This is a genomic window from Bradyrhizobium sp. AS23.2 (genome assembly GCF_001908185.1).
In the GTDB taxonomy this organism is placed as follows: Bacteria; Pseudomonadota; Alphaproteobacteria; order Rhizobiales; family Xanthobacteraceae; genus Bradyrhizobium.
Genome location: NZ_LGHM01000109.1, coordinates 1 through 46,417, shown reverse-complemented (window position 1 = coordinate 46,417; position 46,417 = coordinate 1). Strand labels below are relative to the sequence as shown.

Sequence of the window (46,417 nt, the reverse complement as noted above, 5' to 3'; positions counted from 1 at the left end):
CTACACCATCAATGTGAGGGACGACCGCTTGCCTTCCAACCAAGCCGCGCGACGCGCGCATCAAACAGCGCGGTAGCTAGCGCGGCTTGGTTGGAAGGCCTCAGGGAGCCCGTTACCCCATCTACGTGTCTCTCACTCGCTCTTGCCGCCCTTCAGCTTCGGCAGCGTCTCGACGATCGTCTGCTTGCCGTCGACGATCTCGGCGAGGAAGCTGGCGCGGTCGATGTCACCGTTCTGGTCCCAGCTTGCTTCCTTCAAGATGCCGGGAGCCTCGTCGGGCGTCAGCGTCAGGCCCTTCATGGCCTTGCTGTCGAACTTGCCGATTTTTTCGGTGACGTGTTTGACGAGATAGACGGCAGTGTAGCCCTTGATGCCGTTGTGGTCGGGCCAGTACTTGTAGCGCGCGCTGAACTTCTTGGCGAACTCCTGGATCGCCGGCACGGGTGCATCGGCGCTGAGGCCGACATGACCGCGCACGCCATTGGCGGCGGAACCAGCAAGCTCAACCACCTTCTGACTGAGCAGCGTCGTCTCGCCGAACAGCGGCGTCGACAGGCCCTGTCGCTTGGCCTCGATCAGGAAGCGGGCGCTCTCCTCCTCGTTGGTGTAAACGAAGACTGCGTCAGCCTTCGCGCCCTTGAGCTTGATGACGTCGGAGCCGAAATCAACCTGCCCCTGCTCGCCCTGCTTCAGCGTATCGAGCAGGATGCGGCTGTCGCTGCCGTAACCGGTATTGGTCGCGACGACGAGCGCATGCCTGACGTCGAAAGCGTCGAACACGCGGATGAGCTGCGCCGCGGGCGCGATCTCCTGCCCGCTCGGCCGGTATGGCGTATCGTCGGAGTAGGGAAAGCGGATGGGATCGATGGCATGGATGTGGCAATCGATCCTTGGGGACGCCGGCAGTGTCATGCCCAAACTCCCCGGCGTCCATATCAGAATGTCGCCTCAATCGCCTCGATCAGTTCGGGCGTCACGTCGCTTTCGGCGACGGGAAATTAGGTCAGAAATCCAGCCCTTTTGGGTGCCTTGCCCGACGTTCGGATCACCGCAATAATACTCACACTCATTCAAAGGTAATCCGCCAGGCAATTGCGTAACGCGCTCCTTTCGGTGGGAGAATTGCAATGCCCGTATTGGACATGCCGCACTGGTTGATGATTGCAGGCTCCGCGTTGGTATTGGGCGGGCTCATTGGCCTAGGAATTAGCCGAAACAAGCAAGTTGAGAGCGAACCCGTTCCGCTTCCGGGTGACCTGGCGGCATGGAAGGCCGAGGGATCAAAGACCTCGAGCTTTGCGGCCGCCCGGGATTCGCACAGGTAAGCACTGACTGGCTAGCGCCCGCGGCCAATTCTGCGGAGCAGACTCTGGAGAGCCAGATGGCCCTGCACTTTAGGCGCGTCGATACTCCGGTGAATGCGCTCGAAATCTGGATGGCGAGCAGCGGCGGATTTTCGTTTGTGATCAGCAACGAAAGCCGCACGGGTCCCGGCCTTCACGGGAAGCCCGGCCTGGTTGCCTCATGGCGGCCCGTCCAAGTGAACAAGTCCGCAATCAAACTTGGCGGCTCTCCTTTCAACACCTTCGCTGAAGCTAAGGAGGCGTGCGAGGCTCTTCTGGAAACATTCGAGCAGATGAACGCATTGCGAGCTTCGACGATCGCGCCCTCGCCGCAATGAGGAGTCACTTCTGCTTAGCCGGGGCACCGAATTCCGCGGTACCGGGATTGCGCTCGCGTCTTACATTCCGCTCAGGCCGCTATCGACCGCGAGGGTCTGCGCGGTGACATAGACGCTCTCCTCCGACAGGAAGAACAGCACGGCGTAGGCGATCTCGCACGCGGTCGCCTGGCGGCCGAAGGGGACGTGGCCCTTGCCCCGATTAGGGCGGCCGGCGCCGGCTTCGCGGCCATTCGGGGTGTCGACGAGGCCGGGATAGACGAGGTTGGCGCGAATACCGCGACGCGATCCGAGATGGGCGATGTCGCGCACGAGGCCGCCGAGCGCGGCTTTCGACGAGTCATACACCGCCATCTGCGAGCCGGCCTTCAGCGCGGCGATCGAGGAGATGAATACGATCGCGCCGCCATTGCCGAACTTCGGCATGGCCGCGCGGCAGCACAGCATCGGGCCGCGAACATTGACGTCGTAGACCCTGTTCCACTCCTCGGGGCTGACGGCGTCGAGCCCGACCTTGCCGAAGGTGCCGATGTTCAGCACCATGCCGTCGAGGCCGCCCATGGCGCGATGCGCCTCCTCGGTCATGCGCAGGACGTCGGCCTCTGACGTGACGTCGGCCGCGATCGCAAATGCCTCGCCGCCTTCATCCGTGATATCGTAGGGTCTGTCGTTTCGCCTGGACAAGTCACGCCGTTCCGGGACGGCCGATCCGTGGTAACATGCTTCGTCCTGTCCCAGAGTTCAGCGAGGCAAGCATGTCCGCGTCCGACAAGGTCTTCGCCGGTTCGGTTCCGAAACTCTACGACGAGTATCTCGTCCCGCTGATCTTCTCCGTCTATGCCGACGACATCGCCAGGCGCGTAGCAGCACTGTCTCCTTCGGTCCTGCTCGAGATCGCGGCAGGCACCGGCGCCGTCACGCGAGCCGTGGCGGCGTTGCTGCCACCACGCGTCCGCTATGTTGCGACCGACCTCAACGAGCCGATGCTCGCCGTCGCGATGCAGCGTCAGGGTGAAGACCCGCGCATCTCCTGGCGTCAGGCGGATGCGTTGGCCTTGCCCTTCGACGACGCCGCGTTCGACGTCGTCTGCTGCCAGTTCGGCGCCATGTTCTTTCCAGATCGGACCAAGGGCCACGCGGAGGCGAGGCGGGTCTTGAAGCCGAATGGCACTTACCTCTTCAGTGTCTGGGACCGTATCGAAGACAATGTGTTCGCGGATGACGCGACGGTCACGCTCGGCAAGATGTTTCCCGACGATCCGCCCCTCTTTATGGCGCGGACGCCGCACGGCTATCACGACAAGGCCGTCATCAAGGCAGATCTCGAACGCGCAGGCTTCACCGAAATATCAATCGAAACGCAATCCACAATGAGCCGCGCGCCGTCGGCGGAATACGTGGCGGTCGCGTACTGCCAGGGAACGCCGCTGCGCGGCGAGATCGAGGCCAGGGATGCGAGCAAGCTTCAGGCTGCGACGGACGCCGTCGCCGAATCGATCCGGATGCGCCACGGCTCCGGGCCTGTCGAAGCCAGGATTCAGGCCCTGGTGATCACGGCGCGCCCATAGTGGCGGGCCTCGACCTGACGCGCCGCGACCTGCGCCCTACTGCCAGAAGCCCCGCTGCATCGGCTGCGCCGGCTGATAATACTGATACTGGCCGCGCTGGCGCGGATTGACCGGCTGCGGGTACGGATTGCGCTGCTGGAAGAAGAAGAAGGAGCCATTGCCGCCATTGTCCCAGCTGTCGTCGCTCGCCACGGCCATCGGCGGCGCGGTCGGCCTGCGGGTGATGAAGCCGCCTTGCGGATGATTGCTCAGCACCGCGACGAACTCGGTCCGGTAGTTGGTCTCGCTGCTCAACGGCTCGTCCGAGATGATGATCGACGAGCGCGGCAATGCGGTCGGCGCGATGCGGTCGAGAACTTCCTGCGGGATGGTGATGCGGTCGAGTGCGCCCTTGGCGTCGTCGCCGTCGTCGATCGTGACCATGCTCCAGCGCAGGCCTGCATCGTTCCTCGCCATCGCCGTGAAAATGTGCGTACCGAGCGGCTGGTCGGGATTACGAATCGTGACGGGAACCTCGATGCTGGTGTCGAACACCTCGCCGCCGCCGTCCGGCGCCGGCTTGTGCGTGTTCCGCCGCACGTAGATCTTCTGCGTCGCGCGGCTGATGTAGACCGAGACCGGCTCAAGCGCGAGTTTTGCGTCGGTCGCGGCCTTCACGGCATCGGTCTTCTTGGCCGCAGCTACCTTGGCGGCCTCCTTGGTGGCGGCGATGGCGTCGCGCTTCGGCTGCGCGGCGGCCTTGGCGGCATCGAGCTGCGTCGCTGCGTCGGCCGCCTTGGCGGCGGCCTTCTGCTTCAGCTCCTCGGCCTTGGCCCGGGCCTCATCGGTCTTTGCGGCTGCGAGCGTCTTGTCGGAAAAAGCGAGTTCGGCATCGGCGCGGGTCTTCTGCTGTTCCAGCTTGCGCAGCGACGCCGGGAGCGAGGCGGCCTCCTTCGCGGCCACCGCGGCGGCCTTCTTGGCTTCGTCGGCAGCCTGGGTCGCCTCCTCGGCCTCGGCGGAAAGCTTGTCGGCACGGGCCGGCGCCGCCGCGATTGCTTCGCGCTTCGGCACGAACAGCGAAGGGTGGGAGAAGTCGACCGGGGCTGCATCGTTCGGCGAGATGATCACTCGCATCCCGATCTGTGTCTTGTCGAAAAGACCCTCGGCAAAGCCGAAGGGCATCCGCACGCAACCGTGCGAGGCGGCATAGCCGGGCAGCGGCCCGCCATGCAGCGCGATGCCATTCCAGGTGATGCGCTGCATGTTCGGCATCCAGGCATCGTCATACATGGTCGAATGGTGGTCCTTGTCCTTCTCGACGATGGCGAAGACGCCGGCCGGCGTCTCGCGCCCCGTGGTGCCGGTCGACACCGGCGCACGGAAAATCCAGCCGTCGGCGTCGTAGAAGGTGACCCGCTGGCTCTTGATCGACACGATCGCCATGATGGGCTCACCGGCCTCGCGCGGCGCCACCGCCTCGGCCGGCTGGCGCGCCTGCTTGGCCGCTTCGGCGCTTGCGGTCAGTGCCGTCAGGGAGACCACCGCCGCGAGCGCGACAACTCCGGGGCGCCGCCAACGCCGCATCGCCGTGGTGGATTGCGCCGTCGTCATCAGGTCTTTCATGCCATTCCCCGGTCCAGCACCAGTCCGCGCCTTCAGTCGGTCAGATTGCGATCTTTGGATTAAGAAATCGCAGCCACCTTACGTTCCCTATTGGGCGATTTTCGGCACGTTCCGGCAGGCAATCTCTCATATACGACGGCCCGCGCAGGCGGAAGGTGGCCCAGCGCCGGGGCTGGTCCGAGGCTGGCGGCGCATAGCTGCGGCAGAATGTCCGGTTAGTGGGTCTGACGCCCGATCAGGCGCGTCATTGCAGCGCCGAACGCGCCGAACAGCGCAAAGGCCATGAGTGGCAGCGCGCGCGAGGCGGCCTGCCCGAGCGGTTCATGCTCCCTGACCACCAGCACAAGGAACACCGCGACGCTGAGAAGCACGCAGATAAAGGCTGCAGCGACACACAGCTTGCGCAACACGAAGGCAAGATCGGCCGTGGTCATGATCTGATCCGGGCGTTGACGAACGGAGCCCATGCTAGGCGCCCCGGCGCAGCAGAATGTGACCGGCATCACAGAGAATGACGTCACGCGCCCGTCATGTGGACGTCGCCCGAATGAGCGCGGTCCGCAATTTCGGTTCCTGAACGGCGCTACGACGGGACACCCACCGCCTTGCTGTCGACAGCCGCCTGGATTTCCGCCTCGCTCAGGCCGGCCTCGCGCAGCACCTCGCGCGAATGCTCACCGAGGCGCGGCGCCATACGGTGGATGCCCGCCGGGCTTTCGGAGAATTTCGTTGCGGGACGCGCCTGCCGAATGCGTCCTTCCGAGGGATGATCGATATCGGCAAACAACCCGACGGCGGCAAGATGCGGCTGCTCGCCGATCTCGGTCAGTCGGGCGAAGGCCGTGTGCGGCACGTCCAGCCGCAGCAATAACTCCTCCCACTCCGCCGTGGTGCGGGTCGGTCCAATCTCGCTCATGCGGTCGTAGATCCGGTCGATGTTCTGCGAGCGCAGCACAGGATCGCGCACGCCGAGTTCCTCGATCAGTTCGGCGCGGCCGACGGCTTCGAAGAAGGCGCACCAATTGTCCCCGGAATAAGGCAGCATCGTCAGCCAGCCGTCCTTCGTCTGCACCGGGCGTCGTTCTTTCATCCGCTTGTAGCCGGTCGGGCCGATCGGCGGATCGAATGCGTGCCCACCCAGCATCTCGATGCTGTTGAAGCCGGCGATTGTCTCCAGCATCGGCACTTCGACCATCTGGCCTTGCCCGGTGCGCTCGCGCCGGAACAAGGCAGCTGACACCGCGCCGACCATTGCCAGCGCACAGATCTTGTCACCGACGAGGCTCGGGATGAATTCCGGCTCCTCGTCCGATCCGATCGATGAGGCCAATCCCGAAGCCGCCTGGATGATCTCGTCGAAGGCAGGCCGCGCCGCCCACGGTCCGTCCTGGCCGAAGCCGGTCGCCGCAGCGTAAATCAGACGCGGATTGAGCTTCGAGCAGGCGTCATAGCCGAAGCCGAGCCGCGCCATCGCCGCCGGCCGCACATTGGTGACGAGCGCATCGACTGTCGGGATCAACCGCGCCAGCGCGGCCTTGCCGTCCGGATGCTTCAGATCGAGCGCGAGGCTGCGCTTGTTGCGATTGACCGCCATGAACTGACCGCTCATGCCGCGGTTTCGGAACACGCCCGTGTAGCGCCAGGTATCGCCCGCGGGCGGCTCGACCTTGATGACATCGGCGCCCCAGTCGCCGAGCATTTGCGCGGCATAGGGACCGAATAGCACGCTCGTCAGATCAAGAACGCGAATGCCGCTGAGGGGACCGGTCGGTGTCATCATCTCTTCACTGGGGCTGGAGGAAGCGATCACTGCGGGGCAAGGCACTCGACAAGACTAGCGGGCAAGGCCGGCGCCCTGCCCGCCCGTCACGATGCGTCGATACTATTCGCCGATAACGTCGCCGAACAGCTCCCAGGATTTTCCGTTGAAGCGCGCCATCTGCAACTGACGGATCGGCGTGACCTGCTCGGCCGAGGTGTTGAGCTTGATGCCCGGCAGCAGCATCGGCAGCTCGACGTCCTTGAACGACTGCGTCTGCTTCATCAGGTTCGCGCGCGTGAGGTCATTGCCGGCGCGCTGCAGCACCAGCTCCATCATCTGCGCCATGGTATAGCCGGTGACATTGAAGATGTCGGCCGGATCCGCGCCCGAATTGTAGGTCTTCATCCACTCGCGCCAGGCTTTCATGCCGGGATCATCGGCCCAGCGCGGATCGCCGGGATCCTTCTGGAACGCGCCAGTAACAATGCCGACGGCGTTGTCGAGACCGGCCGGCGTCAGCACGGAGCCGACGGAATTGGAGACGGCCGGAAGGATGATCTGCGGCTTCCAGCCGAGCTCGGCGACCTTCTTGATCGCCTGCGCCGCGAATTTCGGCGTGCACTCGTTGAACAGAACGTCGGCGCCGGCCGCCTTGAACTTGACGATCTGGGAGTCGACGGTCGGGTCCGTCGTCTCGTACACGGCTTCCGACACGATCTGGTTGACGTGCTCGCCGAGCCCTTCCTTGAAGCCTGCGAGATAGTCGCGCCCGGGATCCTCGTTCGGCGTGATGACGGCGATCTTGGCGTCGGGCTTGTTCGCCAGAATCCATTTGGCGTAGATCCGCCCCTCGGTCCTGTAGGTCGGCTGCGAACCGGTGGTCCAGGGGAAATGCTGCGGATCGTTCCAGCGGCTGGCTCCGCTCGACGGGAACAGCTGCGGGATCTTCTTGGCATTGAGATATTTCTGCGCCGCGATGTTCGGGCCGGTCCCGAGCATCGAGAACATCGCCAAGACCTCGTCGCTCTCGGCCAGGCGCCGCACCTGCTCGACCGTCTTCGACGGCGAATAGCCGTCGTCCATGCTGAGGAGTTCGATCTTGCGGCCGTTGATGCCGCCCTTGTCGTTGAGCATCTTGAAATAGCCGACTTCGGCGCGACCGATCGCCGAATAGGCCGAGGCCGGCCCCGAATACGGCATGGTCTGCCCGAGCTTGATCGTCGTGTCGGTCGCGCCCGTATCGTAGTTTCCGGCGATAGCGGCCGAAGCAGCCCCCAAGACCCCGAATGAGACTGCGAACAGAGCGACAGCTCCGCGAACCAGTCCGCGTTTATTTCCCGGCATGCTCGGCATCTCCTTCACAGGCAAAGTCGCATCGACGCGCGCGCTCACAGGCCGCCGTCGGCGTCCTCCACTGTCTTCTTGGTTATCGTCAGCCGCATCGATCACGATGTCGGCGGCCGGGACGATACCCCGATTACAAAGCGTGAGATGTAGCGGAGAATTCAGATGCGTATGCGCATCTTGCAGCCGTTCTATTTTGCGCGTTCGTCACACGGAATGTGAGCGTCACACCTCGAGCCACTCCTGGCGCACGGCGGCATTCGCCTTGAGCTCGTCCGGCGTGCCTTCGAACACGACGCGGCCGTGGCCCATGATGTAGACGCGCTTCGAGATCCGCATCGCGATCGACAGCTTCTGCTCGACCAGCAGAATGGCGACACCTGCCTCTGCGATACGCGCGATGAGATCGCCAACCTGCTGCACGATCAGCGGCGCGAGACCTTCGGTCGGCTCGTCGATCATGATGAGATCGGGATCGCCCATCAGCGTCCGGCACGTCGTGAGCATCTGCTTCTCGCCGCCGGACAGCACGCCCGCGGGCGTGTCGGCGCGGGCGGCAAGATTGGGGAACATGTCGAGCATGTCCTGGAGCCGCCATTTGCCGGGACGGCGCGTATCCTTGATCCCGAGCACAAGGTTCTGACGAACCGTCAGGCTCGGAAAGATGTCGCGATGCTCGGGAACATAGCCGAGGCCGAGGCGCGCGATCTTGTAGCTGGGAAGACCGGCGATGTCCTTGCCCTTGAAGCGGATCGTGCCTTGCGGCGCGACCTCGCCCATGATCGCCTTGACCGTGGTGGAGCGACCGACGCCATTGCGGCCGAGCAGGCTCACGACCTCGCCTGCGGCGACATCGAGGTCGACGCCCTGGAGAATGTGGCTCTTGCCGTAATAGGCGTGGAGATCCCTGACCTCGAGCATCAGTGCGCTTCCTCGCCGAGATAGGCTTCCTTGACCTTTGGATCACGCCGGATTTCTTCCGGCGTGCCCGATGCGATGATGTGGCCGTAGACCAGCACCGAGATGCGGTCGGCAAGGCCAAACACGACGCTCATGTCGTGCTCGACGATCACCAGGGTCTTTCCGTCGGTCAATCGCCGGATCAACGACACCGCGCGTTCGGTTTCAGCGTGGCTCATGCCTGCAGTCGGCTCGTCGAGCATGACAACCGTGGCGCCGCTCGCGATGGTGATGCCGATCTCCAGCTCGCGCTGTTCGGCGTAGGTGAGCAGGCCGGCCGGGACGTCGCGCCGGTGCGTGAGATGGATATCATCCAGGATCTGGGCCGTGCGCTCGCGCACTTCAGGCAGACTGTCGACGTTCTTCCAGAAGGCGTAGCGGTGCCCGGTCGCCCACAGCACGGCGCAACGGACGTTCTCCCAGACCGTCATGCGCGCAAACACGTTGGTCACCTGGAACGAGCGCGACAGGCCGCGCCGGTTGATCTCGAACGGCCGCAGGCCGGAGATCAAATCGCCGTTCAGCTTCACCTCGCCCGAAGTCGGCTTGATGTGGCCGCTGATCAAATTGAACGTCGTGGACTTGCCGGCGCCGTTCGGACCGATGATGGCGTGCCGCTCACCTTTCGCGACGCTGAGATTCAGATCGCGGATGATGCTGACATTGCCAAAGCGCTTTTCGACAGCGCGGACTTCGATCGCCGCGGTCATGCCAGATACCCCCGGTCACGGGCGACCGTCGCCGCCCTGTCCCAGGCGTCCGCGATCCGCTGCCAGGTCAATCGCGCGACAAAGAACCCGCCGACCAGCAGAACCGCAGCGGCGATCCATGTCACCGGCGATGTCGGATTGAAGGCGATGCCGAACAGGTTGATGGGGTCGCCGCCGGAATAACGCGCGATGGTCTCGATGGTCAGGATGACGCCGCAGGCGAGCGCCACGGTTGGCACGATGGCGACGAGATAGGACGGGATCACGGTCCACAGCGTCCCGGCGCGAACCAGTGGCCGGTGCATCATCAACAGGCCGGCGATGCCGCCGGGCGCGAACATCACGATGCCGATGAAGATGATGCCGAAATAGAGCTGCCAGACGCTGGTGACGTTGGTCAGCCCAAGTTGCAGGTAGGTCACCAGGATCGCGCCGAGGATCGGACCGAAGAAATAGGCGGTGCCGCCGATGAAGGTCGCGAACAGCACCAGGCCTGACTGGATCGCGCCAAGATAAGCGGAGTTTGCGATCTCGAAATTGATCGCAGCGAGGCTACCGGCAACGCCGGCAAAAAATCCGGCAAAGCAGAATGCGAGGTAGCGAACGACGTGAGGATCGTAGCCGATGAACTGGACGCGTTCGGGATTGTCGCGGACTGCGTTGCAGATCCGCCCCAGCGGGGTTCGCGTCAATGCGTACATCGCGATCGCCGACAGCACCAGCCAAAACGCGATCAGGTAGTAGACCTGGAGCTGCGGCCCGAACGACCAGCCGAGCATCTTCGGCAAGGCCGTACGGTCGGTTGTGATGCCGGCTTCGCCGCCGAACACCGAGCGCAGGATCAGCGAGGACGACGCCACCAGCTCGCCGATGCCGAGCGAGATCATCGCGAACACCGTGCCGGCACGCTTGGTCATCACCCAGCCGATGATGATTGCGAAGACGAGGCCACCGAGCCCGCCGAACAGCGGGATGAACGGAAGCGGGATCGGCCATCCGTGTGACACCACCGCGTTCATCATGTGACAGGCGGCGAAGCCGCCAAGTCCGTAGTGCACGGCATGACCGAACGACAGCAGGCCGGTCTGGCCGAGCAGGATGTTGTAGGACAGCGCGAAGACGATCGCGATGCCGATCAGGCTGAAGGATGTCAGCGAGCCGCCCGACGAGAAGACCAGCGGAAGGACGACCAGCGCGGCGATACCGATCAGCCAGACGCCGTAGAAGCGCAAGCCATCGCCAGCGGGCTTCGCCGGGGCAATCGAGGTCGAAGTCATAGCCGGTTTCATGACTCGCGCGTCCCCATCAGGCCCATGGGGCGTACGATCAGAATGACCACGAGCAGAAGATAAGGCACGATCGGTGCGACCTGCGCGATCGTGACGTTCCAGACGTCGGTGAGGACGGACGGTCCCGCCGACGGATCGAGCGGGCCAAATGCGCTCGCGAGCGAGCCGTTCAGCGCCACTGCAAAGGTCTGCACCAGGCCGATAACCAGCGAGGCGACGAAGGCGCCGGGCAGGGAGCCAAGGCCACCGAACACGATGACCACGAACAGGATCGGCCCGAGCGAAGCGGCCATATCGGACTGCGTCACCAAAGCGGGGCCGGCAATGACGCCGGCAAGACCGGCCAGCGCGCTGCCGACGCCGAACACCACCATGAACACGCGGCCGACATTGTGGCCGAGATGCCCGACCATGTGGGGATGGGTCAGCGCCGCCTGCACGATGAGACCGACGCGAGTGCGCTTCAGCACTACCAGCAGCGCTATGAAGATAACGACCGACACGACCAGCATGAAGATCTTGTAGGCGGGATAGTTGGTCGAGAAGACTGTGAAGGCCGGGAAGTCGAGCAGCGTCGGCACGCGGTAGTCGACCGGGCTCTTGCCCCAGATCATCGACACGATTTCTTCGATCGCAAAAGCCAAACCAAAGGTCAGCAGCAACTCCGCGACATGGCCGTGCTTGTGGGTGTTGCGCAGACCGTAGCGCTCCACCGCCATGCCGATGGCGCCCACCAGTAGCGGCGCGAGCACCAGCGCCGGCCAGAAGCCGATCCACTTCGTGAGCTGGAAACCGAAGAACGCGCCGAGCATGTAGAAGCTGGCGTGGGCGAAGTTGAGCACGCCCATCATGCTGAAGATGACGGTGAGCCCGCTCGACAGCAGGAAGAGCAGCATGCCGAACAGCACGCCGTTCAGGGTCGAAATGACAATGAGTTCAAGCACAGCGCACTCATCTCTATCCGGGGCCTGATGGCCCCGGCGAACATCGCCCAATCAAACGCATTCCGGCCGCCGCCCTCCCGCGGTCAATGGTGGCCGCGGGCGGGCGACGTGTTTCGTGATTACGGCCGCACCATCTTGCAGGTCGTGGAGACCATGGCCTGCGGCGTATCGACCTTGGAGACCAGATGCCAGCCCCAACCGGTGTTCTCCTCGTCGAATGGCTCGTTCGCGGCGAGCTTGCCGAAGGAGGAGATGTAGATCGGCTGGAAGAACTGGTGGTCGTCCTTGCGCATCAAGCCCTGGCCGCCGTCGAGAACCTCGAACTTCAGGTCCTCGAGCGCCGCCGCGACCTTCACGGGATCAATCGAGTTGGCCTTCTCGGCCGCCGCCTTGAACATGCGCATCTCGTTGACCGCGCGCGGATACCAGAGCGACAGGTTCACCTTGGCGCGGAAGGCCTTCTCGAAGTCCATCGCGGCCTGGTTGCCCGAATTGGCGAAGCCTTCGGTGATCTGGAAGACCTGGTGGTCGAGACCGGTCTGCTTGATCGCGGTCGGACCGCCGGCGCCGCCGGCATAATAGGTGTACCAGTTGACCTTCAGACCGGCATCGGCAGCGGCCTTGAGCAGCAGCGCGATGTCCTGGCCCCAATTGCCGGTGACGACGCTGTCCGCGCCGGACGCCTTGATCTTGGCGATGTAGGGCGAGAAGTCAGTGACCTTCAGCAGCGGATGCAGCTCGTCGCCGACGATCTGGATGTCAGGACGCTTCGCACCCAGCATCTTGCGCGCATCGGTGCGCACCGACTGGCCGAACGAATAGTCCTGGTTGATCAGGTACACCTTTTTGATCGACGGGGTGTCCTTCATGTAGTTGGTGAGCGCTTCCATCTTGATGTCGGAGCTGGCGTCCCAGCGGAAATGCCAGTAGCTGCACTTCTCGTTGGTCAGGCTCGGATCGACCGCGGCGTAGTTGAAGTACAGGACTTCCTTGCCGGGATTGCGCGTGTTGTTCTTGGTGACGAAATCCAAGAGCGCCGCGCCGACGGACGAGCCGTTGCCCTGCGTGATGTAGTGGACCCCGGCGTCGATCGCCTTCTGGGCCTGCACCAGGCTCTCTTGCGGATTGGTCTTGTTGTCTAGGGGAACGATCTCGACCTTGTGACCTAGGATGCCGCCCTTGGCGTTGAGCTCGTCGGCCAGATACTGGAACGTCTTCAGACCGCCCTCGCCGACACTGGCGCCGCCACCGGAGAGCGGATCGATGTAACCGATCTTGAGGGTGTCCTCGGCCGACGCCGCATGACCGAGCATCGGGGCAATCACGGCAATGGCCAAAGTAAGCTTGCGCATTATTTCGTTTCCTCGCTGACTATCGACTTTAGTCGATGGGCATTTTGCGCATATTGCCGCGCAATTCAGGCCCCTAATGAGCAGAACGAACTTTGATTATCAAGCTCAACAGGGCATGGCTCGGACTACCGCCATGAAATCTGAAGGCGGCGGCCCGTCTGTTCCGCACACTTTCCGTAGCGTGAAATAGAACGCAAGCGGAACCGCACGCATCGCGTTTTGCTCTGGACTACGATGGTAGGGGCGGCGCGGCGGCGCTTCGTCAGCCCGGCCTTATACGCCCAGCGGCTTCCGGTTGAACGTCCGCAGGACGCGCAGCGACAAGGTCCGCACATTCGCGACGTTGAGGAGCCACGCCGCGGCGGCGTAGACAGCGCCGCCTGCGAGACTGACGATGATCAGCGCAACGAGGCCGGTGCCGTTGACTTGCGATCGCGCAGCCAGGATCGCAGCCGCCATCGCTGCGGCCGAGGCGGCAACACCGGCGAGGCGGTTGAAGTCGAACGGCACGGGATGGGCGCGGCGCATCAGGACGATGGCGACGAGGAAGCCGATCGCCTCGGTCGCGACCGTCGCCAGCGCCGCACCGTAAAGGCCGTGGCTTGCGACCAGCGCGAACATCAGCGCCACGCTCAGGACGAGCGTGAGGAACGACTGCGCGGCCAGCATGAAGGGCCGCTCGGCGAGCTGAAAGCTGAGTTGTACGTAGAACTGGTTGGCGATGCCGAAAAAGCGGGCGACCACCAGGGTCGGCAGCAGCGCCGACACGCCGGCGCGGAAGTCCACACCGACCAGGGTGCCGGCGACCTGGTCCGCCGCAAGCGCAAGCCAGACCGCGACGGGCGCTACGGTGACGAGCAGTAGTTCGAAGCTTTCGGTCAACCGCTCCCGCGTCAATGCCGTGTTCTTCTCCGGCAGTGTCCGGAATACAAGGGGCACCGTCGCCGAGGCAACGCTCGCTGCGATCATGACCATGAACTGACGCGGCAGATCGGCGACGACGCCGAAAATGCCGGCCGCGTCCTTGCCGAGCAGCCAGGCGACGATAAGCCTGTCGCAGGCCGAGTAGAGCGCAACGGAAAGTCCGGCCAGCGTCAGCGGCAGGCCATAGCGCGCCAGCTGCACGAATTGGCTGCGCTGAAAGCGCGCGATCCTGGTGCGGTCACCGACCAGATTGAGGATGATGCCGGTCAGCGAGCCCAGACCGAACGCCGCGAGCAGACCCATGCCGCCCCAGCCGAGCCATATGCCGAGCAGGCCGAAGCCAACGCTCGACAAACTGCGCACGATCGCGATGGCAGCGAAGCGGTAGGGCCGCAGCTTGGCGCGTTCGAACTCCTGGCCGACATCGACCGCATTGGCCATGATCGCGACGAACGTGCTGGCAAGCAGCAGCTCGACGCTGACGTCGTTGCGAAACAGGACAACCAGCGGGGCCGTGGCACAGAGGACGGCGACCGTGAGCGCGAAGGCGACCATCGCCGTGCCGCGAAAATCCACCTCCGCCGACATCGCCTGATAGCGCGACACTGCTAGCTTGATCCAGGCGAAGAACACCGCACCCAGGATGCCGGCAATGCTGAGGCCGACGACATAGACGCCATACTCCGCCGGCGTCAGCAGCCTTGTGTAGGCCGTGACCGCGAAGAAGCCCACCGCCGCAGGCAGGATGTAGGCCATGAGGTAAATCGAGAAATGGCGGTTCAGCATGCGAGCACGGGGCCGGTGGCGGTCTTACGGTTTGGGCGGCCGCTCATCAGTCGGCCATTAATCAGTTGGTCATTGCGTGGCTATCGGACTGCGGCGCAGCATCCTCGAAGATAGTCACATAAGTCTGCAGATCGGACGGCGAATGGCGCGGAGAAGGCGGTTTCACGCGTTAGCGTTAAATTTGCCCTACACCGACGAAGCTATCGGGCAAGGGTTAACCCAACCGTCGGAAAGCACGGCGTCGCACGGCGCCGCTTGGTACGATCACGCGTTGGTTCCGGAAGGAATGCCGCCACGTGACCAGGCTCGACAGACGCGAATTTCTCCTTGGCAGCGCCGCGACGCTCGCGGCAGGCGTACCTGCGTCCGCAACGCCACCGTCACGATTTGCTCAGCGCCGTCCCGGCTATGGTGCTGCGACCAACCTCTGGAACCTGCAAGCCGATCCAAGGTTCGGCGAAGCCATCAGCACCTATTGCACCCAGGTGGTACCGGAGGTCGAGCTGAAATGGCCCATGCTGCGGCCGGACGCGCACACATTCGCTTTCGAACGCGCCGACGCGATCCTGGATTTTGCCCGGCAGAACGACCTGGCGATGCGCGGGCATGCGCTCGCGTGGTATCATGACATTCCGGACTGGACCAGGCAGATCAAGGACGCGAAAAGCGTCGAGCGTGCGTTCGTCGATCACATCGCGACCGTCGTCTCCTATTACAAGGACAAGCTGACGTCGTGGGACGTCGTCAACGAGCCGATCCCGGACAATCCGAAGGGAATCACCGACAGGCGGGATTCGTTCTGGTCGCAGAATCTGGGCAACCGCTGGATCCCCCTGGCCTTCCGAACAGCGGCTGCGGCGGATCCATTCGTGAAGCTCGCGATCAACGAGTACGACATCGAACAGGTCAAGGACTCGTTCATCGCCAAGCGCGCCGCCTTCCGCAACCTCATCATGGACCTGCTCGACCAGGGCGTTCCGCTCCACGCCGTGGGACTTCAGTCGCATCTGCATGCCGAGCTCGAGATCGACACGCACGGGCTGGCCGAATTCGTCACCGAGCTCCGCTCCTGGGGTCTGGACGTACTCGTCACCGAGCTCGACGTCGACGATCAGAAGCTGACAGGCGATCCGGCCCAGCGCGACGCCATCGTCGCCAAGCGCGTCGATGATCTCTTGACCGCGATCTCGACCAGCGGCCCGGTACGCTCGATCCTGACCTGGGGCATCTCGGATCGCCATAGCTGGATCAACAGCACCTTCGCCCGCAAGGACAAGCAGCCAAACCGCCCCTTGCCGCTCGACAGCGAGTTCAGGCCAAAGCCCTTCATGGACGTCATTACCAGGTTCACGAAGGACGTTTGACGAAAACAAGCACGAGAGCCATTTCCGTTCCGATGGAATCGGAACGGGGCAAGATTCTTGTTTTGACGCGTTTTCGTTACGCAAACCGGTCTCCAGTTCGCTCGAAAACGCTCTAACCATCCGACGGCAGTCCTTGCTCGATTCCGCGAAAGCGCAGCGGCGCAAGTGCAGAGGCGCGCTGCCACCAGTCGGCAACGCGGTCGTCCAGCGCGGTCGTGCCGCGTCCCTGGCCGGGAAAGATCCGGATCTGCTGAACGGCTTCGGCCTGGAAGCCCCTGCCCTTGCGCGCAATCTTGATAACCGCACCTTCACGATCCCGCTGGGTCAGCGGCACCAAAAGACGACCATGCGGGCGGAGCGACTGAAGCCAGCGCGGATGCGGATGCGGGAAGCCGGCATGCACGATGATCACGTCGGCGGGCTCGCCGATATCTTCACATCCGTCACCGCGGACGACCGCGACGTTGCGATAGGCGCGAAGGTAGTTCGCTGCGCGAGCCGCGAGCCGCTCGTCGCATTCGATTGCGCGCACCCTGCCCTTGGGGCCTACGATCTTCGACAGCACCGCCGAGAAATAGCCGAGCCCGCAGCCGATCTGAACCACACGATCCTTCTCCCCGACGTCGAGCACATCGATGAACTGCGCCCAAAGGCTCGGTAGCCCGGTGTCGAGCTTGCGCCGCGCGTCGATCGCGACCAGCACATTGTCGTAGAGATGAACGGGATCGGCGTCGGGTGTGAGCCGGTAGCTGCGCGCAGCCTCGCTCTTGATGCGCCAGGGTCCCCTCGCCAGAAAATCCTCGCGCGGGACGGCAGCGAGCGCTTCGAGCAGGTGCGGCGAGGAAATCCGCTCGCGTTTCGCAATCAACTCGACGTATTGCGCACGCGCGGCAGCAAGGTCGCTCATTTCACGGCATGGGCCTGTACACGGACGGGCGCGTCCCCTCCGAGCTCGTTGACCAGCTGCATCGCCTGCTTCAGGTCCGGCGTGAGGAAACCCTCGTCGAACTTGCCGACGATCGGCACGAGCAGGAGGCTGGCGTGCTCGCGCTTGCCAGCCTCGTGCGACAGGCGCGCGAGGCTGACGGCGGTGCGCAACTCCCAGGACAGTGCGCCCTGCTTGCGGGCGACCTCCAGCGACAGACAGAACAGATCCTCGGCCTCTTGCACCGATCCCGGGTCGCCGCCCGATAGCGTGATCTCGCCTTGCAGGCGGTAGACCTCGGCAAGGTAGGAGTGATCGCCGGTTCGTCTGGCGGTTGCGAGCGCGCCGTCGAGCGCGCGCAAGGCCGCATCGCGCATCCCGACCTTGGCATAGGCTTCCGCGAGCAGGCAGCGGAACCAGCAGCCGGCAAGCCAGGAATCCATCGCCTCGTATTCGTCGAGGCCAAGGCGCATCTGGCTCAGACCTTCATCGGCCTCGCCGAGCTGGGCCAGCGCCCAGCCGCGCAGGATCGCTGCCTGCTGCTTCCAGTGCAGGAAATTGTGCTCGGTGGCGATGATCATGGCGCGGTTGGCGTGATCGCGCGTGCCCTCGACGTCACGCAGATGCTGGCAGAGATAGGCGCCGAACACGAGCGCGAAGGCCAGCGTGAAGGGGTGGCGGATCTTCTCGGCATTCGCGATCGCCTGCTCACTATGCTGACGCGCCGCGTCGGGCCGACCAAGGAACCACAGGAGGTAGCCGAGATAGGACAGCGAGACGACGCCGGGATCGGTGCCATGGCGCTCCATCAGATCGGAGTGCAGGTCGGGACTGTAGAGGTTGATGCAGCGATGCAAATGATGCTGCGCGGCGGCAAAGCGGCCGCGATAAAGCATGGTCATTGCGATCGAGCGGTGCGCCTCGATCAGATAGCCGGTCTGCTGCGCCGGCTGCGTCCGCTCGTTCAGCCGCTCGCGCTTGGCGAACTTCAACAGCTCGACGCTGAGATCGTGCGCGCGGGTGAGATCGGCGCGAATGAAATGACACACCCACAGCCCGCGAGTGGCGGCGAAGGCCTTCTCGTCGTCATTGAGCTGCTGACCGAGCTCGAGCGCGCGGATGTAGTTCTCCTCGACCTCCTGTACCGCGTAGCCCTTGGCGGCGATCAGCGCATTGCCGAGCGCAATGCGCAACTCGAGCTCCATCTCGTCGGCACCTTGCATGCGCGCATGGGCCTGGACGACACCGAGGCCCCGACGCAGATGGCCGATCGCCTCGAGATTGGCGCTGCTCCTGGCCGCCCGCTTGCCGGCCTTGAGCCAGAAACTTGCGGCGCCCTCGCTCTGGCCGGATTCGGTCAGATGGTGGGCGAGCAGCTCCGGCTCGCGCTCGGTCTTCTCCGGATACATCTCGCCAAGCACCTGCGCGATGCGCGCATGCAGCTTGCGCCGCTCGCTGTGCAACAGGCTCGCATGTGCGGCGTTCTGGATCATCACGTGCTTGAAGGAGTAGAGCGCATCCGGCGGATGACCGCGGCGCATGATCAGTCCCGCTTCCTCCAGATGATTGAGCGCGGCCTCGATCTGCTCCGCCGGCGTGTTGGCGACCGCGTGCAGCGTCTCGTAGGAGAACTCGCGGCCGATGGTGGCGCCGATCTGCGCGATCCGCTTGAACGGCCCCATCCGGTCCAGCCGGGCCATCAGCGAGTCCGTCAGGGTCGCCGGGATCGCGAGCTGCCGCCAGGGGCCCGACAGCACGTAGCGCCCGTGACGCTCGGTCAGGAGGTTGGATTCGAGAACGGTCTTGGTGAGCTCTTCCAGGAACAGCGGCACGCCGTCGGTCTTGACGATGATCTCCTCGACGACCTCCTTGGGCAGCTCCCTCCCGGCGACGCGCTCGACGAGCGTCGTGCGCAACTGGCGGCTCAGGCGGTTCAGCACCAAGGTCGTGATGTGCGAATGCGCGCTCCAGCTCGGCTGGAATTCGGAGCGCGCGGTGATGATGAGCAGGACCGGCCGGCTCTGCACCCGGTCGACCAGGAGGTCGATCACCTCACGGGAGGTCGGGTCGATCCAGTGCAAATCCTCGAACGCGATCACCAGCGGCATCTCGCGCGCGAGGCCGAGAAAATGATTGACCAGCGCCGAGACCGTCGCGTCCTTTTGCTGCTGCGGCGACAGCTCGAGCGGCGGATAGCGGTCTCCGGTCGGAATCGACAACAGCGCGGCAAATAGCGGCGCGACCTGTTCGATGTCGCCATGGGCGGCGGAGATCGCGTTCTCCAGGCTCACCAACGACGCCGCGGATGGGTCCTCGCGGTCGAGGCCAAGGGAGAACCTGAGCTGCTCGGCGAATGGATAGAACGCCGTGGAGGTGTGATAGGGCGAGCACTGGAACGAGACCTGTCCGTGCCGGTCGCCCGCGATCCGCTCGAAGATTTCCTGGATGATGCGCGACTTGCCGATGCCAGGCTCGCCGAACTTGACCACGACCTGGCCGTCGCCGTCTTTGCTCTGCTGCCAGCGCCCCATCAACAGCGCGATCTCCTCCTCGCGGTTGACGAGCGGGGTCAGCCGCGAGCCCATGGCGGCGGCGAAGCGGGTTTCGACCCGCGAGGCGCGCACCACATGCCAGGCCTGAGCCTTCTCCGAGATGCCCTTCAACGCGTGGGCGCCGAGATTGCGGTAGTCGAACTTTCCCTTCAGCAGCGACTGGGTCGAGGCGGAGATCACGACGCCGTTGGGCGGCGCCAGGCCTTGCAGGCGTGCAGCAAGATTGACGGTTTCCCCGACCGCGGAGTCGCGCTCTTCGGTGCCTTGCCCCACGAGGTCGCCGACCACGACGAGGCCGGTCGCGATCCCGATGCGGACGGCGGGCCGCGCGGCTGAGCGCACCGCGCGGCTCGATCGCGCGGGCGGTCGACAGCACCCGCAGGATCTCGAGCCCGGCGCGCACCGCGCGCTCGGCATCGTCCTCATGCGCGGTCGGATAGCCGAAATAGACCAGAATGCCATCGCCGACGAAGCGGGCGGCAAAACCTTCGTAATGCTTCACAACGCGGACGCAGGTTTCGCGGAAGCTCGCGATCATGTCGCGCACATCCTCCGGGTCGAACTGCGCCGAGAGCGAGGTGGAGTCCACCATGTCACAAAACATGGTGGTGAGCTGACGCCGCTCGGCGCCGACCTCCGTCCGGGCTTGCGGGCGAGCCGCCGCGTCGGGCTTCTCAGCGGTCTCGGCCTGGAACAGCGCGGTCATGGCCCGCTGGAGCCGCTTGCGATCGCCCAGCGGCAATCCGAGCTCGACCAGATCGGACTCGGTCAGATCTCCCATGACATCGAGATCGAGACGGTGCTGCGCAAAGAGATCGGTGTAGTGACCAAGACCGATGCCTTCGAGCCAGTGCTTCAGCCCGCCTTCCGTCCTCGTGCCCGGTTCATTCTCCAGCATGGTGATTCTGCCCCACCATCACTCCGTCGAAGGGCTTTGGGCCCCTCAGCCACAGATTTCGGGGCCCGAACTTCACCTCAGACTGGACGCGTTCCCTAAGTTCCAGGAAGAATAGCCCAATCAGATCAAAAGGGAATGGCATTGTCGGACATTGCATCCGGTGCAGGAGAGGGATCAGCCGAAACCGAGACCTTTGCCCAAATCGGCGGCCTTCTCGATTTTTATGCGCGCAGGACACCGGCAGCGCCCGCCCTCCTTGCGCCGGGCCGGCCGCCCCTCACCTACGCGGTGCAATCGATCGGAAACATCGCGCGCGAGGGCCAGCCGGTGCTGCCAATCGACCAGACCTGGCTGTCGCTGATGCTCAAGGAGTGTCCGACGGGAATCACCGGTTCATGCAATTACAAGAGTGAACTGCTCGATGGCCTTATGGTCGGCGAGTGGATGGCCGAACTCGTCACACTGCTGGGGACGGCCGTCGCCCAACCCGACGCGCCGCTCGGCCGATTGCTCGACCGCAGGGCGACATGACTGGCTGTTCAGAACAGGCCAATAGGGGTTCACTCGCCAAAGCTGTGATTGACCAAGTTGCATCTTGATTATTTGCCGCCACCGCGCAAGATTATTCCCGCGCTTTGATTTTGACGATTTATTTTCAATCGGGGGAATGTTGTGGGTTTCATCAAATTTACCAAGGGCGCCTCGCTGGGCGAAAATGACCGCAAGGCCCTGCAAAAGTTGCTGAACGTCGAGAAAAAGTAGGGCTCGTCGGCCGGGACGCCGCACGAATCTTCTGGCTTCATTTTTCGAACATTTGTCACTCGCGCGTCGAGGTCGGGCCTCGCACAAGCTTGCGTCGGTAAACCGGCCCGCAAATCGACAAGAATTTGCCTGAGTGGACCGCTAAGAGCGGTTCACTCGTTGATTCTTGCTCAGTTGATTCTTCCGTCAGGGCTGGGGATTTGGCCTCCGCCTGACGCCAAAGGCCGTATTGATGGCAGACGACAGGATTGAACTGTTTGTCGGACTGATCGAGACCATTGACGCGCCGGGCACGGCCGATGCGTGCCGTCGCCTGCTCTCGGTCGACGAACGGGTCCGCGCCGACCGCTTCATGTTCGAGCGGCATCGGCGGCAATATATTTTCGCCCACGCCATGCTGCGCCTGGCGCTTTCGCGGGTTGCACCCAATGTAGCGCCCTCCGACTGGTCCTTTGCAGCCGGCCGCTATGGGCGGCCGTTCGTTGCAGCGCCCGCAACGTCGACCGCGCTGCATTTCAGCCTGTCGCATGCCGACGGCTGCGTCGCCTGCGTCGTATCCAGGCACGAGGCCGTCGGCGTCGACGTCGAAACAGTGTCACGGCGTGTCGCGCCGCTGTCCACCGCGCTTCGCTTCTTTGCGCCGGAGGAGGTCGAAACGCTGCGCAGCCTGCCGGAGCCAACCGCGATCGAGCGCTTTTTCGACTACTGGACGCTCAAGGAGGCCTATCTGAAGGCCAGGGGGTTTGGGCTCAACCTGCCCCTCGACGCATTCGCGATGCAGGTGTCACGCGAAGCCATCGAGATCAGCTTCAAGCCTGATATCGCCGACGATCCGCGCGGCTGGCGCTTCTCGCTGTGCTCGCCGTCGCCCTCGCACCGCCTCGCGATCGCCGATGGCTCCCGTGCGGACGGCGGCCTTCCCATCAGCCGCAATGCCTGGCCGCTCCAGGAAGCGGCTGAATGACGAATGTTTTGAACTCTTCCCACTCTCCCTGTTCTTACGGGGAGAGCGTCAGGTTGCGGGGCTGCTTCAACAAAAACGGTGACAGTTAGATTCGAAGAGACTGCCCCTCGCCCGGCATTTGCTCTCGCGAATTCCGACCTCTCCCCGCAAGCAGAGGTGAAGAACTCGCCTCACCGCGCCTCTTCGAACCCTGCCAGCACCGAGGTCAGGTTCGCGCCCAAAATCTCCGAGAGATAACCGCCCTCCTGCACGAATACGGTCGGAAGGCCCATCCTGGCGATGGCCTGGCCGATGCGGCGGAAGCCGGGCGTGGTGACGGCGAGGCCGCGGAGCGGATCATGCTCGGAGGCGTCGAGGCCGAGCGCGATGACGAGGGCGCCGGGCGCAAAGGACTCGATCGCCTTGCGCGCGACGTCCAACGCCTGGATGTAGCCGTCATCGCCGGTGCCGATGGCCAAGGGAATGTTGAGATTGGTGCCGAGGCCGGGTCCTTCGCCGCGCTCATGCGCGTAGCCCCACACGTAAGGATAGTACGCGATGGGATCGGCGTGGATCGATATCGTGTAGACGTCCGGCCGCGCGTAGAAGATGCCTTGGGTGCCATTGCCGTGATGAACGTCGACGTCGAGGATCACGACGCGCTCGTGCTTGAGCCGCAGATGAGCAGCGGCGATCGCGCTGTTGTTGAGAAAGCAGAACCCGCCGGCCATGTCGCGATAGGCGTGATGGCCGGGCGGACGGCAGAGCGCGTAGGTCGCATCCTCGCCGTCCATCACCATCTGCGCCGCGGTGACCGCCACGTCCGTCGCGGCGCAAACCGCGGCCCAGGTGCCGGGGCCGATCGGCGCCGCTGTGTCGGCGGTGTGCCAGCCGAGCTTGCCGACGATATGGGTCGGATAGGTCGCGGCATAGCGCACGGGATGGATATTGCCGATCATCTCCGGGCCGGCATCGCCGAGCGCAGTCCACGCGTCCCAGGCTTCACTCAGGAACGACAGATATTCCGGACTGTGAATGCGCGCACGCGGGCCCTGCCCGAACTTAGCCGGCTCGACCAGCAGATGCTTGCCATCCTTTAACCCCTTGAGCAGGCGGTCGGCGCGCTCGGGCTGCTCGGTGGTGCGCTTGACGACACCGCGAACCAGGAAGAATTGCGGATCGTGGCTGCGTTGCAGTTCGGTATGGACGGCTTTCACTCAAAACACTCCGTGATCGCGTGCTCTTTGAACGGTGCCGCAGATGTCTTGATCCCTGCCGCGGCCAGATGCAAGCAAGAAGAATTCCGTCCTCGCCGCACTGTTCTGCGTTCGGAGCAGACCGCCTTTGAATCGCTTGAGCTCAGCAGCGCCCGCGCTGGAGGCAGTGCTCGCGACCCGGCTGGTCGGTGCGGAAGGCCTCGATGAAGCCGCCCTGGCGCTGTGTGACGAAGACGGTCTTGCCGTCGCTGCCGCCGAAGGCGAGGTTAGTCGGCTCCTTGCCCCTCAGCGTGATCTCGCGCTCCACCGCGCCATTGGGCTTCATCAGCGCGATCGTCCCCTTGAGGATGCGCGCGACATAGAGACGGCCGCTGACGTCGGTGCGCAGACCGTCGATGGTGTCGGGCTGGAACGTCTTGACGAGTTTTGCGCCGGTGAGCTCGTTGCCATTGATCGCATACGACCAGATCTGGCCGCTGCTGGATTCCCCGACATAGAGCGTCTTGCCATCAGGACTGAGATCGATGCCGTTGGTGGTGCCCATCGCGCGCGGCGCCGACATGACTTGCCCCTGCACCGACCCATCGGCGGCTTTGGAGATACGCCAGATGTGGCCTTCGCGGCCTTTCCAGTTCGGATCGCTCGCATAGATCGTGCCGTCGCGGGCAACCGTGATGTCGTTGGGCTGGTTCATCTCGTCCGAGTGAAACCAGATGACCGGCTCGGTCGCGCCCTTCGGGATCGCGAAGATATTGTGCTTCTTGTAGTCGGCGATGAACATGGTGCCGCTGCGATCGAAGCGGATGGCGTTGCCGACGCTGCCCTCGGGGAGCGCTGTGAATTGCTCCGAAGCGGCGCCGCCCGCCGGCAACTTGCCGATGGTGCCGGGCTTGCCGAAGTTGACGACGAAGAGATTGCCGTCGAGGTCGGCGGCGGGCCCTTCGATGCCGAAGGTGTATTCGCCAGGCGGCGTCACCTGCGCGCTTTCGAACAGTTTCGTTTCCGCTTGGGCGGACGCCGTCGCGATGACGAGGAAAACGCTACTGCACAGGCACCAGAAATTCCTGCCGGATGTAATAGCCATCGCCGTCGGTGCACCCGCCATTGAGATAGGGATCGGCCGGCCGGAAGAATCGGCTGAAGCCGGGTTTGTCTACAGCGCTCCTTTGTGTCACGACGACGACCTTGGAGGCCGGTATTTCGCCGCATTCCTTGTTGGACTTGCCATAGAACTTGCGTTGCGGCGGGCCCGACTTGATCCGCATCCGCGTGCCCGGAACCATTTTCGCGACGAGCAAATCCACGGTGTCGAGCAGACGTGCATAGCCGGGCTCGGTCTTCGGCAGGCTTTCGCCGCCCGGCGGCATCAGCTTCTCCGCGCCGAGACCGCGCAGCCGCGTGCGCAGCTTTCCGGACTCGGGATCATCAGGATAAATCCAGCCGTCCTGCGACAGCATGAAGCGCAGCACCGTGGCGTTCTTGTCCGCGTCCGATTGGCCCGGCTTCAGTCCGAAATCGGAATGGCAACCGACGCAATGCTTCTCGACGAGGCCCTTGCGCAGCGTGGTGACCCGGCCGCTGTTCTGCGCATCCCTGGCGACGAACGCCGCGAGCTGGTCGATCATCGCCTGGCTGCGCATGTCGCAGGGCAACGGCTGCGGCGGATCGCCGGCGGCGCGGTCGATGCGGATCACGGTCTGATTCTTGTCCTCGACCAGCCAGATCGCGCCGTCCTCCGCAACCGTCATGCCGACCGGCGCGCCTTGCGGTCGCGCGCCGTTGACGCGGTGCCAGCCGGCGATCAGCTCCTCGAACGGCGCGGCGGCGATCTCGCCAGCGTCGGTCTGAAAGCTGCGTGTCGGGTCGGCCGCGCAACTGACGTGGTAGCGCACCGGCGCCGGGCTCGGCTTGGGGAAGCCGTGATCGTCGACCTCATAGATGAGGACGCGGCTGCCGGTCGGGCGGTAACCGTGCAGGCCGACCAGCAGCTTGCCCTCCAGCTCCGGAAATTTGGCGCCGTGATAGTAAAGCATCGCGAGCGGCGCCCCGTGCGGCGGCAACAGCGAGAACGGCGCCTTGTAGAGCGCATTGGCCGCGCAGAGCGACTTGTAGGTCCCGGATTGCAGCACGAGCTTGAATTCGGAGCTCGGCGTCGAGACGTCGTAGCAATAGGGCCAGCCATAGTGCTTGCCCTGCTCGACCGCGTTGATCTCCTCGTTCGGCTTGAAGATATCAGAGAGATCGCGGCCGTTCTCGCCCTGCAGGAAGGCGTAGCCGGCATCGGGAAAATTCGGGTGCAGTGCTAGCGCCATCGAATTGCGCAAGCCGCGCGCATAAACAGTGTGCGGCGGATCGGGATCGTTCGGCTTCAAGGCCGGAAAGATGCCGCCCGCGGGCGGCGTGAACAGCCAGATCGATGCCATCGCGGCAGCGCCCTCAGCGGCCGCGCAAGGCCGTGTGATCGGGGCCGGCGTGATGCAGTCGTCGCTGTGCGAGCCGATGTTGACGAACAGCCGGCCGTTCCTGTCGAACACGAACTGCTTGAGCGGATGGGCACTCTCGTCGAGCCTGGTGCCGTCAGGCAGCGTGATCCGACGGCCGGGCATGTGCCGGACGATAGTCTCGACCGTGCTGCGCGGATTGTCGGCGAGCGGGTCGAACCGGAAGATCGTCTCGGCGGTCGAAGCGTAGAGTTTCTTGTCCGGGCCGATCACGAGGCCGAAGGGATATTCGATCGCAGTCAACAGCTCCTTGAAGCGCTGCCCTTGGGGCGCATGCGGATCGAGCAGCAGCAACCGGCCGTCGGTATGGCCCCAGCCGCCCATGTCGGCGACCACGAACAGATCACGGCCCGGCACCTGGACGATCGAGCGCGGAAATTTGAGATGGTCCTCCTCGCTTGCAACGAGGCCGGCGCAAAATCCCGCCTTCATGTCGATCTGGATTCTGGGAAAGGCGAGATCGCCGCTGCCACAGGTTTCCGTGCCGATCGCATAGCCGCTTTTCCTCACCGGTTCGGAGGAGGCTCCGGAGGTGAGGCCGAGCAACGCTCCGACGACGACCGCCGCCAACAGGCGCAGGCTTCGGCGTTCACGCCAGAATGTGAGGTGGTTCACGGCGGCCTCCCGGACTTTCCGTCCAAAGTTGTTCCATGCCGCAGGAACGCCGTCCAGTTGACCATCACTCCCCTGTGATCAAACCCACAGGGGTCTTCGTGGCGACCAATCTCCGTAGATTCCCTTACCGGGCTCGCCCCGAATATTTCGCGAATGCCTCGGGTGGTATCGGTTTGCCGTCCCAATCGCTCCCTACAGGAGGGGCATATGGTCCAGGTCTATTTTCACTGCTCCAATACCGAGGGCACGCTGATCGATCGCAGCGGCACCGCGGTCGCCAGCCTGACCGAGGCGCGCGACCGTGCCGCGCAGATCATGCACTCGATGATCCAGACACCCGGTGCCGAGGACTGGCGCGACTGGATCATCCATGTCAGCGACTCCGACGGCGAGGAGATTTTCGATCTCCCCTTCACCGCCATGCTCGGCAAGCCGCATTGAGGTGATGCCGTGTTGTTCGCCTCACTGACCCTGCTTTGCCAGCCCCTGAGCTTCGTCGCCACCAAATGGCAGAAGCTGGTGCGGATCGCAGGCAACCCCTACCGCCCCGAGCTTCATTACATGCGCGGGCCGGGGCCGAAATGGCGCGCCAAGCATCGCGCTGGCCGCAGCGACGGCTCGCTCTGAGCGCTGCGGCTTCGCCGCTGTCCCCCTGATCTCTGTCTCTTTGTCGTCATGGCCGGGCTTGTCCCGGCCATCCACGTTTTTTAACGCGGATGCAAAGACGTGGATGCCCGGGACATAGGCGAGCGAAGCGACGCCGTCCTTCAGACGGCTATGCCCGGGCATGACGAGTTCGGGGCAGCTGTCCCCCTCACTTACCCGTAAACTTCGCCTTGCGCTTCTCGACGAAGGCGTTGCGGCCTTCGATGGCATCGGCGCTCTTGCGGATCGTAGCCTGAAGCTCGATCTCGCGGCGGAACTGCGCCTCGTAGGCCGTGTGCTCGCTCTCCTCGATGAGCGCGCGGGTCGCGACCAAGGCGCGCGTCGGACCGTCGGCGAGGCGGCGCGCCAGGGTCAACGCCTCCTCCATCAGCTTCGCATCGTCGACGACCTGCCGCACCAGACCGATCTCCTGGGCGCGTTCGGCCGTCAGCGGCTCGTTCAGGAGCATCAGCTCGAGCGCGCGCTGCCGGCCGATCAGCCGTGGCAACAGCCAGGTCGAGCCGAGATCCGGCACCAGCGCAATCCGGCTGAACACCTGGATGAAGCTCGCCGACCGCGCCGCAATAATCATGTCGCCGGCCATTGCCAGACTGAAGCCGCCACCGGCGGCCACGCCGTTGACGGCGACGACGACAGGCACGCGGCATTCGCGCAGCGCCTTGAACGCCGGCCAGTAGAAGCGCATCACGCCAGCGGCGATATCCTCGCCGAGCGCTTCAGAGGCCTTCAAATTCTGCCCCGAGCAAAAGCCGCGTCCGGCACCGGTGAGGATCAGGGCGCGAACGCTTTCGTCCCGCGTCATCTCGGCGATGGCGGCGGCAAGCGCGCCGAGCAGGTCCGGCGTCATCGCGTTCAGGCTCGCCGGCTCGTCCAGCGTCAGGATCCCGACCGCGCCATCCCGCGCCTGTTTCACACCTGCCATGTCGCGTCTCCCTTTGGATGGATGTTCTCGTTGGCAGCAATGTGCCATTCTCCGTGGGCTTCGCCAATTGCGGAGCTTCAAAGTCAGCGCAACGAAGCCAAGACAACCGAAGCCAAAGATCAAGACAACATCATGCCTCATCAGTTCAGCCTCGCCCAAACCGTCCGCAAACCCGCCGTCAAGTCCAAGGGCGGCATCGTCGCCGGGCAGTCGCGCCGGGCGGCCGAAGTGGGGGCGCAAGTCCTGGCGGCGGGCGGCGACTGCGTGGACGCGATCGTCGCGACTACTTTCGCGCTGAACGTGCTCGAGCCCTGGAACAGCGGTATCGGCGGCGGCGGCGCGATGGTGCTCTACCGCGCCAAGGAAAATCGCTACGAGGTGATCGACTACGGAATGTGCGCCCCGCAGAGCCTGCGCGCTGCCGACTATCCCCTCAGCGGCGAGGGCGCAGCCTCCGATCTCTTTCCCTGGCCGCGGGTGAAGGGCGACCGCAACATCCACGGCCCCGGCTCGATCGCCGTGCCCGGTGTCGTCGCCGGCATGGAGGAGGCGCATCGCCGCCACGCCAGGCTGCCGTGGAAGGACCTTGTCGCGCCGGCAGCCGCGCTCGCCGGCGAAGGCCTTCTGGTCGATTGGTGGACCACGCTGATGATCACGGGCTCCGCCGCCGATCTTCGGCGCTATCCCGCGAGCGCGGCATCTTTCCTGAAGGACGGCCTGCCACCGAGCGCGCCATGGGGCGTCAAGTCCGAGACGCGGCTGCCGCAGGACACGTTGAAGGCGACGCTGTCGCACCTTGCCGAAGCCGGACCGCGCGACTTCTACCAGGGCGATCTCGCCAAGAGCATCGCATCCGACATCAAGGCCGACGGCGGATCGCTGTCGGTGGAGGATCTCGCCGCCTTCCGCGCCCATCTGCGCGAGCCGCTCGCGATCCCCTATCGCGGCGGCAAGGTGTTTGCGACGCCGGAGCTTACGGCCGGGCCGACAATGGCGCATGCGCTGCGCCTGTTGCAGCAGAATTTGAAGCCGGCAGGCACGCCCGACGCAGCCGCCTACACCGAATATGCGCTCGCCCTGCAAGCGGCCTTCCGCGAACGGCTCAACGACATGGGCGATGCCGACGGGAAACGCTCGCTCGGCGCCGAATATCTGGCGCCCTCCTGCACCACGCATTTCTCAGTGGTCGACCGCCACGGCAACATCGCGGCGGTGACGCAGACGCTGCTCTCATCCTTCGGCTCGAAATACGTGACGCCGCACACCGGCATCCCCATGAACAACGGCATCATGTGGTTCGACCCGACGCCGGGCACCACCAACTCGCTCGCCCCCGGCAAGCGCTGCCTCTGCAACTACACGCCTGTCATTGCCGAGACGAAGGACGGCAAGCGGCTCGCGGTCGGCGCCTCCGGCGGCCGCCGCATCCTGCCTTCAGTCATGCAGCTGGTGTCCTTTGCGATGGACTTCGGCATGGACCTCGATGCCGCCATCCACCAGCCGCGCATCGACGCCAGCGAAGGCGCGATCGTGATTGGCGATATCAGACTGCCGGCAGAAGCGCGCAAGACGCTGGCCGCGCGCTTCGACTATGAAGAGAGCCGGGTGCAGGCTTTGCCGCCAAAGTTTGCCTGCCCGAGCGTGGTGATGCGCGAGGGCGACGTCAATTCCGGCGCGGTCGAGATCTTCCAGCCTTGGGCCGACGCGGTGGCGGAGGGCTGAGCGCCACTACTCCTCCATATTTGCGCGCGACACCGCGATCGATGTCCGTTCATCGAACGGGCATATGCGTGCCTAAGAGGAGAGATTTAGGATGAAGAAGCTTGCGCTCGCCGCAACATTGATCGTCGCGGCCGGCTTCACGATGCCGAGCACGGCATTTGCCAAGGGCGGTCACGGTCATGGCCACCACGGCGGATACCATGGACATCGCCATGGCGTGCCGTCCGGATGGTATCACGGGCGCAAGGTTGGTTGGCGCGGCGGCGGGTGCCCGCCCGGACTGTGGAAACAGGGCCGCTGCTAACGCCCCACCTCAACTCATGCGAGGCGCCGCCCCTGACCGGGTGGCGCCTTTTTCATATCCCCAGCCGGTCGCGCACACGGCCCGCGATCACGGCAGTCGTCACACCCACCGGCCAGAACGCGTGCATCGGGATTGGCTTGATACCGGTGACGGGCATGTCGATCTCGGCCTTGGCGCCGCCGATCAGGCGGCGTGCAAGCTGTGCGCCCATCGCGGTCGAGAGCGCGACACCGCGGCCATTGCAGCCGAGCGAGATCAGGATGTTCTCCGCCGGCTCGTGAACATGAGGATAGTGATCCTTGGTGATGGCGAGGCGGCTGTTCCAGCCATGGGTCCAGGCAACGCCCTTGATCTGCGGCCAGAGCCGCTCGGCGTAGCGGATGAGATAGGCGACGTCGGACGGCGACTTGATCCAGCGCATCGGGCCGCGGCCGCCCATCAAGAGGCGGTTATGCTGATCGATGCGGTAATAGACTGTGATGTGGCCGCTCTCGTAGAGAACAGGACGCGTCGGCATGATCGAGCGGGCGACCTCGTCCGAGAGCGGCGCGGTCGCGGCGATTGAGGAAAACACCGGCACGATGGTGCGTCGTAGCGCCGGCCAGAGATCATCGGTAAAACCGTTGGTGGCAAGCAGCACTTTTTCGGCATGCACGATCGCACGCGGCGTCTCGATGCGCCAGCGCGCGCCGTCGCGGCGGAGTGACAACGCCGGCGTCTCGCCATGAACTTTCGCGCCTGCCGAGATGGCAGCACGCGCAAGACCACGAGCGTAGCTGAGGGGATGCAGGTCGCCGCCGCGTGCGTCGAGCATGGCGCCGATGTAGCGGTCGGTGCCGGTCATCTCGCGCACTTGCTCGCGGTTCAGGTACGTCACCGGCATGCCGCGGCGGATACATTGCTGCGCCGTCTTCTCGATCGCGGCGGCGCTGGCCTCGTTATAGGCCGCCCGCAACGTTCCGTTCTGCCGCGCCTCGCATGGGATCTGGTAACGACGGATCAGCTCATGCGTGAAGTTGGTAGTCCCGTAGGAGAAGTCGATCATGCGGCGGCCGAGATCGGCGCCGAAATCGGCTTCGATCTGATCGGGATCGTGCTTCAGGCCGGGATTGGTGTGGCCGCCATTGTTACCCGACGCGCCCCAGCCCGGCTCCTGCGCCTCAAGCACCAGTGCCTCGACGCCCTGCTCCGCCAGATGCAACGCAGTGGACAGGCCGGTGTAGCCACCGCCGACGATCGCGACGGAGACGGTCTTGTCACCATCGAGCGGCGGCGTGGCAACCGGCGCAACGGCTGTGTCGGCATAGAGCGAGGGCGGCAGGGGCAGGCGCGCATTCATGGCGAAGACCGGTCAGAGCGGATGCAGCACGCGTCGCAGAAAGTCCTGCGTGCGCGGATGCTGGGGTTGATTGAGCAGCGCCTTGGCCGGCCCCTGCTCGACGATGACGCCGCCGTCGATGAACAGCACGCGGTCGGCGACGTCGCGGGCAAAGCCCATCTCGTGGGTGACGACGACCATCGTCATGCCTTCGTCGGCGAGCTTGCGCATGACGCCCAGGACGTCGCCGACGAGCTCGGGATCGAGCGCCGAGGTCGGCTCGTCGAACAGGATCGCCTTGGGCTGCATCGCGAGCGCACGCGCGATCGCGACGCGCTGCTGCTGGCCGCCGGAGAGCTGCGCCGGTAGCCGGCCCGCATAGGGGCTCATGGCGACGAGCTCCAGCAGCTCACCGGCGCGCTTGTGCCTGATAGCGCGGTCGACGCCGCGCATTTTCAGGGCGAATGCAACATTGTCGAGCACGGTCAGGTGCGGAAACAGCGCATAGGACTGGAACATCATTGCCGTGCCGCGCTTGGCGGGTTCGAGATCGGTGACGTTCTGCGGGCCCAGGATGATGTCGCCCGCGCTGACCGCCTCATGGCCCGCGATCATCCGCAAGGTCGAGGTCTTGCCGCAGCCGGAGGGGCCGAGCAGGCAGCAATAGGTGCCGGCGGGGATCTTCAGATTGACGCTGTCGACCGCGAGCGTGGCGTCGTAGCGCTTGGTGACGGCGACCAGTTCGAGAGCGGCGGGAGTGGCCATGGCGTGTCCGCGAGAGGAGCGATGCTTCACCTCTCTCCGCAAGGTCCGTGCCAAAAGCCCTCGGCAGGCCGAATTCCAAAACTGTGCAGCGGAGTCAGGTCGTTAGATCGAATCCGGAGCATCCGGGCTGCCCGCCGCATGCGCGGACACCTGCACACAAAGCGGGCGCGGATTGTATAAAGTTTCGCCTGTGATTGGATACAGCTCGTCGACTAACATCGCAGGCCTGATGTCGCCGATCGAGCCCTCAAACCCATGGCCGCCAAGATCCGACCGAAATCCGACGCGCCTGATGCGAGCGATCGCGTCAGCCGCATCAGGGAGGGGGTGACTGCGGCGATCCTCGAACATCGCCTGCTGCCGGGCACCAAGCTCGGCGAGGATGAGATCGGCGAGATCTACGGCGCGAGCCGCACGCTGGTCCGCACCGCACTCCAGCAGCTCGCGCATGAGGGCATCGTCAACATCGAGAAGAACCGCGGCGCCTTTGTCGCGCGGCCCACGCCCGCGGACGCGCGCGAAGTGTTCGAGGCGCGGCGCCTGATCGAGCCCACCATCGTCGACCACGCAATCGACGCGGCGTCGCCAGCCTGGATCGATCGCCTGCAGCAGCATCTGACCGAGGAGCGTGAGGCGGAGTTGCGTGGCGACGCGCGCGCTTCGGTGCGGCTCTCCGGCGAGTTTCACGGGCTCGTCGCCGAGATGTCCGGCCACAGCATCTATCTCGGCTTCCTGAAGGAGCTGATCGCGCGCTCTTCGCTCATCATCCTGCTCTACCGCCGCCACGACGCGCCGGCCTGCGGCAACGATCATCACGCCGGCATCGTTGCCGCGATCCGCAAGCGCGACAAGCAGGCTGCGCGCGCGCAAATGCTGTCGCATCTTCGCGAGATCGAGGCTGAGCTATTCCTCAAGGACTCCGCCGCCGACGAGCTGCGGCTCGCGGACGTACTCGGCGCTTGAGCGGACGCTGCCTAGGCCGGCGGCGCTCCCTGGTTTCGCCTGATGATCTTGAGCACGAGCAGGGCAGCGCCCAGCGCTAGAAACAGTACGCCCAAAATCGTCGTGCCCGTGGATTCGAATGTCACGCCGACCGCGGTCAGCAGGCATCCGATGATGATCGCGAAGAGTCCGCCGAGCTTCTTGGTCAGCAGAACGTATCCGTCACTCGTTTGTGCCACCATGTTGCGCTTTGTCTCCTTGATGTCGGGCCCGCCGTCAAAGTTCGCTCGCGCCCCATGATCTCCCGTCGCGCAGGCCACGCCGGATCGTACCCCCGTTCGACGCAGTTGCAATCTGTCGTTGATCCCTGGCCGAATTCGCTATCCGTCTTTTGATTGGAGTCCGGGGAAAGCGAGACAGTATCGCTTACGTATTTGTAGGAAATTGCTGTTTTGAAACGCGCTCGCGGTATTTTCGATGGGGTAGTATGGCAGGGCTGCAAAATCGCCTTAGGGTTGAAAATTGACTCTCCACGGCCAACAGAATCAACTTAGGTGTGCGCGTCGGATTCTAGAACGGAGCTGACGTCAGTTGAATCCGTTCTGCGGAGTGGTGCCATGGCGCGATCTCTGGCTGACGAACGAGAGACGGCGTATGTCTCGACCGGCCACTTGCCCGGTCCGGAAACCGTACAGTCGCTGGTGAACGAGGCACAGCGACGGTTCAAGTCAATTCACGACGGAGCCAACTCGCAAGTATACCCTGCGCTCGCGCGCGTCCCGAGTGAGCTGTTCGGCGTCTGTGTCGTCGGAACCAGCGGGCAGGTCTACGGTGCCGGCGACGTCGACTACGAATTCACCATCATGAGCGTGTCGAAACCGTTCCTGTTCGCGCTGGTCTGCGAGACCATCGGGCCGGAAGAGGCGCGCGCCAAGCTCGGCGCGAATGCGACCGGGCTTCCGTTCAATTCGCTCGCCGCGATCGAGCAGGGCAGCGGCCGCACCAACCCGATGGTGAATGCCGGGGCAATTGCGACGACCAGCCTTGCGCCGGGCGCCACCGCCGCGGCGCGCTGGGAATTCATCCATGATGGGCTCTCGCGTTTTGCTGGCCGCAAGCTGCCGCTTAACGACGAGGTCTATGCGTCGGCGTCGCAGACCAATTTCCGCAACCGCAGCATCGCGCGGCTCCTCGAGAGCTACGACCGCATCTATTGCGATGCAAAGGAAGCGACCGATCTCTACACGCGGCAGTGTTCGCTCAATGTGAGCGCGCGCGACCTCGCCGTGATGGGCGCGACCCTGGCCGATGGCGGCGTCAACCCGGTGACCAAGCAGCGCGTAGTCGATGCCTCGGTCTGCCACTACGCGCTCGCCGTGATGATCACGGCCGGGCTGTATGAGACTTCCGGCGACTGGCTCTACGACATCGGCCTGCCCGGCAAGAGCGGGATCGGCGGCGGCATTGTCGCAGTATCGCCCGGCAAGGGCGGCTTCGGCACTTTTGCGCCACCGCTCGATGCTGCCGGCAACAGCGTACGGGGACAGCTCGCCGCAAAGTTCCTGTCGCAGCGGCTCGGCATGGATTTGTTCGTATCGCAACCGGAAGAATGAATGCTCAAGAAGAGATCGGGGGCGCCTGGGCCCTGACCGGTCGCAGTGCCGATCAAGTCGGAGGACGTCATGGCCACGCAGACAGTGTCGATCGGCGGTATTCACCAGGAGGAGCGGGCGTCCTGGGTTCCCATGATCGCGATCGCGCTCGGCCAGATGATCATGTCGTACAATGTCGCTTCGCTGCCGGTCGCGATGGGCGGCATGGTCGCAAGCTTCGGCGTTGCGCCAACCACGGTCGCGACAGGCATTGTGGCATACGGCATGCTGGTCGCGGGGTTTGTGATGCTCGGCGCCAAGCTCGCCCAGCGCTTTGGTGCGTTGCAGGTGTTCCGCGGCGCGGTCGCGCTCTTTTTCGTCTCGCAGATCATGATGACATTCAGTCCGTCGGCTGCCGTCATGATTTCGGCGCAGGCACTCTGCGGCGCAGCCGGCGCGATAATCGTTCCCTCGCTCGTTGCGTTGATTGCCGAGAACTATGCCGGCCGGCAGCAGGCGACCGCGCTGGGCGCGCTCGGTTCGGCGCGTGCGGCCGCGGGCGTCCTGGCCTTCATCATCGGCGGCGTGCTGGGGACCTACATCGGCTGGCGGCCGGCATTCGGCGTCCTGATTGCGGCGTCCGCCATCGCGTTTCTGATGAGCTTCCGCCTCAAGCCCGATCGGGGCCGGCCGGATGTGCAGATCGACCTCGTTGGCGTCGCGCTCGCTGCCAGTGCGATCATCCTCATCAGCTTCGGCTTTAACAATCTGAACGGCTGGGGCCTCGCGGTTGCGACGGCGAACGCGCCGTTCGATCTGCTTGGTCTGTCGCCCGCACCGGTCATGATCGTGCTCGGCATCGTGCTGGGCCAGGCATTCCTGACGTGGACGCACCGGCGGCAGGCGGCGGGCAAGACGCCGCTTTTGGCGCTTGCGGTGATCGACTCGCCGGAAGAACGTTGCGCCGTCTATGCGCTGTTCGCGGTGGTGGCGCTGGAGGCTGCCTTGAACTTTACCGTGCCGCTCTACATCCAGATCGTGCAGGGGCGGACGCCGCTTGCCACCGCGATCGCGATGATGCCGTTCAACCTCACGGTCTTCTTCTCCGCGATGCTGATCGTCAATGTCTACGACCGGCTGACGCCGCGCCAGATCGGCCGCTACGGCTTTGCGTTCTGCACCGTCGGGCTGGTGTGGCTCGCCTTCGTCGTGCGCAACGACTGGAGCGAGGTTCCCGTCCTGCTCGGGCTCGTCCTGTTCGGCATCGGCCAGGGCTCGCTGGTGACCTTGCTGTTCAACGTCCTGGTGACGGCATCGCCGAAGACGCTCGCCGGTGATGTCGGGTCCTTGCGCGGTACGACGCAGAATCTGGCGTCTGCGGTCGGAACGGCGGTGGCAGGAGCGCTTCTGGTCGGCCTGCTCAGCACCATCGCGCTCGGCAAGATCACGGCGAGTCCCGTGCTCACGCCGGAGCTTCAGGCTCAGATTGATCTCGACAACATCACCTTCGTCAGCAACGAGCGCCTGCGCAGCGTGCTGGAAGGCACGAGCGGGTCGCCACAACAGGTCGCGGAAGCCGTGCGGGTGAACACCGAGGCGCGGTTGCGTGCGCTGAAGATTGGGCTGCTCATCATGGCAGGCCTCGCGCTGACCGCGATCATCCCGGCCGGACGGCTTCCCGGCTATCTGCCGGGCGAGATTCCAAGCGATCAGTCTGCTGCAAGCACGTGAGTTGGAAAAACGGGGCAGGGGACGTCGCGAAAGCTGACGCTGGAGATGATCAAGGGAGGAAGACATGACGACCTACGACCATAGCGCGCCGAGGGGGGCGACCGGCCTGCCGCAACCGCCCCGCTGGATCTGCGTGCTGTTGGGGCTCTTCATGATGCTCACGGGATTGCTGGTGCTGGGCGATGTCGCGTTCTTCACCGTGGTCAGCGCGCTGTTCATCGGCTGGATGGCGATCGCCATCGGCGCCTTCGAGGTCTTCCACGCATTCTGGACCAAGGGATGGGGCGGGTTCGTGTGGCAGGTGCTGCTCGGCATTCTCTACATCGCCTTTGGCATCGTTCTCATCAGCCAACCGGTGACCGGTGCGTTGGTGCTTACCTATGTGCTCGGCCTTGCACTCCTCGTCTCCGGCGCCGTGCGCATGTTGATCGGTATCGGCCGCTGGCAGCGGGGCGGCGGGATCATGCTCGCGTCCGGCGCGTTTGGTGTTCTCGCGGGGCTCGTCATCCTCACCGGCTTTCCCATGACCGGGCTCTGGGTGCTCGGTGTGCTGCTCGGCATCGATCTCTTCTCCCACGGCATCGGGTGGCTGACTTTCGCCTGGCTGCCCGTGGCCAGAACTGCGTAGCGGGCGGGGGATTGGGCATGTCGAGGTCGACGCAGTCGGGGCCCTTGCGGGCCGCTACATTGCTTGCGTTCATTGGAATAGCCTTCGGTCTCCTGTCACCGGCATCGGCGCAACAGGACTCCGTCGTCCTGTTCCGCAATGTTCGGATATTTGACGGCAAGGCCAGCGCGCTCTCCGCGCCGTCCAACGTACTTGTCAGGAACAAGACGATCGAGAAGATTTCGGCTGGCGACATCGCGGCCACCGGCCAAGTGACCGGCCAAGTGATCGACGGTGGTGGCCGCGTGCTGATGCCGGGGCTGATCGATGCGCACTGGCATGCGATGATGGTGCGGCCGACACCGATGGCCGCGCTCGCGGGCGACGTCGGCTACAACAATTTGCTCGCCGCGGCAGAAGCGACGGCGACGCTGATGCGCGGCTTCACCACCGTGCGCGACATGGGCGGTCCTGCCTTCGGGCTGAAGCAGGCCATCGACGAGGACCTCGTTGCCGGACCGCGCGTCTATCCGTCCGGCGCCGTGATCACCATCACCGGCGGTCACGGCGACTTCCGCCAGCTCTCCGATCTGCCGCGCACCATCGGCGGGATGCTGAGCCGCATGGAACGGATCGGCGGCAGCATGGTCGCCGACAGTCCTGACGAGGTCCGCGTGCGCGCGCGCGAGCAGCTCATGCAGGGTGCTTCGCAGGTCAAGCTCACGGCGGGCGGCGGCGTCGCATCGCCCTTCAGCCCGCTCGATGTCTCTACCTTCACCGAGCCCGAGCTCCGCGCAGCCGTCGAAGCGGCCGACAATTGGGGCACCTACGTTGCCACGCACGCCTATACGCCGGTCGCGATCCAGCGCTCGATCGCAGCCGGCGTCAGATGCATCGAGCATGGTCACCTCATGGACGAGGCGTCGGCGCAGCTGATGGCGGAGAAAGGGATCTGGCTCAGCACGCAACCGTTCCTGGATCTCTCCATGGCTGCCGGGCTTGGGCCCGCGGAGCAGGACAAGATGCGGCAGGTGGTTACTGGCACTGACCGCGTCTATGCGCTGGCGAAAAAGTACCGCATCAAGACCGCGTTCGGCACCGACATCCTGTTCTCGAAGGCGCTGGCGGACAAGCAGGGCGCGATGCTGAGCGCGCTCACGCGCTGGTACACACCGGCCGAAGCGCTGATCATGGCGACGGGGACGAATGCCGAACTCCTGAGCCTGTCGGGCAAGCGAAATCCCTACCCGGGCAAGCTCGGCGTCGTGGAGGAGGGCGCGTTCGCCGATCTTCTGCTGGTCGACGGCAATCCGCTCGACAACGTCAGGCTGGTCGAAGATCCCGCAAGAAACTTCGTGGTGATCATGAAAGGCGGCAGGATCTACAAGAACATGCTCGCGCACTGACGCGCGCATGTTCAGGCGTCGTCCCGCGAAATTGGAGCGCTTCTAGTCCTGATTGTCAGGAACCGGCTTTCTTTGTCGCGAACCCGTTGCGATCTCCGGAACTGCAGGAGGCCGCGCAGGGCTTGTCACAATTTCGGGCCTGTCGTCTGAGGCGTGACTTCGAAGTGTCTCCAGGACCAGAAAGAATTTCTCGGCTAACATGAGTCAAACTCGCTGACGCGTTCATCTCGGTTTCGAGAACGGCGAGACTCGCTATCAATTCGATCACTTGCCGCGCTCAGCGGCAATTAAATTCGCAAGGTCAAGTCGGATTGTGACAAACTTTGCCTGATTGTCGCATTCGGAGCGTTGTGCGGGCGATCACGCGGTGCCGCGTAACGTTACTATTCCGCGCGGGCCGCACCGGCTATATGCTGTTGCTCTGTCATCGAACTGTAATGTCACGGTAAATGCTCAAGTCAGATGCAACGCCGGCCCGCAAGACACCCAGCGCGCCGGATAGGAATTTTGTCCCAAAGGACAACAAGAGAACACAATACGTGCCCGGTTTTCTCAGGCAACGTGAAGCGGCCGAGCCCGGCGCGGAAGCAACGATCGTCGAGGGCGCTGTGATTGATCAGACGCCATCGCAAGACACGACGCCTGTACCCGAGCCGTCATCGTCGAACGCTGCCGCGCGCCCTGCGGGCGAGATCGAACTCAAGCTTCTCGTTGATGCCGATCGCATGGCGCATTTCAACGCCGCGCCAATCATTGCGACCAACGCGCGCAACAAGGGCACGCGCAAGCATCTCAAGTCGATCTATTATGACACGCCGGAGCGCACGCTTCGGCGCAACGGATTGAGCTTGCGCGTGCGTCAGAGCGGTGCGCGCTTCGTGCAGACCGTGAAGACCGATACCGCGGACGATCCGCTGCACCGTGGCGAGTGGGAGGCGGGCGTGCCGTCGCTTGCACCGGATCTTGCGCTCGCGATGCCTTTCATTCCGGAGAAGCTCCGCGGCCGTCTCGAGGCGCAGTCGCTCGAGGCCGTCTTCACGGCCGATATCCATCGGCACGCGCGCATCGTCGATCTGCCGTCCGGCACGGTCGAGATCGCCTTCGATCAGGGCGTGCTGACGGCCGGTGATCACTCGATGCCGGTGAGCGAAATCGAACTGGAGCTCAAGAGCGGCAGCGCGAGCACGATCTACGAGATCGCGCTGCGGCTTGCGGAGCACGGGGCGGTGAAGCCCTCGATCCACAGCAAGTCGGCGCGCGGCTTCGACCTTGCCGCAGGCACGCCGCCATCGGTACGCCGGCCGAGCAAGCCTCGTCTCGATCCTTCTGTTGCGCTCGACGAGGCCTTCGCCACGATCCTGCGCTCCTGCTTCCTCCATCTGCTTCAATCGCTGCCGGCGGCCGAGGACGGCCGCAATCCGGAAGGCGTGCATCAGCTTCGCGTTGCGCTGCGTCGGCTGCGATCGGCGCTTGATCTGATGCGATCGGCGGGCGCACTCAGCAATCTCGACATGCTGCGGTCGGAAGCAAGATGGCTGGCGCAAGACCTGTCCGCCGCGCGTGACTGGGATGTGTTCCAGCTCGAGACCTTGCCGACGATCGCAAAAGCCTGTCCTTCGGTCGCCGGCTTCGATGCGCTGGGCCGGGCTGCGGCCAAATGCCAGTCGGACGCCTATCGCAAGGCGCATCGTGCGCTCGATGATCGCCGCTGCGCCATTTTTCTGATCGGCCTCGGTGGCTGGATCGAGACGCGAGGCTGGCGCAACGGCGTCGCCGCCGAAGACCTCGGCCAGCTCGCCGAACCCGCCGTCAACTTCGCGCAGCGCGTTTTGTCGGCGCAGTATGCCAAGGTGCTCAAGCGCGGGCGCCGTTTCAAATCGCTTTCCGCGGAAGAGCTGCACCGGGTGCGGCTCGCGACCAAGCGGCTGCGCTATCTCAGCGAGTTCCTGCTGCCGCTGTTCGAGGATCGCAAGTCCGTGCGACGCTTCTCGCGCAGGCTTGCCGGTTTGCAGGAGGAACTCGGCGCCTTCAACGACATGGCGGTCACCGCCTCATTGCTCGACGGGCTCGGTACCGAGCCCGATAGCGCAGTCGCCGCGGCAGCGATCGCCGGCTGGCAGGCGCGTGCATCGGTCGGCGTGCAGCCCGCCTTGCAAAGCACATGGCGCGATTTCACCGCCGCGCGCGCGCCGTGGTCGCGGCAAGCCGAGCAGGATTGACCGCGTCTCGCGTTCCCAAAAAAGTTGCGGCCAGCCATTGGGGGATGGCTGGCCGCGCGCGAACCGGTCTGGGACGGGGAGGGGTGGGGATGTGACCGGGCCGCGTAACTCGTTCCTTGGTAACTACTGATTTTTCGCGCTGGCGGTGGCGACCGCCGGCTTGGTATCGCCGAGCGAGACCCAGACGTTGGGATCGCCCTGCGACTGGCGCTTGACGAAGCGGTAGCCGGTCTCCGTCCAGGCAACGACGCTCTCGTTCTGATTGTCGAGAACGAACTCGCCCTTGTCGGTCTTCACCGTCAGGACCGCGTGTCCTTCGCCCTTCTTGTCGCGCACGACCGTGATGAGCAGGGCCTCGCGCGGCCAACCGGCATCCATCAGCATCTTGCGCTTCAACAGCACATAGTCTTCACAGTCGCCGTAGCCGTCGGTCGGCAGCGACCACTTCTCGATCACGCCCCAGTGCTCCTGGTCGGTCAAAGGCTTGATGGTCTCGTTGACCCAGCGATTGACCTTGACGAGGTCGCGCCATGCGGCCTGCGACATCACGATGTCGCGCGGCTGCGTCGGCCCGCCTTGGCATTGAGCGGCATTGTCCGCACAGAACTCGACCCAGCCGATCGGAGCGCGCGCGGTGTCGCCGAGGCTCGCGTAGAGCAGCCGGCTTTCGCCGGCCTGCGCTGCCGCGCTGATCCCGAAGAGCACGGCGGCCAGCGCCAGCCCTTTTCCCTGTCCCCTGAAGTCAAACATTGCGGTCCCCGTTTCTTGTTGGGACCACGTTTCGCACGGAGCTTTTGAGTTGCCGCTAAGTCAGCCAAGTCAAGTCGAGACGAATGAAAGTAAAACAAGCGGCGAATTTGATCTATACTTGAATAGAATTCGCATAAAATTCGATATTACTGCAATTGATTCAAATTGTAGGGATTAACCCGGAAACGCTGGCGGAACTGCCGTTTCCGGGTGCAAACAGGCGGCGCGTTAACCCGCGCAAGGCCCATCAGCGCGCATGAAAAAGGCGGCGTCCGCGTCGCGGAGGCCGCCTTTTCGACTGAAAATACAGTGGTTTTGACGCTGCCGCGCTTTACCGCGCGGTAACGCTCTCTTCGAGTGTCTCGATCGGCTGCTCGTGCATGAATTCCAGCGCGAAGCCGTCCTCGAGGTTTCGGACCACGCGGCCCTGGACCCGGCCGAGGAAAACCGTCGATTTCAACGACGGGCGGTTCTCCGCGGCGATCGCGGCTCCGGACAGCGAGAGGTCGATGATGCGGCAGGTCATCTTGGTGCCGTCATCGAGCGTCAGCACCGCGATCGGGTTGCGCGGCACGATACGGTCGTGGCGGCGATCCTCCGGCAGATTGAGAATGTCGCGGTTGGCGAGCCAGGTAAGCTGGGCGGCGAGCTTGTCGCGCTTGCGGGGCGTCGCCCCGATCGTCATGGCGAAGCCATTGTCGATGATGCGGGTGATCTTGCCCTCGACGCGGCCGATATGGTCGAGATAGGCGACCACGCGGTCGCCGACATTGCCGATGCCCGGCGCGAGCAGCGCCAGCCCGCCCGGCGACATGTTGATCACCTGGCAGGGGAATTCCCGGCGGTCCGGCAGCATATAGCGGCCGAGCAGGTGAACCTTCACCCGCTGGAAACGCCGACGTTCCTCGGTGGCCGGAAGAAATTTTCTGTTCGCCAACGCCATTTTCACTACCTGACTCCCGCTCGGGCGGAGTCCGGGACGACCCTAAGGTGCATAGGGTTAATGCCGCGTTAGGATTGCGTGCGTCGATTACGGACAGAAACAATGCGCTCGAAAAGCCACATCAGCGGCGGGCAGGCGAGCTTGCCGCGGCGATGCTCCGGTTGGGGAGACGCCGGGGGGCGGCGGACTGCGTCGCTGCGCTGCGCCCTACGCCTTCCTCGCCGCGCGCTGATACAGCAGGCACAGCAGCGCCAGCAGCACCGCGGCCGAGAGCCCGAGCGACCAGTGAATGCCGATCGCCGCGCCGGAGACCCCGACGGTGATGCCGCTAAAGGCTCGCATCCCGAGCCCGGCCATGTTGGAGAGGCCGACGACGCGGCCGCGGATGTCGGGCGGCGCGTTCAGTTGCACCAGTGCCTGCGCCATGGTGTTGAAGGACAGCTCGAAGAAGCCTGCAAAAAACAACAGCACGATCGCAACCGGATAGATCCGCACCGCGGCGAAGCCGAGCAGCGCCACGCTCCAGAGCACCGCGAGCGCGATCGCGGTGCGCGGCGTGCCCTTGAGCCGCCCCCAGGATTCCAGCGCGATGCCGGCGAGCAGCGCGCCGGCCGCGTCCGCCGCGAGCAATACGCTGTAGGAGACGCCGGGATCGCCGTGGCCGAGATCGCCGGCAAAGCCCGGCATCTGGGCGTGATAGGCGTTGCCGATCATGAACGAGGTGAGGCCGGCGAGCCACGTCATCGCGGTCAAGACCGGCTGGGTGCCGATGGCGCGGATGGTCAGCATGATGTCGGCAATGCCGCGCACGGCGAAGCGCCGAACGGCCACGCTGTTGTCGCGCACCGGCGCCCAGAACAACCACAGCAGCATCGGCAGATAGAACAGCGTGTTGAAGATGATGCCGTGCGAGGTGCCGAGCGTGAGCATGATGACGCCGCCGACGGCAGGTCCAACCAGGATGCCGAGATAGCGTGCCATCGCATTCAGCCGCACCGCGCTCGGCAGGTCAGCGGGACCGACGAGGTCGTAGAGCAGGAGCTGGTTCGGCGTCTGCCACAGCACGCCGGCGCAGCCGTGGATCACGAGCAGTGCCATGGCGTGCCACATCTCGATCGTGTCGGTGACGAAGAAGAAGCCCCAACCGCTTGATGCCACGATGAACAGCAGCATGCCGCATTGGATGATGCGGCGCGGATCGAACCGGTCGGCAAGCGCGCCGACCGCGACCGAGAACAGCAGAAACGGCAGCCAATGCGACAGCACGGCAAAGCCCGCCAGCGCTGGCGAATGGAATTTCTGGAACACCACCCAATAGCTGATCACATGCTCGATGTTGTCGGCCATCATCGCCAGCACGTAGGCCACGAACTGGAGGCGGTAGGGCACGGACTTCATCGCCGCGAACGAGCCGGACGCGGCCATGGGATTTTGGGGGAGGGGGTTCAAGCGTTCACCTGGGTGGGACTCTTGGGGCCTTACACGTTCGCCGGCGATCGCTCAAGACACTTGAGTTGAGGTCGTCGCTGCCAGAGCCCGGATGAGCGCAGCGATATCCGGGTCCCCCAAGGTCTGATATGTAAAAGACCGTCCTGAATCAGCTTGCGGATGCATAAATGAGTTGTCCTTGGGAAAAAATCGGCCGCTTCTCCTCGCCGGGCGAGTTACATCGCTTCTTGAATTGGATGGACGAACAGATCGCAAGCGGAGTGGCCGAAGAAGTTGATATGTCCGCCGATCAGCAGGTCATCGGCGGCGAGCGATGGTTCAAACACGTGTCGTCAGGCACGCGTTGGCGTCTCGTTCCCGCGGACGGCCCAATGGCTCCCGGTTTCTGGCCAGTCGAGAATTAGGACACTGAGCGGTCGAGATCCGGCAACGCGGTTCCGCATTAATTGCGAGGAATCCCAGTCAACACGACACGGATACCTTAGGGATGAGAATGACAATCTACCTTGGCAATCTTTTGGGGCCACTCAGCAACAATTACCAATTTGCTGATGGCAGCACGATAAGGCGGAGCAGCAGCGAGTCGCTCCTGTACGACGGCGCTGGCAGAATGATCCATATTCAATTCTATCGCAATCCGCCGCACGGATATGAGTATGAGATACCCAAGAAGATCCAAGGAGAGGAACGTGTTGCCTTAGTCGAGAAAATAGAACTGTATTGTAAGAAGAAAAATCTTAGGCCCGTCAGATCAATCTAGTCTATTGGATTCAGGTTGTGTCCTGAGCTTGAAGCACGTTTTGGACAGATCGTTGCCAGCTCGCTTCTGGTTGATGAGATCGATCAACGCAGTCTCATGTGATCTTCAAATTTGCCTGGCTCGAACTGGCCGGTGTTCTGGTTCACAATGTGGCGTCGTCGCGCAGCATCTGATCCGCAAGATCGTAGTCCGGATGAGCGAAGCGATATCCAGGGTAGCTGTCTCCGCATATCGCTTCGCTCATGCTGGCTACAGCACCTTGGCATGATCGTGCATCTCACATACGCTTCTCTTAAGCGCGCACCAATCAATCATAACAGGCGGGCGGTGAGGAAACAGCCATGGAACAGATCCGCGTCTGCACCCACGCAGGGCCGGGCTCGGAGCCCGTCATCCGCACCGTGCCGTGGCCGAAGGTCGGCCGCAAGGCCGCGCTGATCAAGATCGGCGCCTGCGGCGTCTGCGGCACCGACCTGCATATCCTCAAGGGACATTGGCCGAAGCCGCTGCCCTGGCCGTTCACGCTCGGGCATGAGCTCGGCGGCGTCATCGTTGAATGCGGCGAGGAATTCACCGAGGACTTCATGAGCAAGCCGCTGAAGGTCGGATCAAAGGTGATGATCCCGCCGCTGATGCCCTGCGGCCGCTGCTACTACTGCATCCATTATCCGCAGACCGCCAACAAGTGCCTGACGCCGGTCTATTACGGCCGCTATCTCGGCTTCGATAAACCACCTCACATGTGGGGCGGCTGGGCCGAATATGTCTATGTCGATCTCGACATGCTGCCGGGCACCAAGATCTACAAGTTGCCCGACGACATGTCGCTGCGGCTGGGCGCGCTGTCCGAGCCGCTCACGTCCTGTATCCGCGCCTTCAACCGCGCGAGCCGCGCCGGCGGTTTCAGCTGGGGCGATACGGTGGTGATCCAGGGCTCGGGCCCGATCGGCATCCTGGCGGTCGCGGCCGCGCGGGAGATGGGGGCAGGGCGCGTGATCTGCGTCGGTGCGCCGGAGGAGCCGCGGCTCAAGCTCGCCCGTGAGTTCGGTGCGGAGGCGACCGTGAACATCGACGAGCTCAAATCGCCGCAGGATCGCATCGCGCGCGTGCGCGAGATCGTCGGCGGCTTCGGCGCTGATCTCGTGATGGATTGCTCGGGACATCCGACCGCCGGCCCCGAAGGCATCGAGATGCTGCGCGACGGCGGCACCTATGTGGAGATGGGCCAGTTCACCGATGCCGGCTCGATCGAGACCTCGTGGCACCGCATCTGCACCAAGGACCTCAACGTGCTTGGCTCCTGGGGTTTTACCGGCAACGATCTGCCGCTGGGCGTCGACATGCTCTACCGCACCCGCGACAAATATCCCTGGCTGAAGATGCAGACGATCTATCCGTTCACGGAAGCAGGCGTCGCACAGGCCGTGAGCGATGCCATGGCGATGAAGACGGTCAAGTCGACGATCGTGCCGTGGCCGGAGCTGGTGGAGTGAGGTGTGTAGATGGGGTAACGGGCTCCCTGAGGCCTTCAACCAAGCCGCGCTAGCTACGGCGCTGTTTGATGCGCGCGTCGCGCGGCTTGGTTGGAAGGCAAGCGGTCGTCCCTCACATTGATGGTGTAG

Annotated in this window: 37 protein-coding genes and 3 pseudogenes; 16 read left to right on the top strand and 24 right to left on the bottom strand. The window is 64.1% G+C overall.

Going from position 1 to position 46,417, the window contains the following annotated elements; genetic code table 11:
• Nucleotides 1-132: 132 nt before the first annotated feature.
• Entirely contained in the window at nucleotides 133-912 is a 780-nt protein-coding gene (locus AC630_RS22900; RefSeq protein ID WP_083636352.1) for an ABC transporter substrate-binding protein, read from the bottom strand.
• 469 nt (nucleotides 913-1,381) lie between these two features.
• Here AC630_RS22900 and AC630_RS22890 point away from each other — a divergent pair, with 469 nt between their 5' ends.
• Nucleotides 1,382-1,681, top strand: coding sequence for a hypothetical protein (locus AC630_RS22890; RefSeq protein ID WP_074120707.1), 300 nt, complete (start codon nucleotides 1,382-1,384; stop codon nucleotides 1,679-1,681).
• Between the two features lie 60 nt (nucleotides 1,682-1,741).
• Here AC630_RS22890 and AC630_RS22885 read toward each other — a convergent pair.
• Nucleotides 1,742-2,335 (bottom strand): annotated as a pseudogene (locus tag AC630_RS22885) (SDR family NAD(P)-dependent oxidoreductase); the annotation flags it as partial.
• Nucleotides 2,336-2,436: 101 nt separating this feature from the next.
• On the opposite strand from AC630_RS22885, the gene AC630_RS22880 reads away from it, so the two are divergent.
• A complete protein-coding gene (locus AC630_RS22880) occupies nucleotides 2,437-3,249 on the top strand; it encodes a class I SAM-dependent methyltransferase (RefSeq protein WP_074120706.1) in 813 nt (270 codons plus the stop codon).
• 36 nt (nucleotides 3,250-3,285) lie between these two features.
• Here AC630_RS22880 and AC630_RS22875 read toward each other — a convergent pair whose 3' ends face one another.
• From AC630_RS22875 to AC630_RS22830, 10 genes are all read right to left on the bottom strand, one after another.
• The gene (locus tag AC630_RS22875) at nucleotides 3,286-4,851 is read right to left on the bottom strand and encodes a L,D-transpeptidase (protein WP_074120705.1); all 1,566 of its coding nucleotides are present in this window, start codon (nucleotides 4,849-4,851) and stop codon (nucleotides 3,286-3,288) included.
• A 215-nt stretch (nucleotides 4,852-5,066) separates the two neighbouring features.
• Nucleotides 5,067-5,285: a hypothetical protein gene (locus AC630_RS22870; RefSeq protein ID WP_143198239.1), complete on the bottom strand. Its 219-nt coding sequence runs from the start codon at nucleotides 5,283-5,285 to the stop codon at nucleotides 5,067-5,069.
• 149 nt (nucleotides 5,286-5,434) lie between these two features.
• Entirely contained in the window at nucleotides 5,435-6,631 is a 1,197-nt protein-coding gene (locus AC630_RS22865; protein WP_074120703.1) for a CaiB/BaiF CoA transferase family protein, read from the bottom strand.
• Nucleotides 6,632-6,733: 102 nt separating this feature from the next.
• Complete coding sequence (locus AC630_RS22860; protein ID WP_074120714.1) at nucleotides 6,734-7,957, bottom strand: ABC transporter substrate-binding protein; 1,224 nt, start codon at nucleotides 7,955-7,957, stop codon at nucleotides 6,734-6,736.
• A gap of 225 nt (nucleotides 7,958-8,182) precedes the next feature.
• Nucleotides 8,183-8,878 carry an ABC transporter ATP-binding protein gene (locus tag AC630_RS22855; protein ID WP_074120702.1) on the bottom strand — a complete coding sequence of 232 codons (696 nt, stop codon included), beginning with the start codon at nucleotides 8,876-8,878 and terminating at the stop codon, nucleotides 8,183-8,185.
• On the bottom strand, nucleotides 8,878-9,627 hold the full coding sequence (locus AC630_RS22850; RefSeq protein WP_074120701.1) for an ABC transporter ATP-binding protein: 750 nt from the start codon (nucleotides 9,625-9,627) through the stop codon (nucleotides 8,878-8,880). Before AC630_RS22850 ends, AC630_RS22855 begins: the two co-directional genes overlap by 1 nt.
• Nucleotides 9,624-10,916: a branched-chain amino acid ABC transporter permease gene (locus tag AC630_RS22845; protein ID WP_074120700.1), complete on the bottom strand. Its 1,293-nt coding sequence runs from the start codon at nucleotides 10,914-10,916 to the stop codon at nucleotides 9,624-9,626. The genes AC630_RS22850 and AC630_RS22845 overlap by 4 nt, the downstream gene beginning before the upstream one ends.
• Nucleotides 10,913-11,860 carry a branched-chain amino acid ABC transporter permease gene (locus tag AC630_RS22840; protein WP_074120699.1) on the bottom strand — a complete coding sequence of 316 codons (948 nt, stop codon included), beginning with the start codon at nucleotides 11,858-11,860 and terminating at the stop codon, nucleotides 10,913-10,915. Before AC630_RS22840 ends, AC630_RS22845 begins: the two co-directional genes overlap by 4 nt.
• Nucleotides 11,861-11,979: 119 nt before the next feature.
• The gene (locus tag AC630_RS22835; RefSeq protein ID WP_074120698.1) at nucleotides 11,980-13,212 is read right to left on the bottom strand and encodes a branched-chain amino acid ABC transporter substrate-binding protein; all 1,233 of its coding nucleotides are present in this window, start codon (nucleotides 13,210-13,212) and stop codon (nucleotides 11,980-11,982) included.
• A 273-nt stretch (nucleotides 13,213-13,485) separates the two neighbouring features.
• Nucleotides 13,486-14,922: a lipopolysaccharide biosynthesis protein gene (locus tag AC630_RS22830; protein ID WP_074120697.1), complete on the bottom strand. Its 1,437-nt coding sequence runs from the start codon at nucleotides 14,920-14,922 to the stop codon at nucleotides 13,486-13,488.
• 296 nt (nucleotides 14,923-15,218) lie between these two features.
• Here AC630_RS22830 and AC630_RS22825 point away from each other — a divergent pair, with 296 nt between their 5' ends.
• Nucleotides 15,219-16,286 carry an endo-1,4-beta-xylanase gene (locus AC630_RS22825; RefSeq protein ID WP_074120696.1) on the top strand — a complete coding sequence of 356 codons (1,068 nt, stop codon included), beginning with the start codon at nucleotides 15,219-15,221 and terminating at the stop codon, nucleotides 16,284-16,286.
• Between the two features lie 112 nt (nucleotides 16,287-16,398).
• On the opposite strand, the gene AC630_RS22820 is transcribed toward AC630_RS22825, so the two are convergent.
• Both AC630_RS22820 and AC630_RS22815 read right to left on the bottom strand, forming a co-directional pair.
• Nucleotides 16,399-17,193, bottom strand: coding sequence for a protein-L-isoaspartate O-methyltransferase family protein (locus tag AC630_RS22820; RefSeq protein ID WP_074120695.1), 795 nt, complete (start codon nucleotides 17,191-17,193; stop codon nucleotides 16,399-16,401).
• A pseudogene (locus AC630_RS22815) lies at nucleotides 17,190-20,661 on the bottom strand (ATP-binding protein). The gene AC630_RS22820 and the pseudogene AC630_RS22815 overlap by 4 nt, the downstream one beginning before the upstream one ends.
• Nucleotides 20,662-20,946: 285 nt before the next feature.
• On the opposite strand from AC630_RS22815, the pseudogene AC630_RS44130 reads away from it, so the two are divergent.
• Nucleotides 20,947-21,192 (top strand): annotated as a pseudogene (locus AC630_RS44130) (hypothetical protein); the annotation flags it as partial.
• Nucleotides 21,193-21,655: 463 nt separating this feature from the next.
• A complete protein-coding gene (locus AC630_RS22805; RefSeq protein ID WP_074120693.1) occupies nucleotides 21,656-22,387 on the top strand; it encodes a 4'-phosphopantetheinyl transferase family protein in 732 nt (243 codons plus the stop codon).
• 170 nt (nucleotides 22,388-22,557) lie between these two features.
• On the opposite strand, the gene AC630_RS22800 is transcribed toward AC630_RS22805, so the two are convergent.
• The 3 genes from AC630_RS22800 to AC630_RS22790 all read right to left on the bottom strand — a co-directional run bounded on the left by AC630_RS22800 (nucleotide 22,558) and on the right by AC630_RS22790 (nucleotide 26,699).
• Complete coding sequence (locus AC630_RS22800; protein WP_074120692.1) at nucleotides 22,558-23,583, bottom strand: histone deacetylase family protein; 1,026 nt, start codon at nucleotides 23,581-23,583, stop codon at nucleotides 22,558-22,560.
• A gap of 142 nt (nucleotides 23,584-23,725) precedes the next feature.
• Nucleotides 23,726-24,667 (bottom strand): SMP-30/gluconolactonase/LRE family protein, encoded by a 942-nt coding sequence (locus AC630_RS22795; protein WP_074120713.1) that lies wholly within the window; start codon nucleotides 24,665-24,667, stop codon nucleotides 23,726-23,728.
• Complete coding sequence (locus AC630_RS22790; protein WP_074120691.1) at nucleotides 24,624-26,699, bottom strand: PQQ-dependent sugar dehydrogenase; 2,076 nt, start codon at nucleotides 26,697-26,699, stop codon at nucleotides 24,624-24,626. Before AC630_RS22790 ends, AC630_RS22795 begins: the two co-directional genes overlap by 44 nt.
• 207 nt (nucleotides 26,700-26,906) lie before the next feature.
• On the opposite strand from AC630_RS22790, the gene AC630_RS22785 reads away from it, so the two are divergent.
• The gene (locus tag AC630_RS22785; RefSeq protein ID WP_074120690.1) at nucleotides 26,907-27,140 is read left to right on the top strand and encodes a DUF6894 family protein; all 234 of its coding nucleotides are present in this window, start codon (nucleotides 26,907-26,909) and stop codon (nucleotides 27,138-27,140) included.
• Nucleotides 27,141-27,149: 9 nt separating this feature from the next.
• Complete coding sequence (locus tag AC630_RS45555) at nucleotides 27,150-27,326, top strand: hypothetical protein (protein WP_167561256.1); 177 nt, start codon at nucleotides 27,150-27,152, stop codon at nucleotides 27,324-27,326.
• 187 nt (nucleotides 27,327-27,513) lie between these two features.
• On the opposite strand, the gene AC630_RS22780 is transcribed toward AC630_RS45555, so the two are convergent.
• Nucleotides 27,514-28,287, bottom strand: coding sequence for an enoyl-CoA hydratase-related protein (locus AC630_RS22780; protein ID WP_074120689.1), 774 nt, complete (start codon nucleotides 28,285-28,287; stop codon nucleotides 27,514-27,516).
• A 132-nt stretch (nucleotides 28,288-28,419) separates the two neighbouring features.
• Here AC630_RS22780 and AC630_RS22775 point away from each other — a divergent pair, with 132 nt between their 5' ends.
• Together AC630_RS22775 and AC630_RS22770 are read left to right on the top strand one after the other, a co-directional pair.
• Nucleotides 28,420-30,009: a gamma-glutamyltransferase family protein gene (locus tag AC630_RS22775; RefSeq protein WP_074120712.1), complete on the top strand. Its 1,590-nt coding sequence runs from the start codon at nucleotides 28,420-28,422 to the stop codon at nucleotides 30,007-30,009.
• Between the two features lie 91 nt (nucleotides 30,010-30,100).
• Complete coding sequence (locus AC630_RS22770) at nucleotides 30,101-30,313, top strand: hypothetical protein (RefSeq protein ID WP_074120688.1); 213 nt, start codon at nucleotides 30,101-30,103, stop codon at nucleotides 30,311-30,313.
• A gap of 52 nt (nucleotides 30,314-30,365) precedes the next feature.
• Here the strand turns inward: AC630_RS22770 and AC630_RS22765 are convergent, their stop codons facing one another.
• Together AC630_RS22765 and AC630_RS42945 are read right to left on the bottom strand one after the other, a co-directional pair.
• Nucleotides 30,366-31,652, bottom strand: a complete 1,287-nt coding sequence (locus AC630_RS22765; protein ID WP_074120687.1) for an NAD(P)/FAD-dependent oxidoreductase — start codon at nucleotides 31,650-31,652, stop codon at nucleotides 30,366-30,368.
• Nucleotides 31,653-31,664: 12 nt separating this feature from the next.
• Nucleotides 31,665-32,396 (bottom strand): amino acid ABC transporter ATP-binding protein, encoded by a 732-nt coding sequence (locus AC630_RS42945; protein ID WP_083636350.1) that lies wholly within the window; start codon nucleotides 32,394-32,396, stop codon nucleotides 31,665-31,667.
• Nucleotides 32,397-32,651: 255 nt separating this feature from the next.
• On the opposite strand from AC630_RS42945, the gene AC630_RS22750 reads away from it, so the two are divergent.
• On the top strand, nucleotides 32,652-33,359 hold the full coding sequence (locus AC630_RS22750; protein ID WP_074120686.1) for a GntR family transcriptional regulator: 708 nt from the start codon (nucleotides 32,652-32,654) through the stop codon (nucleotides 33,357-33,359).
• A gap of 11 nt (nucleotides 33,360-33,370) precedes the next feature.
• Here AC630_RS22750 and AC630_RS22745 read toward each other — a convergent pair whose 3' ends face one another.
• Nucleotides 33,371-33,580: a hypothetical protein gene (locus tag AC630_RS22745; RefSeq protein WP_074120710.1), complete on the bottom strand. Its 210-nt coding sequence runs from the start codon at nucleotides 33,578-33,580 to the stop codon at nucleotides 33,371-33,373.
• Nucleotides 33,581-33,955: 375 nt separating this feature from the next.
• Here AC630_RS22745 and glsA point away from each other — a divergent pair, with 375 nt between their 5' ends.
• The 5 genes from glsA to AC630_RS22720 all read left to right on the top strand — a co-directional run bounded on the left by glsA (nucleotide 33,956) and on the right by AC630_RS22720 (nucleotide 40,893).
• On the top strand, nucleotides 33,956-34,951 hold the full coding sequence (glsA, locus tag AC630_RS22740) for a glutaminase A (RefSeq protein ID WP_074120685.1): 996 nt from the start codon (nucleotides 33,956-33,958) through the stop codon (nucleotides 34,949-34,951).
• A 69-nt stretch (nucleotides 34,952-35,020) separates the two neighbouring features.
• Complete coding sequence (locus AC630_RS22735; protein WP_245330488.1) at nucleotides 35,021-36,661, top strand: MFS transporter; 1,641 nt, start codon at nucleotides 35,021-35,023, stop codon at nucleotides 36,659-36,661.
• Nucleotides 36,662-36,725: 64 nt separating this feature from the next.
• Complete coding sequence (locus AC630_RS22730) at nucleotides 36,726-37,289, top strand: HdeD family acid-resistance protein (protein WP_074120684.1); 564 nt, start codon at nucleotides 36,726-36,728, stop codon at nucleotides 37,287-37,289.
• Nucleotides 37,290-37,306: 17 nt separating this feature from the next.
• Entirely contained in the window at nucleotides 37,307-38,674 is a 1,368-nt protein-coding gene (locus AC630_RS22725; protein WP_074120683.1) for a metal-dependent hydrolase family protein, read from the top strand.
• A 449-nt stretch (nucleotides 38,675-39,123) separates the two neighbouring features.
• Nucleotides 39,124-40,893: a CYTH and CHAD domain-containing protein gene (locus tag AC630_RS22720; RefSeq protein WP_074120682.1), complete on the top strand. Its 1,770-nt coding sequence runs from the start codon at nucleotides 39,124-39,126 to the stop codon at nucleotides 40,891-40,893.
• A gap of 123 nt (nucleotides 40,894-41,016) precedes the next feature.
• On the opposite strand, the gene AC630_RS22715 is transcribed toward AC630_RS22720, so the two are convergent.
• From AC630_RS22715 to AC630_RS22705, 3 genes are all read right to left on the bottom strand, one after another.
• On the bottom strand, nucleotides 41,017-41,643 hold the full coding sequence (locus AC630_RS22715) for a transglutaminase-like cysteine peptidase (protein ID WP_074120681.1): 627 nt from the start codon (nucleotides 41,641-41,643) through the stop codon (nucleotides 41,017-41,019).
• Between the two features lie 331 nt (nucleotides 41,644-41,974).
• A complete protein-coding gene (locus AC630_RS22710) occupies nucleotides 41,975-42,586 on the bottom strand; it encodes a PilZ domain-containing protein (protein WP_074120680.1) in 612 nt (203 codons plus the stop codon).
• 207 nt (nucleotides 42,587-42,793) lie between these two features.
• Nucleotides 42,794-44,011, bottom strand: coding sequence for an MFS transporter (locus AC630_RS22705; RefSeq protein ID WP_074120679.1), 1,218 nt, complete (start codon nucleotides 44,009-44,011; stop codon nucleotides 42,794-42,796).
• Between the two features lie 1,125 nt (nucleotides 44,012-45,136).
• Between AC630_RS22705 and AC630_RS22695 the strand changes: the two genes are divergently transcribed.
• Entirely contained in the window at nucleotides 45,137-46,288 is a 1,152-nt protein-coding gene (locus AC630_RS22695; RefSeq protein WP_074120677.1) for a zinc-binding dehydrogenase, read from the top strand.
• Nucleotides 46,289-46,417: the final 129 nt, after the last annotated feature.

Excerpts from the sequence above, each read along its gene's own strand:
- AC630_RS22900 (WP_083636352.1), bottom strand. The coding sequence starts at position 912 with ATGACACTGCCGGCGTCCCCAAGGATCGATTGCCACATCCATGCCATC.
- AC630_RS22890 (WP_074120707.1), top strand. The coding sequence starts at position 1,382 with ATGGCCCTGCACTTTAGGCGCGTCGATACTCCGGTGAATGCGCTCGAA.
- AC630_RS22880 (WP_074120706.1), top strand. The coding sequence starts at position 2,437 with ATGTCCGCGTCCGACAAGGTCTTCGCCGGTTCGGTTCCGAAACTCTAC.
- AC630_RS22875 (WP_074120705.1), bottom strand. The coding sequence starts at position 4,851 with ATGAAAGACCTGATGACGACGGCGCAATCCACCACGGCGATGCGGCGT.
- AC630_RS22870 (WP_143198239.1), bottom strand. The coding sequence starts at position 5,285 with ATGACCACGGCCGATCTTGCCTTCGTGTTGCGCAAGCTGTGTGTCGCT.
- AC630_RS22865 (WP_074120703.1), bottom strand. The coding sequence starts at position 6,631 with ATGATGACACCGACCGGTCCCCTCAGCGGCATTCGCGTTCTTGATCTG.
- AC630_RS22860 (WP_074120714.1), bottom strand. The coding sequence starts at position 7,957 with ATGCCGGGAAATAAACGCGGACTGGTTCGCGGAGCTGTCGCTCTGTTC.
- AC630_RS22855 (WP_074120702.1), bottom strand. The coding sequence starts at position 8,878 with ATGCTCGAGGTCAGGGATCTCCACGCCTATTACGGCAAGAGCCACATT.
- AC630_RS22850 (WP_074120701.1), bottom strand. The coding sequence starts at position 9,627 with ATGACCGCGGCGATCGAAGTCCGCGCTGTCGAAAAGCGCTTTGGCAAT.
- AC630_RS22845 (WP_074120700.1), bottom strand. The coding sequence starts at position 10,916 with ATGAAACCGGCTATGACTTCGACCTCGATTGCCCCGGCGAAGCCCGCT.
- AC630_RS22835 (WP_074120698.1), bottom strand. The coding sequence starts at position 13,212 with ATGCGCAAGCTTACTTTGGCCATTGCCGTGATTGCCCCGATGCTCGGT.
- AC630_RS22830 (WP_074120697.1), bottom strand. The coding sequence starts at position 14,922 with ATGCTGAACCGCCATTTCTCGATTTACCTCATGGCCTACATCCTGCCT.
- AC630_RS22820 (WP_074120695.1), bottom strand. The coding sequence starts at position 17,193 with ATGAGCGACCTTGCTGCCGCGCGTGCGCAATACGTCGAGTTGATTGCG.
- AC630_RS22805 (WP_074120693.1), top strand. The coding sequence starts at position 21,656 with ATGGCAGACGACAGGATTGAACTGTTTGTCGGACTGATCGAGACCATT.
- AC630_RS22795 (WP_074120713.1), bottom strand. The coding sequence starts at position 24,667 with ATGGCTATTACATCCGGCAGGAATTTCTGGTGCCTGTGCAGTAGCGTT.
- AC630_RS22785 (WP_074120690.1), top strand. The coding sequence starts at position 26,907 with ATGGTCCAGGTCTATTTTCACTGCTCCAATACCGAGGGCACGCTGATC.
- AC630_RS22780 (WP_074120689.1), bottom strand. The coding sequence starts at position 28,287 with ATGGCAGGTGTGAAACAGGCGCGGGATGGCGCGGTCGGGATCCTGACG.
- AC630_RS22775 (WP_074120712.1), top strand. The coding sequence starts at position 28,420 with ATGCCTCATCAGTTCAGCCTCGCCCAAACCGTCCGCAAACCCGCCGTC.
- AC630_RS22770 (WP_074120688.1), top strand. The coding sequence starts at position 30,101 with ATGAAGAAGCTTGCGCTCGCCGCAACATTGATCGTCGCGGCCGGCTTC.
- AC630_RS22765 (WP_074120687.1), bottom strand. The coding sequence starts at position 31,652 with ATGAATGCGCGCCTGCCCCTGCCGCCCTCGCTCTATGCCGACACAGCC.
- AC630_RS42945 (WP_083636350.1), bottom strand. The coding sequence starts at position 32,396 with ATGGCCACTCCCGCCGCTCTCGAACTGGTCGCCGTCACCAAGCGCTAC.
- AC630_RS22750 (WP_074120686.1), top strand. The coding sequence starts at position 32,652 with ATGGCCGCCAAGATCCGACCGAAATCCGACGCGCCTGATGCGAGCGAT.
- AC630_RS22745 (WP_074120710.1), bottom strand. The coding sequence starts at position 33,580 with ATGGTGGCACAAACGAGTGACGGATACGTTCTGCTGACCAAGAAGCTC.
- glsA (WP_074120685.1), top strand. The coding sequence starts at position 33,956 with ATGGCGCGATCTCTGGCTGACGAACGAGAGACGGCGTATGTCTCGACC.
- AC630_RS22735 (WP_245330488.1), top strand. The coding sequence starts at position 35,021 with ATGGCCACGCAGACAGTGTCGATCGGCGGTATTCACCAGGAGGAGCGG.
- AC630_RS22730 (WP_074120684.1), top strand. The coding sequence starts at position 36,726 with ATGACGACCTACGACCATAGCGCGCCGAGGGGGGCGACCGGCCTGCCG.
- AC630_RS22725 (WP_074120683.1), top strand. The coding sequence starts at position 37,307 with ATGTCGAGGTCGACGCAGTCGGGGCCCTTGCGGGCCGCTACATTGCTT.
- AC630_RS22720 (WP_074120682.1), top strand. The coding sequence starts at position 39,124 with ATGCTCAAGTCAGATGCAACGCCGGCCCGCAAGACACCCAGCGCGCCG.
- AC630_RS22715 (WP_074120681.1), bottom strand. The coding sequence starts at position 41,643 with ATGTTTGACTTCAGGGGACAGGGAAAAGGGCTGGCGCTGGCCGCCGTG.
- AC630_RS22710 (WP_074120680.1), bottom strand. The coding sequence starts at position 42,586 with ATGGCGTTGGCGAACAGAAAATTTCTTCCGGCCACCGAGGAACGTCGG.
- AC630_RS22705 (WP_074120679.1), bottom strand. The coding sequence starts at position 44,011 with ATGGCCGCGTCCGGCTCGTTCGCGGCGATGAAGTCCGTGCCCTACCGC.
- AC630_RS22695 (WP_074120677.1), top strand. The coding sequence starts at position 45,137 with ATGGAACAGATCCGCGTCTGCACCCACGCAGGGCCGGGCTCGGAGCCC.